We start from the raw sequence: 52,636 nt of genomic DNA, 5'->3' as shown, positions 1-52,636 counted from the left end.
ATTGCGCTCCACTCAGCTTCGCTGAGTCAGAGCGCTTTAGTCTAAACTCCAGTTAGTTAGTAAGAATAAAAAAATTATAGGGTGAGTCTTGCTCACCCTATGAGGATTTAAGTTGTAGTTGAGGTTAGCTAGAACTCAGCCTTTAATGCAGGAACACAGCGTTCGCATAAGGTGGGGTGTTCTGCTGCTTCGCCAAGGTGGGTTGAGTAGTTCCAGCAGCGATCGCATTTTTCTCCATCTGCCTTAACCACACCAACTCCCAACGTATCTGACTGGAAGCTGTACTTGGCTTCTGCTAGAGCCTCAGGAGAATCTAATAGTTCCACCTGAGAAGCAAGCAAGAGATAACGCAGTTCATCAATATGATTACCGTCACTCAAGCTATCTTGCGGATTGAGTGCTGCTAATTGCTGGCTCAACTCGCTATCTGGCACGTAAAGTAACACCTTGGCATCCAAAGAAGAACCAATTATCTTCTCTGTTCGTGCCTGTTCTAGCACCTTATTGACTTCCGTGCGGATAGTCCGCAACTTCTGCCAGAGTGTTGCCAGTTCAGGTTTATGCCATTGCTCCTCTAATTTCACCCAACCTGATTCAAACACAGATTTATAGGGGGTTTGGTAGGGGAGATATTGCCAGATGTCTTCTGCCATGTGGCATAGAACTGGTGCGATCGCTCGTGCTAAATTTTCTACTGCGATCGCCAACACCGTCTGACAACTACGACGGCGAGGCGAGTTTAAATCGCTGATATAAAGCCTATCTTTGGCAATATCCAGATAGAAGTTCGACAAGTCAACTACGCAGAAGTTCTGCACAGTCTGGAAAAAGCGGAAGAACTGATAACTCTCAAACGCTTCCGTGACTTCCCCAAATACCTCCGTCATCCGATGGAGCATATAGCGGTCTAATTCGGGAAGCTGCTCATAAGGCACTGTATGCTTGGCTGGGTCAAAGTCGTGTAGATTTCCTAAGAGGAAACGCGCCGTATTGCGGATTTTGCCCCTAATATCCCCTAGTTGCTTGAAGATATTCTTGCTTTGGGCAATATCGGAGGAATAGTCTGCCGAAGAAACCCACAAGCGCAAGACATCCGCTCCATAGGGTGGTTCTTCTTTCTGGTTCTTGCCACCCTCAATTACCACAGCGGGGTCAATTCCATTGCCCAGTGATTTACTCATCTTGCGTCCCTGTTCATCCACCAAAAAGCCGTGGGTTAGGACAGTTTTGTAAGGAGCAATGTCATTTGTAGCAACGCTAGTGAGCAAACTGGACTGGAACCAGCCTCGGTGTTGGTCTGACCCTTCTAGATACAAATCTACGGGATACTGTAAATTTTCTCGCTGTTTTGCCACGGCTGCCCAAGAGGAACCGGAGTCAAACCAGACATCCATTGTGTCCATACCTTTGCGGTATGACTTGCCATTATTACGATGTTGTTCGGGCAACAGTTCTTCTACTGAGAGTTCCCACCAAGCATCTGAGCCTTTTTCTGCAAAAATAGCTTGAACGTGGGCGATCGTTTCTTGGGTTAGTAGGGGTTCGTTGCTTTCTTCGTCGTAGAATACCGGAATTGGGACACCCCAATTGCGCTGGCGGGAGATACACCAATCTGAGCGATCGCTTACCATTGACGTGATGCGGTTTTCGCCTTGAGTGGGAACCCAGTTTACGGATTTGATTGATTTGAGTGCCTCATCCCGGAATCCCTCAACGCTTGCAAACCACTGTTCCGTTGCCCGGAAAATCGTCGGTTTTTTCGTGCGCCAGTCATAAGGATACTTATGACCGTAAGCCTCCTCCTTAAGCAAGGCACCTGCTTCAAGCATTGCCTGAATGATTGCCTCATTGGCATCCTTAAGTACATTTAAGCCAGCAAACTGTCCGGCTTCTGCGGTAAGATTTCCGCGATCGTCCACAGGTGAGAGAATCGGCAAGCCATACCGCTGACCGACTATATAATCTTCTTGACCGTGACCAGGGGCCGTGTGTACTAATCCTGTACCTGACTCGGTGGTGACGTAATCGCCACCAATTACAACCTCACTCTCGCGGTCAAACAGTGGATGCTTGTAGGTGCTATGTTCCAACACCCGTCCTGGCATAGTCGCTTTCACTCTCAGCGGAGTGCCAAGCTTTTCAGACAGCCGTTCCACCAAATCCGCTGCAACAATTAGGTATTTAGCTGGGGTTTCTGTGCCAACTTGAACCACGGCATAGTTGAGTTCAGGATTAACCGCAACTGCCAGGTTGCCGGGAAGCGTCCAGGGTGTTGTCGTCCAGATTGCTACTCCCAAGTTCGGCCCAAATGGCTCCAATATCTCTTTCACGGCTGGCGCTGGCTTGGTCATTGTGAACGCCGCATAGATGCTGCGCGAGGTATGCCCTTCTGGATACTCCAACTCCGCTTCTGCCAAAGCTGTTTGGGAACTCGGACTCCAGTGAACGGGCTTCAACCCGCGATAGATGTAGCCCTTCAAGACCATCTGACCAAACACACCGATTTGAGCCGCTTCATACTCTGGGTTCATCGTCAGGTAAGGATGCTCCCAGTCGCCCCAAACGCCGTAGCGCTTGAAACCTTGGCGCTGCTCATCTACGGCTTTGAGCGCAAAGTTACGCGCTTTATGACGAAGTTTCAGAGGTGTTAACTGCTCCCGCTCCTCTGACTTCATGTTTTGCAGGACTTTTAGCTCAATTGGCAAGCCGTGACAATCCCAACCGGGGACGTAGCGAACCTTGCGCCCCCGCAGCAGTTGGTATTTGTTGATGATGTCCTTGAGGATTTTATTCAGGGCGTGACCCAGATGCAGAGAACCATTTGCGTAGGGCGGGCCGTCGTGCAAAATGAAAATCTCACCGGGATTGTTCTGTGACAGTTTCTCGTAAATCTGGTTTTCTTTCCAAAACTTTTGCAGTTCGGGTTCGCGCTTAATCGCGTTCGCCCGCATATCAAATTTGGTTTTGAGTAGATTGACGGTATCTTTGTAAGATTTTGCTTCTGTCACAGTCGCACAGGGAAGAATTGTGAAGGTATATTCATACTATTCTATCCCTGAGAAACCCCAAGGTTTTCAAGTTGCCGTTGGCGGATTTTCTGGATCGATGGGAACAGCTTCGATCGAAGCCGTTGTTTCTGATTCTGCAAGTCTATCTTCAGGGTCTCCTGGTCCCGGTGGTTCAGCAGGTGGAGCGAGTTCCACTTCGGGAATGATTTCTTCTATTGGTGTCACTGCCTCTGTACTTGAGTGCGGTGCCTCAGAAGTAGCGGAGTTTTGGGCAGCTTCTACTAGTTCCGGGTCTGGCGGATTCGGGCGAACAAGTTCAGGAGACTCTGACATTTCAGTGTCAGCCGTCGCTGGTTCCTCTTCTACAGGATTTACCTCAGCCACCTCAGCAACAGGAGTATTCGCTTCTTTTGGTGTGCTATCAGTCTGGGGCGTAGTCTTATCAACCACCGTCACGATAGGAGAACTTGCCCTAGCCTCGGCTGATGGCTGGGTTGTTTGCGTTTCCGGTGTGCTTTTGCTACGACTCTTAAAAAAGCCTGTGACTTGATTGAGTAGCCCTTGAGGTTGCCCAGATGGTGAGATATTTTTTAGCTTCTCGGTCAGTTCCCCTTGACTGGGGACTGGGGTTTGTTGCTCTGACGGGATCAACTCTCGCCGCAATGTCAAGGTTTGCCAACCAAACCAACCCAATAGCGCTACACTTGCCATTTGACCTAAGAGAACGCCGCCTGTAATGCGTCCAGCGCACACCCATAAAACCAGGGCATAAAATAATCCGACTGCACTCCAGGCAAAGTCTTCTTTGCGATGAACTTCTGGAAAAAAGAAAGCTGCCATGTATATGGCAAAGCTACCAAGACCGACGACCAACGCTAGGACGTATGCCAACATTTTGTGGGTACTCCTTACTGTGTCTTTGTTTCTAATTTTGGCGCGAAACTGTTTGTTTAAATACAAATACCCGTGAATCAGTTCTCAAAAGCCGCTGTCATTTTTAATTTCCTCGGATATTACTTCTGAATTGCAGACTCTTAATCTATTTTTTACGGGACTCCTGCGGGGATCGGGCTACCCTGTAGGTGAATTGAACCGTACTACAAGTTAAGCAGAGTTCGACGAGAGTTTTATGACACAACCAAGCTTCGGTGTAATTGGTTTAGCCGTTATGGGTGAAAACCTGGCGCTCAATGTAGAACGTAACGGTTTCCCGATCGCCGTTTATAACCGTACTGCTGCCGTTACCCAGAGGTTTATGGCGGAGCGGGCACAGGGAAAGAATGTCAAGGATACCTATTCTATTGAAGAATTTGTTCAAGCCCTAGCGCGACCCCGCAAAATTTTGGTGATGGTAAAAGCGGGTGCGCCAGTGGATGCAGTAATTGCCCAGCTCAAACCCTTCCTAGAGCCTGGGGATATGCTCATTGACGGCGGTAACTCCCTCTACACCGATACAGAACGACGTACCAAAGAACTAGAAGCTAGCAACTTTGGATTTGTTGGTATGGGTGTGAGTGGCGGTGAAGAAGGCGCACTCAATGGCCCTAGCCTGATGCCTGGAGGCACAGATACGGCTTATGGAGAATTAGCACCGATTCTGACCAGAATTGCGGCTCAGGTGGATGATGGTCCCTGTGTTACCTATATTGGTCCGGGTGGCGCAGGTCACTACGTCAAGATGGTACATAACGGGATTGAGTACGGTGATATGCAGCTAATTGCAGAAGCCTACGACTTACTCAAGAGTGCTGTAGGGCTAGACCATAAGCAGTTGCATGAGGTCTTCGCTGAATGGAATACTACTGATGAACTCAACTCATTTTTGATTGAGATTACAGCCGATATTTTCAACTTCATTGACCCAGACACAAATTTACCTCTGGTGGAGGTCATTCAAGATGCCGCAGGGCAAAAAGGAACCGGACGCTGGACAGTGCAGAGCGCTTTTGAGCTAGCTGTGCCAATTCCAACCATGACAGCGGCGGTCAATGCCAGGGTGGTGTCGTTCTACAAAGAGCAGCGAGTCGCCGCATCTAAGCTCCTGACAGGTCCCACGGGTAAGTATGAGGGGGATACTCAGGACTTTATTAACAAGATTCGGGATGCTCTGTACTGCTCGAAGATCTGTTCCTATGCTCAAGGGATGGAGTTGTTGGCTAAGGCATCAAAAGAGTTTAATTATGACCTTAGCTTGAGTGAATGTGCGCGGATTTGGAAAGGCGGCTGTATCATTCGTGCTGGTTTCCTGGACAAGATAAAAATGGCTTTTACGCACGACCCACAGTTGCCCAACCTGCTGCTAGCGCCTGAGTTAAAGCAGAGTATTTTGGATCGGCAAGACGCATGGCGGGAAGTGCTGTCGGTATCCAATAAATTAGGGATTCCCGTTCCTGCGTTTGCCGCGTCGTTGAATTACTTCGATAGCTACCGACGCGATCGCCTTCCCCAAAACCTCACCCAAGCACAGCGTGACTACTTCGGCGCTCACACCTACGAGCGTACCGATAAAGAAGGTCTGTTCCACACAGAATGGACAGCGGTTGATAAGGAATCGCTGCAAACGGGTTCCACCGATTAATCGGATTGCTATCTCTTCGTAACCAACGACGTTAAGCAATTGAATCTTGATAAATCAGTTCAAGGCACTCCTTGTGGGTGCCTTGAATTGTTTATGAATACAGCTCAAAGTAGCCAGTTTTCCAGAAAATCCTTAACCTTCTCTAGTTGGTCTTCTAAAGCTTCAAGTCGCTCTGTTGCACCTTCCAAGGTTTTTTCTCGTGCCTGTCGCTCTAGTTGCGCGGCAACCTCTGGCATCATAAATACACCGACGTTTGCACTTGCCCCTCTAATGCGGTGGGCTTGCTGCTCAATTGTGAGAAAATCTTGTACTTGCAGGGCAAGGCGTATCTGTTCTAGTCCGGGTTGAGCATTCTTAACAAACATTTGCACAAGTCGCTGTTGAAAGGCAACTTTGCCCTGAGATATAGCATTTAGGCGCTCTAAATCCAGAGGTGTTTCGTTCATGCGAAAAGCCGAGGGCTGAACTTCGCCAATTACACAACAGCTTATGAGGAGGTTTCCTGGTCTATTTTCCTCACTTCTGCTTCAGAAAGCTTCACCTCACTAGCATGGAGGGAGTCGTCTATACTAGACAATTTGCTGGCTCCAGGGATAGGGACGATGCAGGGTGACTTCGCCAGCAACCACGCCAGAACAATTTGATATACCGAAACGCCTTTTTCTTTAGCCAACTGGGCAATTACAGCAATATCTTCTAACTTGCTAACTCGACGGCTTCCACCTAGTGGACTCCAAGGGAAAAATGTCAATCCTTCAGTTTCGCAATACTCCAAAACGCCATCCGATTCTGGCTGCCGATTCCAAGGGTTGTATTGATTCTGAACGGAGACAATTTCAACAACGTCACGAGCTTGCTTAATTTGCTCAACTGAAAAGTTAGAAACCCCGACAAATCGAATTAGCCCCTCATCCACTGCCTCTTTTGCTGGTGCGAGTGCTTCCTCAATCGTATAGTTTGGGTCAGGGGCGTGGTATTGCCAAACATCAATTGGTTTTGTCCCACCCAATGCTTCAAAGCTAACGCGGATTGTCTGCCGCAGATGGTCAGGATTACCGTTGCGTGTCCAACTGCCATTCGGACGCATTAAGCCACCCTTTGTAGCAACAGTCACTTGGCTTATGTCCCCCTGATACTGCTGAAGTGCTTTGCAGATAAGTCGTTCGTTGTGGTGCTTGTCGGACTCATCCTGACAGTAAGAGTCTGCGGTGTCGATGAGGGTTACGCCTAGGTCGAGTGCTTTATGGATAACGTTGATTGCTTGCGATTCTGGCGGTCTGCCACTCAAGGACATCGGCATCCCACCAAGTCCGATCGCGCTGATGGTGACACCAGTGCTTCCAAGCTGTTTCGTTTCCATTGGTTTAACCTTGTCTTTGTTTCTCTTCAATTAATTACAGAACGCGAACAAAGAATCTTCTGTCTGAATGATTAATTCAATTGCTCTTGTTGGAGCTTCGCGCTCGGATTTATACCTTAGTTCTAGTTAGGGAAGAAGAGGCTGGAGAGTTGTTGCTATTCTTGCTCTCTAGCCTCTTTTGACCAGGTTTAGCTGGAAGCGCTGGTATAAAAACGTAGTGCAAACCGCCAGAAGATGCCGGAAACGAGCAATAATCCTAACGCCAAGGCACCTGCACCGACTAGCCAAACAACCTGACTACGACCCAATATCGCTTCAGCAGGTACAGTCGTCAGGAATGCTACTGGCACTATAAAAGTAAAGAAGAATTGGTAACTAGCCGGATAGGCAACCATCGGAAATCGACCTGCTTCCAATAACCCCCGAAGTACTTCAGTAACGTTGTAGATTTTGACAAACCAAATACTGGTAGCTCCTAACATAAACCAGAGGCTATAGAGGCTGATGATGCCAAAAAAGATCGGGATGGCACTGATTAGGTAATTATTGAGTCCCAAACCAAGCTGTGATCCAGCATAGGCAATCAGCACGACCCCAAAGATTAAATCTGGCATTCCCCACGGGGATATGCTGCGAGAGGAAAGCCAGAACTGGCTACTGATAGGCTTGAGGAGGACAAAGTCTAATGTACCTTGCTGGACGTGTCCAACAATGCGGTTTAGATTGGGGACGAGGAACGTTGCCGAAACGCCTTGAAGTAGAGTAAATATACCTAATATTACTAACGCTTCTTCCCAGCTCCAGCCTTGAAACGTGTAGCCAGTACGGTAAAACAAGAATAGCCCAAATAGGCTGCCTGTAAGGTTTCCCAAACTGCTTAAAGAGGCAATAAGGAAGTTGAGCCGATATTCTAGCTCGGCTGCGATCGCAGTAGTCCAAAATAGCTTTAGTACCTGTATGTATCGTTTCATAATTATTTTTTAAGGAAGTGTGCTTGCAATCACTGCTTACTCAAGAGGGTTTGGTTAAGGATGGCGGTGGTCAGAATTATAGATTTAATCGAAGTTAGATTACTTCGGGCATTGCTAGTTACGCTCCCTCTCCATAGATAAAGCAGTTAAAGCCAAGCTAATGAAGAAGATTCTGGTAGTAGAAGACGAACTTTTTATCCGAGAAAACCTGATCGAACTCTTAGAGATTGAGGGTTTTTGTTGCTTCGGTGCTGAGAATGGTGAAGTTGGCGTGCAGTTAGCAAAAGAACATCAGCCAGATTTGATTCTCTGCGATGTGATGATGCCTGAACTGGATGGTTATGGTGTCCTAGAAGTCCTGCGCCAAGATTCAACCACCGCAGCGATTCCTTTTATGTTCCTCACCGCTAGTGCCGATCGCACCAATCTTCAAAAAATTAGAGAGCTGGGATTTAATGAATATATTCTCAAGCCTTTCCATGTCGATAAGTTTTTAGCCACAGTTACCAGTCGGCTAAAAGACTCCCCAGGCAGCTAAATATAAAGCGGTGGGAAGCCCCTTCCTTCTAGGGAGGGTCATTCCGTCCGCCGCTTTTTTGTTTGTTAAAGAATATAAATAACCAATAACACTTTCATTCCACGTCCTTGCTTACGTGGGATAAGTTAAAGGAATATTATTTTTGTCTAGACAGCTAATAACCTGCCGGAAGCACACTCATAAGAAGCAAAAATGGCGTAATAGCTACCAATTTTACTCAGCGCAAATGAATACAAAACTCCAGGAACCACTAAACCTGGAATGTGAATTGCACAAGGCACTGAAGCGAGGAGAAATGCTCTTGCACTATCAACCTAGAGTTGATCTCCACAGTGGGCGTATGATTGCTTTAGAGGCAAATTATTTAGAACTAGAAGTCACTGAAAGCCTTTTGATGGATGTTGTGGAAAACGAGCAAAATTTCTTGAAGCTAAGCGCAGCCGTTGGCTAATTACTTAATAAGACTGAACACCAAATTTTTATTTTCCTTACTTAGGAGTATTCACAAATTTAATAATTTGTAATAGATTATGAGTAAGATTTACAAATAAATTGTTCTGTACACAACATAAAGGTGGTGAAGTTTGTGAATAAAGCACTCAAGGAGCACAACTTCATGATGGTGGTCGATTTGACAGAAAACGTGTTGGTCAACACCCCCATTCCCAGCGCTAACCATGCCGCTTTGCGATCGGGATTTGCTGGCTATCCCGCTAACCCTCGATGGAATGCAGCAAAATATAGTGCCTGGAAAACAGGTCGTCAGTTACGAGAAGCATTGGCAAGTGGTCAGATGGTGGTGCGTTCCACAGACTCAATGCTTGTGCAAGCGAATGAGCAGGACGATCACTCAAACTCAGGTAACGCATCAACTTCTAAGCAAGCTAAGCAAGCTAAGCAATCTAAGCCCTCTCAGTTATTGCATAAAGCTAAACGAATGCTGGCAGCTTACCAGCTAGCTTAAGGCTCAAGTTTTACATCGGGTGTACCTACAGCTTTCTTATCTACTTCCATGATTTTGAGAAAACCGCGAGGCGTGGAAATACAGGAGTTTGCTGTAATCTACGCAAGAAGCACAGCAATGACTTGTAATCATCGCTGTGCTTCTACGTTTCGTGACCATCAACGTTTCTTTCAAATCTATTTAGGTTTATTTTTCCTTTACCTTGTCCATATATTCATATTCGGCTCTAATCGAAGCACAATAGTCTTAGCTTAGTGCGATCGCACTTCTCTCTCAGAGTCAAGGGTTACTGCAATCCGCTTTTGGAAGGCTGAAGCCAATACGGTATCTTCTAATCCACGCATCTCATGCTCACCTTGGAATACTGATTTGACAATTCGTTAAAGTGTCTCATAGGTGACCATTTGAGGCAGAAAATAAAAATGACAACTGCAACAGCAAGTCAATCAGCAACTCAGCTACCACCACTGATTCCTCGCGAGACGCTCTTCGGCAATCCAGAGCGTACTCGCCCCCAGCTATCACCCGATGGCAAGTACCTTGCCTACATTGCGCCAGATGAGAAAAACGTCTTACAAGTGTGGCTGCGAAGTGTCGGGCAAGAAGACGATCGCAAACTGACGGATGATCAAAAGCGTGGCATTCGGATGTACTTCTGGACTTACAATGCTGACCAGTTGATTTATCTGCAAGACTCAGATGGTGATGAGAACTTCCACCTTTACTTAGTCAATATTCAGTCGAATATCGTCCGGGACTTAACCCCCTTCCAAGGAGTCAAAGCTCAGGTTGTAGAAATCGACCCCGAATTACCCGATAAAGTGTTGGTAGGATTGAACCTGAATAACCAACAAAAGTTTGACGTTTACTGCATTGACCTAAACAACGGTGTGGTTGAGTTCGACACCGACAACCCAGGTAATATCATCAGTTGGACAGCGGATGCCAAGTTTCAGATTCGGGCAGCAACAGCCGCAACGCCTGATGGTGGGTACGAGTTGTTATTCCGGGAAACCCTTGATGTGCCTTGGGAGACGCTTCGCCACTGGGGACCCGATGAGCAAGGTGGTGCCGTTGGCTTCTCGGCTGACAATCAAACCCTTTATGTAATTGGCTCTCACGATGCCAATGCTCAGCGTTTGCTTGCCCTTGACCTCGCTAGCCGTGAAGAAACTGTCATTGCTGAGGATGAGCAATATGATGTGGGTGGTATCCTCACGCACCCCACGACACGAGTTATCCAAGCCGTTTCGTTCGACAAAGACAAGGTGGAGTGGCAGATACTGGATGAAAGTATTGCCGCAGATTTTGAAGCCATTGCCCAAGTGCGGGATGGGGAATTTGGAGTTACAAGCCGCGACTTGGCTGACAAAAACTGGCTAGTCGCTTACACCACAGACGATGGTCCCGTTTACTACTACGCTTACAATCGAGAGTCCAAATCCAGCACCTTACTCTTTAGCAACCAACCGAAACTTGAAGAGTTGTCCCTAGCCTCCATGGAACCCGTTTCCTACGAAGCGCGAGACGGGTTGACCATCCACGGCTATCTTACAATACCCGTCGGGTTGGAGCCAAGGAACTTACCGACTGTACTACTGGTTCACGGTGGACCTTGGGCGCGGGATACTTGGGGGTATAGCCCGATTGTGCAATGGTTGGCTAATCGGGGCTATGCTGTGCTGCAAGTAAACTTCCGGGGTTCCACTGGTTACGGTAAAGCTTTCTTGAATGCAGGGAATCGCCAATGGGCAGCGACAATGCACGACGATTTGATTGATGGTGTTAATTGGTTAGTAAAACAGGGAATTGCTGACCCAGAGAAGATTGCGATTATGGGTGGTTCCTATGGTGGCTATGCAACGCTGGTGGGATTGACATACACACCGGACGTGTTTGCAGCAGGTGTTGACATTGTTGGGCCGAGCAACTTAGTGACATTGATGAAGAGTATTCCTCCCTACTGGGCACCCTTGTTGGCAAATATGTACCACCGTGTTGGAAATATGGAGACAGAAGAGGAGTTTCTCAAATCGCGATCGCCTTTATTTTTCGTTGACCGCATCCAGAAACCCTTACTCATCGGACAAGGCGCAAATGACCCACGAGTTAAGCAAGCGGAAAGTGAACAAATTGTTGAAGCGATGAAAAAGGCTGGCAAACCTGTAGAATATGCCCTCTATACTGACGAAGGACACGGCTTTGCTCGTCCAGAGAACCGATTACACTTTTTTGCGATCGCAGAAGAGTTTCTTGCTAAGTACTTAGGTGGTCGTTTTGAACCCGTAGGCGATATTCAAGGTCATTCCGGTATCGTCAGTTAAGACTTCTTTTTGGTAGAGACGTGATTTATTGCGTCTCAATTTCATATTGAATAAACCTCTTGCAACTAAGTTGAAGCCCCCCTAACTCCCAAAATTGGGGGAACTGGAGTGTTCATATTCAAAGTCCCCCAGAATTGGGGGATTTAGGGGGCATTCCTAGATTCGTGCAAGAGGTCTAATGTCTAGGACTAATATCGGCGAACTGACTCTGACATTTGATGGAAGTTGATCTCAGAGATTTTAACTAAACTAAATGTTTCTAGAGTGACTTTACCTTCACGCCTGAAGAATTTGTAATAAGGACTTTAAGGAGTAGTATTGATGCAACTGAAGCCAATTAATCAGCAGGTTGTTGCCGTCGTTGGGGCTTCCAGCGGTATTGGGCGTGCGACTGCCCTCCAATTTGCAAAACGGGGGGCAAAGGTGGTTGTCTCTGGTCGCAGTGAGGCAAAGTTAGCCTCGTTGGTGGACGAGATTCGGGGCTTTGGTGCTGAGGCGAGTGCTATTGTCGCTGATGTGTCGGTCTTTGATCAGGTTAAGGCGATCGCTGATCATACCGTGGAGGTGTATGGGCGACTCGATACGTGGGTGCATGTCCCTGCGATCGGCTTGTTTGCCACATTCGATAACATCACACCAGAAGAGTTTAAGCACGTCATTGATGTAGATCTGATGGGGCAGGTATACGGTGCGATGGCGGCACTACCCCATCTCAAGCGTGAGGGACGAGGGGCGCTAATCCACATTTCTTCAATGGAAGGAAGGCGAAGTCTTCCCTACCAGAGTGCGTACTCCGCCGCAAAGCACGGTATCGAAGGCTTTACCGAAGCCATGCGCGTCGAGTTGCAACATGAGAAAATTCCTATCAGCGTGACCAGTGTAAAGCCTGCGGTGATCAACACCCCCTTCTGGAACAATGGTCTTACGAAGTTAGGCGTAAAGCCTGCAGGGATACCGCCCTACTACGACCCCAGATTGGTAGCTGACGCAATCCTTCACGTTGCCGAACATCCCACCCGCGACTTCTTCGTTGGGGATGCAGCTAGAGCATTAGATGCACTACAGCGGCTTTCGCCAGAACTGGTGGATTCCTTGCTGCTACTCATTGGCTTCCCGCTTCAGCAAACTGATCAGCCAAAGTCGCCAGAGGATCGAAACAATTTTTACGAGCCTGTCCCAGATGATACCCGAATTGACGGAGACTTTAATAATCAGGTGATACCGAGTGTTTCCGACTGGCTGGATAAGAATCCAGTGGTCAAGTGGGGTGCGGTCGCTGGTGTAGCAGCATTAGCCCTGCTGGCAACACAGGTAGGAAAAGACGGGGGGCGAGTTTAGGAGCAAGCGGGTTGAGTTGTAGCTGCTCTACATGAAAGGGCAGCAAAAGTTCGGACAACTTTGCTCAAAAATGTATATCAGTTGGGAAAACTCACGCCTTATCAGGGTTACAGCATTTGCGATAACGAAGCGCTGCCGCCTTGCGGCGGATCGCCTAAAGTGACAGAAGCTGTTTACGGACGCGATGGGCTAACGCCCCGCTTTGCTAACGCTTCCGTTATGGATGGAAGAAACCATTCTGTTTTCTTAGGAGAGCGATATTGTTAAATGTGAAAGAATATAGCAATTTGTTGCAACGATGTGAGGATTTATTGCAATGCCTAAAAAATTACAGTGTCATTGAGTGTATCACAGCGTACAATTGCCAGCATTACCCTGTTGGTGCGAGTTCATCAGGCTTGTACCATGCTGTTACCCTGTGCAACATAATGCTGTGCAAACGCTAGTCTATAGAATTGCTCATGCAGCCTAACGGTCTGCCCCTCCAGCCTTTAGCTTTATCACCTGCGATCGACTCTCATTTCCTGACAGTGGCTCCTGATACTCCACTGCTTGATGTCTTAACACTAATGAGTCGCTTTCGCAGTTGTACGCTGCCTGCTGACAATTCCAACAACAAAGCTGATGAAGCCTACACGCAGATAAATAACATTAGCTGTGTTGATCAGGAATGGCAGACAGTAATTGATGTTGTCGATACCGCAGGTGGTTGTGTCTTAGTAACCCAGGATGCACGGCTATTAGGCGTATTTACAGAGCGAGATATTGTTAAGCTAACAGCGGCAGATATTCCTTTAGGAAATCTCAAAATTGGCGACGTTGTAGCGCAACCCCCGATTAGCCTTAAGCAATCAGAGACTCACGACATTTTTACAGCGCTTGGGCTGTTTCGCCAACACCGAATTCGCCACTTACCAATTCTGGATGAGCAAGCTCGACCTATAGGAATTGTCACTCATGACAGTATTCGCAGAGCCATGCAAGCCGTCAATCTGCTGACACGGCTGCGATATGTCAAAGATGTGATGACAACCCAGGTTATTCATGCGCCAGTCACAGTTTCCGTGCTGCATTTAGCAAAGCTGATGACAGAACATCAGGTTAGCTGCGTTGTTATTTGTCAGTCGTCGGAAACTACCAATAATGAAGAACAGATAATCGATAACAAACAACTAATCCCCATTGGTATTGTCACAGAGCGAGACATCGTGCAATTTCAAGCACTGGAGCTGGATTTGTCTCGAATGCCAGCTCAAGATGTGATGAGTACGCCGTTATTTTGCCTTCAACCCTCAGATTCTTTGCGGCTTGCTCATGAGGAGATGCAACGATATCAGGTACGGCGCTTAGTTGTCTCAGGTAGCAATGGAGAGTTGGTGGGGATTGTTTCCCAAACAAGTTTGCTGCAAGTACTGAACCCTGCGGATATGTACGGAGTCATTGAGATATTGCAGCAGGTGGTGGAAGAGCGAACGTCTGAATTAGAGAAGACAAATCAGCAGCTACGCCATGAGATTATCGAGCGCCAACGAGCTGAGTCAGAGTTATTGAAGGCGCATGATCAATTGAAAATCCAAGTCGAGGAAAGAACGGCTCAACTTACTCAAGCGAATGCCCAACTCAAGCAAGACATTCTTGAACGCCAGCGGGTAGAAGCAGCCTTACGGCAAAGTGAAGCGAAATTAAAACAACAAGCGACCAAGCTAAGAAATGCTATTCAGGAACTGCATTCTTATCAGGCTCAGCTAATTCAGACGGAAAAAATGTCTTCTTTAGGGCAACTGGTTGGTGGTATCGCTCACGAAATTAACAATCCGATTAATTTTGTTTACGGCAATATTGCTTACGCGAGTCAATACATTCAGGACATTTTGCGGCTACTGCAACTTTACGCCCAGCACTATCCTCAACCTGTGTCAGAAATCCAGAAGATTGTGGAGGAAATAGACTTGGATTTTGTGAAAGCTGATCTTCCCAAGCTCTTTAATTCCATGAAATTAGGAGCCGATCGCATTCGTGATTTAGTGCTGTCGTTGCGGAACTTCTCTCGTCTGGATGAAGCTGAGATGAAATCTGTCAATCTGCACGAGGGTATTGATAGCACTCTGCTGATTTTACAGAACCAACTGAAAGCAACGGCTGGACGTTCTGAAATTCTAGTAGTCAAAGAGTATAGCAATCTACCGTTAGTGGAATGCTATGCAGGACAGCTCAACCAAGTGTTTATGAATCTTCTCTCTAACGCGATCGATGCGCTGGAAGAATCTAGAATACTGAATGCAACATTTATGCTTGGCAATTCACAACTCCCAGTATCTATGCCGATGATCACAATTCGTACTGGGATTGAGGAAGTAAACCAGGAAGAAGCTACTTTGAAATCCTCATCTCATCCTAAGGGAAAGCCTTTAGCACTTACTCCTCATGCTGTTATTCGCATCACAGACAATGGTTCTGGGATGACAGAAGCCGTGCGTCAGCGTCTTTTTGACCCGTTTTTTACAACAAAGCCGGTAGGAAAAGGTACAGGTTTGGGTTTATCAATTAGCTACCAGATTGTCGTCAAAAAACACGGTGGACACATAGAGTGTAATTCCACGCCTGGGCAAGGAACTGAGTTTGTGATCACAATTCCAATTTCGCAACGGAATCAATCCACTGGATTTGCGATCGCATAATCTGAAAATAGGTATTAGGTGTTAGATCGTAGGAAATAGGGATTTCATCGCCATGTTTGTGTACTCCTGTTCATGGTTTCTAACTTATCAAAGGTAAAAGGGTAAAAACTTTTCCCTTTACCCTTTTCCAAAAACTGCTAGTCAAACAGGCAATGCGAGATGCTCTCGGCAGCTTATCGTGCAATGCCTAAGCAAATAGTACCCTCAAGGGTACTATGAAAGCCTTACAGAATTGACCACAATCTAGACATCGACGATTCCTTCTACCCAAACGTGCTGGGAGTCAGGAAACGTACTAGAAACTCAAATAGTGAATACAAGAGGATAAATCTACCATGTTTGAAGCACAGGAAAAACTTGTGGAGACTGAAAAGACACAGCAATCATACACCGAAATCGAACAGAAGCTGCCTGTAATTCTAGGTGATATGAAAGCAGTATTGGAAAAGAACGGCATCACAGGGCTTAATGTAGTTGAGTTCAAACTTGTGAAAGATGAAGATATTCAACTGCAAGATGAAGGCATTTCGGTTCGATCATCACCAAATGCTATTTGTTGCAAAATATTTGGTTTTACTCGGACTTGTGGACGTTGCTGAATCTAAAGCATTCTGTTCTTCTGCAAATACATCGCCTTGGCTCCGGCTTCTAATGACATCTAAGACTATGGAGGGAGGAGCTATTTTTAAAGCAGGACTTACACAATCAACGCATTAGCTCTCTAAATCTGGTGGCAATTAGATTGATTTATGTTCCTCAATATTAGGGAACAAAATAGTTGACAAAGTGTAAGTCCTGTAACTTTAATTTTTTCTAAATTGTAGTAAGCAGTGGTAGCTAGTTAAAAGAACCGATAACCTGCTGATTCCTTGGTTTTTTTAGGCAAGAAAAGAATCGTTTAAAGTGCTAAAAATTGTAGATAATTAGTCAGTTTCCTTTGGTTAAAAGACTGATTTTCTATGAAACAATGCCTTTATCCATTTGGGATTGCTGCTGGGATTGCCTTGTGTTGCTTGACCCCTACAACCCCTACCCAAGCTCAAGTTGTTAAGGACACAACCCTTAACACCAGCGTCACCACCCAAGGCAACATCACCACTCTCACTGGCGGCACCCAAGCAGGAAGCAATTTGTTTCATAGCTTCGACCAGTTTTCTGTAAGCAACGGGAACACAGCTTACTTCAATAACACCACAGACATTCAGAACATCATTAGCCGAGTAACGGGTTTGTCCAACTCTAATATTGAGGGGACTATCCAAGCTAACGGCACCGCCAACCTGTTTTTGCTTAATCCCAACGGGATTATTTTCGGTCCCAATGCCTCACTAAACATCGGTGGCTCTTTCCTGGCAAGTACAGCAAGTAGTCTGGTCTTTGCTGATGGCACCGAGTTTAGTGCCACTGCCTACCCAACCACATCCTTGCTAACCATAAGCGTGCCAACTGGTCTGCAATTTAATGGAACTGCGAGTAGTATCCAGAATCGCTCGGCTGTCAGTGGGACTGACAGTACAGGTGCAGAATATGTCGTTGGTCTTCAGGTACAACCTGGTAAAACCTTAGCGCTTGTGGGCGGTGAAGTGGTGCTAGAGGGAGGATATCTGAGAGCAGAAGCTGGACGGATTGAGCTTGGTGGTGTCGCTGGAACGGGTTCGGTCAGTCTCAACCCAACAGCACAAGGCTGGGTTTTGGGATATGAGGGAATACAGAACTTTCAGGACATTCAAGTGTCTCAGGGAGCTTTGATGGATACCACTGGTCAGGGGGGCGGCGATATCCAGGTACAAGGCAGGCGTGTAATCCTGACTGAGGGTTCACAGATTACTAGTACAAACATTGGGTCAGAACCGGGAGGGACTTTAACTGTTGCTGCCTCGGATTCCGTCGAAGTGAGCGGCACTTCACCAGATGGTAAGCGCAATAGTGGCTTGTTTACTATAACTGAAGCCGGAAGGGCAGGTAACATCACAATCAACACTCGGCAGTTGATTGTCCAGAATCAGGCTTTTATATCAACAGAGACGCAACCAACAGCTACTGGAGCAGGAGGAAATTTGACAGTGATTGCCACCGAATCCGTAACTCTCCTAACAAATAGCTCCTTGCTTACCCAAACTGTGGGCAGCGGAAATGCTGGAGACTTGAGGATTGAAACTGGACAGCTAATTGTCCGTGATGGGGCAATGGTGTCAGCTTCGACTTTTGATCAGGGAAAGGGGGGCGAGATTTGGGTCAATGCTTCTTCTGTTGATATCTTTGGGGTTGGCTCTGATGGGATTTCCAGTGGATTATACACATTCACCGATGGCACAGGTCAGGGAGGTAATATCACAGTTGATACCAGGGACTTCCGGGTAGCAGACGGCGGGTTAATGAATGCTTTGACCTTCAGTGAGGGGAATGGTGGGAACATCACCGTCAACACGGATACTTTTGCCGCAGTTAATGGTGGTCAACTAGTCACCACTACCCGTGCCACTAGCCCTAACGGGGGAAATGCCGGGAACATCATCGTTAATGCTACTGATAGCATTATCCTCTCTGGTAGCGATCGCACTTTTGCTGAACGAATTGCCCAGTTTTCCACAAGTGTTGCTAATGAAGGTGCTGCTAGCGGGCTATTTGCTAACACCACTCAAGGGTCTACAGGTAATGGCGGTGATGTGAGGCTCAATACTAGACAGCTAAACATCAGGGATGATGCTCGTGTAACAGTGAGTAGCCTTGGAACAGGTAATGCAGGTAACTTGCTGATTATCGCTCCTAGCTTAGTCAAGCTCGATCAGGGGACTCTGAGTGCGGAAACGGCAAGTGGTGAAGGCGGTAATGTCACGATTGAGCAGGTTGGAAGCATCCAGCTACGCAACAACAGTCTTATCTCCGCTAAAGCAGACAGCAGTGGGAACGGCGGCAATATCAATATCGACACTGACACATTAGCCGCCCTAGAAAATAGCGACATCACAGCCAATGCTTTCGACGGAAAAGGCGGTAGTGTCCAAATCACAACCCAAGGACTGTTTCTTTCTCCAGATAGTGAAATTACTGCCAGTTCCGAACGGGGCATAGATGGCGTGGTAGAAATCAACAGACCAGATGTTGACCCCAGCCAAGGATTAGCCAACCTACCAACTGAAGTCGTTGATGCCTCTAACCAAATTGACCAAACCTGTGCGGCTGGAGGTTCTGTGGCGAGTGGACAGAGCTACTTTGTCATTACAGGTTCAGGTGGCTTACCCGACTCTCCCAACGAAGCTCTTAGTCCTGATGCCGTTTGGGAAGATTTGCGTTTCGTTGAGAATAGGAAGCCGTCGCTATCACAGCCGACTGTGCCCGTACAATCGTTAGCAGCAACTAACAACCGACAACAAGCCACAAACAACAGACAACCGACGATTGTAGAAGCCCAAGGGTGGGCACTCAATCAAAAAGGAGAGGTAGTACTCACTGCTACTACTCCTACACCCGTGCTTCATAGTTCTTGGCAAAAGCCAGTAGCTTGTCCTCGGTCTTAATATTGGTGTACACCTTCTTGGTGTTTGGGTTGTTTCTTGTGGGATGGGCAACTTGCCTGTTCAGATTATGCAATTTAGATGCATGTCAGTGTATTTATTGAGCTTGAGCCGTATCTGACTTAAAGTAAAGTGACGATTTATATAAAACTTGTTCTTGGTGAGTTTCTAGGGCGCAATCAGACATTGGGTAAGCGACACAAGTGACTGTGTATCCATCTGCTATTTCTGAGGGTTGTAAAAACTTTTGCTCACTTTGATCAACTTTACCACTAACAAGTTTGGCGATACAGGACGAACAGGTTCCTTCCCGACAACCAACGGGTAATCGAATACCTGCTTCCTCTGCCATGTCTAGAATGTACTGATCGTCTGGAACTGATATAGTGCGATCGAGATTCACTGCCGAATTCACTAATCGAACTTGATACACTGCCATTGGTTAGTCTTCTCCGAACTCGTATCCCATACCAACCCAATAGTGCCAATCTTTGACTGCTTCTTGAGTGTCGTCATCCGCTTCGATAGGCTCAATGTCAGATAGCGCCACAGAAAATACATCTTCAGCCGTACCTTCTTTGTAAAGCACCTCGACAAAAATCTCCCTCTGGCAAGCCTCCTCTGGGGACATTTTCAGTACCTCAACGTCTTCGCTTTTTGATGTGCTTCCCCCTGTCAACCACTTAGCCTTAAAGGGAAAGTTGAGCTTATTGTCGAGGTAGTAGTACCAACCCATTGCCTGTTCTTCTTCGTTGTAGGCATCGACAATGATCTCCATGTCAATGCGTTCCTCTCGGTTTTCGTCTCTTTCAATGGACATAGGGCACTTGATGCAGAGGACTGAACTCAGACTATGGTAAGGCTATAGCGCGATCGCATTTACCCGACTTTGCCAAAATTTTCAGGAACTACTCTACCCAGACACTAGTGCAAGAAGGCTGAAGCCTGAAGGAATATTGCGCTTGTGCAGTAAGCTTTTTAACCTTTTTCAACTGGATAGTTATTTCCGCCAAGCTGCACTAGTTACTGACTTTTGATTGAGATTAGTCTTATCCCCGCCAAGACATACCACAACGCTACCAACCTTCCCTTGGTATGCGTTAGCATATCTTTAACTTTTACCTAATTTCCCGTAACATCTAGGGTATCAATGTTTAATCCTACCAAGCTTTTAATTGAAGCTTTCATCCCCGAATTGAAGGCGGCTTACGACTCGGCTTATAGTAACCTGAAGCCGGAATATGCCAGTATTATTGCCTAGGTAGGGAACATGGCTTTAGAGAATATTGCCAATAGTAATGCTCTTTACCACAATGTAGAACATACTATTTTAGTAACTTTGGTAGGGCAAGAAATCTTGCGAGGAAAGCATATCCGTGAAGGTGGAGTTTCTTGCGAAGATTGGTTGCACTTCTTAATTTCTTTAGTATGCCATGATATTGGCTATGTCAAAGGTGTTTGCCGACAAGATCGAGTGGATTTAAGGGTGTATGCTACAGGTGAAGGTAACAATACCGTCACACTTCCTCCAGGTTCTACCGATGCCAGTTTGACTCCTTATCATGTTGATCGAGGTAAACTTTTTGTTCAAGAGCGATTTGGTGGTCACAATATAATTGATGCTCAAGTTATCAAGAAGAATATTGAACTAACTCGCTTTCCCGTGCCTTTGGATTCTGATCATCAAGATACTATCAACTATCCAGGTTTAGTTAGAGCGGCTGATTTGATTGGTCAATTGAGTGACCCACGCTATCTACAAAAGACGGCTGCATTATTTTATGAATTTGAAGAAACAGGGGTGAATAAGCAATTAGGTTATCAACATCCAGATGATCTGATTTACAGCTATCCCAAGTTTTACTGGAATGTTGTTTATCCTTATATCATTGATGGCTTAAATTATTTAAAGCTAACTCAAGAAGGAAAGCAAATCATTGCAAACCTTTATTCCCATATCTTTGAAGTAGAACATAATCGCGCCTCTAAGACCCCTGTGATCGCATCCTAGAACTGCTAATCTTACTGAGTTTATCCTAAATGTAGGTTGGCTTTAAATCAATCATTAATTGTACGTTCTTGCCCTAAAACGTAAAAATTAATTATATAGGAGTTCTCAGTTAAATAAGGTACAGTTAAAGGCTGCAAAACAAGTGCTACTAGTCTGAAAAGAAAGCTGATGGCTGATAGCTGACAGCTTTCTGCTATATTTAAACCTTGTCCAACTTGCTACCGCAGATTTTGCAGAACTGAGCATCAGCATCATAGAAGGGCAAACGACAACCGGAACAAGCTTTCTCTACCTGATTAGCTGTTTTGAGTAGTTGCTTAATCAAGTCACCCAATTGCCAAGGAATCAAAGCAATCCCTGTTAAAATCATCAGGACTGTCATTAGGCGACCGACTTCTGAAGTTGGGGTAACATCACCAAAGCCAACAGTTGTCATTGTTACTACTGAAAAATAGAACGCATCCAGAAATGTTCCGAAATCCTCAGCATTAACCCTATGCTCAACTTGGTAAATCAACCCAGAGTAAACAAAAACAATAGTAAATAAAGTAAATAATATTCTGGTAAAAATGACACCATCTTCACTGCTTATGCGTAAGAAATAGATTTTGAGATCTATAAATCGAATTAATCGTAAAATTCTGAACCATCTAAATATCCTGATAAACTGTATATTGTTTAAACCCAAGAAGAAAGGCAGTATTGCGATTAAATCAACGAAGGAAAAGGGACTAAAAATAAATTTTATTTTGTCAATCGCATAATAAAGCCGAATTAAATACTCAATGACAAAAACTACTAAAATTAATGTATCAATAGTATCAAGACTAATGCGAACAGGCTCCGGAAGAGGATAAGTTTCTGCTACGAAAATAAGTGAAGACAGCAGAATGAATCCCATAATGAGCAAATTAATTGCTCTACCGACGGGTGTTTCAATATCTTCCAAATAAAAGGCAATTTTTCGTAAATTTAGCATTAGGAAAACTTTGAATTAAATGCCATGACTTTTGCCAATTACCCAATGACGGCGGAAGAAACGGGCAAGTGCTGACTCTTCCAACGATAAATAAATTGGGCGTCCGTGGGGACAGGTGCGAGGATTACGAGTGCTTTTCCATTGATCTAACAAGATTTGCATTTCTGGCAAACTTAGCGCTGTGCCATTGCGGATAGCACTGCGGCAGGCTGTTGCGACTTGAGCAGTTTGTAAATCTCCGCCTAAACTCAGTTCCAAAAGAGCGTTAGCACAATCCCCTCGCTTTTGCAGCATTTCTGGGGCGTTGCGTACTGCCCACAGTTGCTCACCAAAGGGTTCGACATCCAAACCTAATCGCTGAAGTTGCTCAACTTGAGTAGTGGAGAGATTGCTGAGAATCACTGGAGGTTCTAAAGGAACTAACTGCCAGCGATCGCATAACTGTTCATACAATACCCGCTCGTGGGCAATATGCTGCTCTACCAACCACATTCCCGTAGGATGTTCTGCCAGGATATACATATTGTGAACTTGGGCGATCGCTTTTAGGGAAATTAGCCCAATTTCAGCAGCATTTTTGGCAGATTCTTCAGCTTGCGGTGCAGGTTGTATTGATCGACTGATGTGATAGGCTCCTTTTTCTTCCGATACTTTCAGCAACTTTTCTACCCGTTGGGAGTGAGTTGCTTCTGGAAGATTGGTTGGACTGAGGCGCAAGGCTTGCTCAATTGCAGAGGATACTTGTTCTTTCCAGTAGGAGAGTGAGTGTAAGTAAATTTCTGCCTTAGCTGGATGACGATTCCAGTCAATTTGGCTGGGGCAAATTTGGAGGTGGAGGAAACAAATTGGGTAGCGATCGCGTGGACAAGTGCGTGTCAATGCTGAAAGAATTGTCTGTTCTAATTCAGGCGATCGCACTAAGCGTCGATTCGTCGCTACCTTTACCCAATCTGGGCGTCGTCGATGGCAGCGATCGGGTAATCCTAATACAAGTTGGATTTGAGATAAGGGGATAGATGGAGGAGGAGAGGCAGGGGAGGTTGAGGGGAAATTTTCCCTCTCAGATTCCTCACTTTCTGAAGGGGTTGGTACTTCTAGCGTTAGTTGCTGTAAGTCGGTTAATCGCACCTGCTTCAATATTTGCGGCAAAATCTGCTGTGCGGTCTTACCTGGACTGATAGTAAACCAGGGACGCTCATTTTGCTGCACTTGCCAGGTAACACAGGGATGGCAGAGGGCAATTTGATGAATTGTTGCTTGGACAATTCTCAGTTGTTGAGTAATCGTTGGTAGCCCTTTACGGCGTACTGGCCAACTACCAAATAAATCAGAGACAGTGACAACTGTACCCGGCGCGATCGCTACTGTCTTACTTTGTAGCGGTTCACCTTGAGAGTCATAAGTCACTCGCCAACCCTCAAACGTCCCCTTGAGTCGGCTCAAAATTTCTAAATCTGCCAGTGCTGCCAGACTATGTAACGCTTCCCCGCGAAATCCTAAACTGGTAATCTTCCATAAATCATCACTGGTACGGATTTTGCTCGTACTGTGAGCAGAGGCGGCTTGCTGCAAGTCTTCCAAGCTCATGCCAGAACCATTATCTGCCACTCGTACCCGCCATTGATCAGACCATACTGAGACAACAATACGGCTTGCATGAGCATCGAGAGCATTTTCCACGAGTTCTCGCACAACTGCCGCCAGGGAGTCAATTACCTCACCAGCAGCAATGAGATTCACTACCTCTTGGGGTAGGGCTTGAATACCAACGCTCATAAATTCCTATTGTAGGCGGAGGCGCAAGATGGGGGAGATGAGGGAGTAATTTCTGCCCTACTTTCCCCATCTTCCTTATGTCAGTACCATTCAACTTAAGTTAGTGAACAGTTGTGCAAGAAATAATCTTCTCTAACTATCCCAGGGCAAAATCACTTTAAACGTTGTGCCAATCCCAGGTTCACTCTCCACAATAATCCTGCCACCATGCAAGTCCACAGACTTTCGGACAATGGCTAAACCCAGTCCAGTACCGGGGATATTACCCACATTCTTTGCTCGATGAAATGACTCAAATAACCGCTCTAGGTCTTCTGTCGGAATGCCTATTCCTTCGTCTTTCACCTCAAAAAGCACCTCTTCCTCTCTACAATAACAGCCAAAGAGGATAGTCGTATCTTGAGGAGAATACTTAATTGCGTTGCTCAATAAATTCCCGAAAATGTGAATTAGGAGTTTTTCATCCATACAAGCATTGCGACAGGAACCAGAATAGACAAAGGTAAGTTTGTGATTTACACCGATACCGAGTTGTAGTTCTTCAACTAAATCACTGCAAAAATCTTTGAGTACTAAGGGTTTAGGATTGAATTCTAGCTTTCCAGCCTCTACTTTGCTAAATAGAAGCACATCATCTAAGAGGCTTGTCATCCGATTTACAGCCGATTCAATCCGCTGGTAGTGTTTATGCTTTTTCTCTTCAGTCCATTTTTGACCGTAAATTTCTAGTAATTCTGTAGAAGAAACAATAGTAGTAAGGGGAGTCCGAAATTCATGGCTTGCCATTGAAACAAAGCAAGATTTAAGTTCTCTAAGCTCTCTTTCTCGTTCGAGGGCTTTAATCATTTCAGCTTCTACACGCTTGCGATCGCTAATATCTCGACCGATATAAACGAAGTGTTCTAATCCCTCTACTTCTGTTGGAATTGCTGAGCAGGAAAAGGCAACAGGAATTTCTTCTCCTGTTTTAGTTTGACAAATAACTTCTACATCTTTCAAAGCTTGCTCTGGCTTTGAAGAGGATAGGGTATTTATTTTTTGTAGAAATTCTTTACTTTTGATTAATATTGAAATAGGATTGTTATCTAATTCGTCTTCGCTATATCCAAATAAATCTTGGGCAAACTTGTTAGTTTTTTTTATAATCCCTGATGCTGTAGTTACTAATACAGCATCAGCCATTGATGTGATAATTTGATTTATATAATTTCTTGAAGCCGTTAAGGAACTTAATAAAAGAGCCGCTTCGTTAGTTCGTTGGACTAAGGTCTGCTGCAAGACCATTTTTTCTGTTACATCTTCAAATACAATAATTAACTGACTATTCCCCGATTCTTTGTCAAAATGCCCACTGATATATAAGTCAAAGTATAGCGGAGAATTGGGAATTCCTGAGCGAGTAATTCCTGTTAATTCAAAACTATCTATTTGACCCTCTATAAGCTCTAGAAGAGTTGCTTCAAGTCCTACTAATTCAGGAAAAGCAAGGCGAACATCGTTTTTATGCCTGACTTCAGAAGGACAATCGGCAAAACCTCTTGAGCCAGACGATGCTTCCAAGATGATTAAGTTTTTATCAAGCACCAAATACTCATAACGAGATGTTATGAGTTTTTTAATAAGAGAATTCATACAGGAGATATTATAGATTCACCTAATTTGTTAAATATTTCATCCACATATGAGCCTGTTTTAGCAGAAGTTTGATAAATTCCTAATACTTGATCTGAATATTGAAGCTGAACTAAATGAGTGATTTTTGCCAACTTTTCCTCTTCGACTAAATCAGATTTGTTTAAAGCAAGGGTAATAGAGCCTTTAGGGTTAACAGAGGAGAAGAGTTTAATATGTTCAGAAATTCGCTCAACAGTCTCCTGCCGTGTAACATCGGCAACAATGACTGCGCCGCTTCCCCCTTGTAAATAAGTGGGTGCGATCGCCTTAAATTTAGTATGACCCTCTAAGTCCCAAATGAGCATCTGTAAATTCACGGATTCCAAAGTTTTCCGTGAGATTTTCACACCGACTGTAGAAAGGTACTGATCACTAAACTGTTGCTCGACAAAACGGCGAATTAGACTAGTTTTGCCAACTCCAAAGTCGCCAACTAAGCAGATTTTTTTTGATATCATTAATGCTGCGTCTAAATTTTATTTTCCATTGTCAGTAGCTACCAGATCCTGATCAAGGATAGCTAATGCTTATGGTGTGACAATCTCAAATTCTACACATCTACTGAGCTGAAGTGGTTGATCACGATCAAGACCGATAGGAGAATTGGTTGTCCCTTCAACTTGCAATCGCTTGGGATCAATACCCTGCTTGACCAGAGCATTCCTCACCGATGTCGCCCGTTCCAGCGCCATTTGCTGATTTTCTGTAGAAGTGCCGATCGCATCACTATGACCTAAGAGCCTCAGTGCTGTATTGGGGTACTGCTCCAGAAACGACTGAATTTGAGAAACCTTTGAAAGTTCGGCTGGTTTCAACTCAGAGGAACCTCCATCAAAGTAGATGCGGGAAGCGAATGCTTTAGCTTGTAACTCTACCGTGTTGGTAACTGTTTTAATACCGGGAATTTGCTGAAAGGCAAGTGTAACTTTTTTTGCATCAGCCTTCTGAAGCACTACTCCCTGCACCGTAACTTTGCCCTCACGGTAATCTGCCAAAATCACCGCACCATCCATTTGATTCAGGATGTCACTAACTCGCTTCACCTCGGCTGCCGTTGACACCGGATCGGGTGGGACTTCGACAGGGATGATGGTATTGTTTATTTTCCGTTTCGGTTGAACTGCCTTAGCAATTTGTTCAGCTTTTGAGCGGAGGTATTGATTAGGCAGCTTTCCAGAAAGCTTCAGGGTTCCTCGCGAGTAGTCTACTCCCAGACGATAAACCGCTAACTCTGGCTCGGATGCCAAAGCATAGCTAGTTTCTGCCTCAATGCGCTGGCTAACCCAACCGCGATATTGATAGATTCCCAAGGATAGAGAAATTGTACTTAGCACGGCAAAACTGATGAGCAACAGGGTAGTAGGAACTTTGCCTTTTTCCTTCTCATTAGAGGTTGTGCTAACAGTTACCAAGTCTCCTAGAATCTCGTGTATCTGTTCGGGTACATTAGCGGGGTCGCCATCAAATAACTCAATCGCTCTACCATGATCTTGAACGATAGTTCCTAAAGCACCCCGCATCTTCCCAGTAAATGCCTTGGGCGATTGTCCTTGAGCCACGACTGCCAGATAACAGTACCCCGCCACTTCTAGGGTGATTTTGGAATTACCATAGTCGATCTGATCGATCTCCGAGACTTCCCCACTTTGAGCGATACAATCATTCACAAAGCTGCGAATTGCCGTGAGCATCCCGGCTACCATGTCCGACTCTAGGCGCTTGCTATCTAAGCGTTGTACGTCAGAAATCACCAATCCAGAGCCTTTGTGAATTAAAAAAATAGCTTGGACGGTAAAAGGCATTGCCTCCTTGAAGATGAGTTCTGCCTCAGAAACCCCCTGCACCTTGGCACGGATTTTGCGTGAAATTCCTTCTAAAGAAAAGGTATTTTCGACCTTCTCATTGATTGATTTAATGGCTTGGGCCATGTACTTAGAAATCGTACTGCCAATAACGGGATATAGTGCATCCACCATCGCATCCCGATCTAAATTAATTTGTTCTTTAATGGCTGTACCCATTTCTGGTCCAAGTGCCTTGGCGAAGTCTCCTGGAGAGTCGTTTACCTGTTGGGCAACGGCATCAGGTAGAACGGGTGCCAAAGCAGAACTAAGCGCTCCTTTATCCTGTTGCGCTTTAATCTGAATCATTTCATCAGTAAGAGGAGCGATCGCTTGAGCAATTTCTTTCCTCGCTACAGCCACTTTTAGAGTCAAAACCTCTGTGACTAAAGGCAGGAGTAAATCAGTTAACTCTTTCGGTTCATAAATCTGATGTTCGAGACTTTCTAGTTTCTTTTTAAAATTTGTGATCGCCTGACGAGCATCCATGACTTCTTGAGTCAGAAGCAGACGTTGCCAACGCTCAAAAAGTTCGATTGAATTCTGTACCTCTTTATCACTAGTTGATGCAATCGATTGGCTTGAGTGATTGTGTTGAGCTTTTTGCCAATGAGACTGAATGAGCCGATTGAATACTTCTTCAGACGGCTTGTCTGAGTTTTCTGGCTGATTCAAATTCTCCTCAGACTCAACGGGTTGGTGTTTAGACTCATCTTGTTGCTCATCTTGCCGAATAGGATGAGATAGCAGGTTTTGCAAAGCTTCAATCGCCTTAAGAGAATCATCCGCTACCAACTTGTCACCATTGCTTTGCTCTAAAGAGGTGAGCGAGTGAACGGGTAAGGAGGTTAAAGGTGTTTCATCCTCAATTGAAGTTGAGGCATTCTCACTGTTTTCCGTTGGCTCAGGCGAAGCCTGGGGGGGTGAATCTTGCTGTTCCTCTACCAATTGAGAAGTACAAGCTTTATCCTGAGTGCTCAGCTCCCTCTCATCAGGAGGTGATTCCTGTTTAGGTTCCGTAGTAGAGTTAACTACCTCTAAATCAATTAATAAATCCAGCAAGCTTTGTAACGGGGAACTGCCAGATGGATTTTCTTTTGATAAAGCCATACCCTGAGCTGCCTCACCTAAATCTTGATTGGGTTGGTAGATGTTGCTTGAATGAAACGGAGCTAAATTTGTTTGAACTCCTAAACAATCAATCCTACAATTCTACCCAAGAAAGGGTTTAGGTTTTAGAGCTTAGAACTTAGGTTCTAGATTGCTGTTTGTCACCTACCAACTATCCCCTAACCCATGCTACTTCACTCGGAAACTTTGCTAGCTTCTATTACTAAAGTATCATCCGATCCATTGGTACGAGCTGATTCTTTGAGTTCCGGAGTAAATTCCGCTTTTTTTATCCTTAAGCCAAGCTCAAATAAAATATCTGCTACATCATTTCTAGAAAGCTTTGCGTCTGTGAGCAGTGAGAACCGTTTTTCCAGTTCATCAAAGACCTGAGACTTGAGATTTTGGGTATCTTCTTGAAGCTTTTCTCTCGTTTCTGAGAGTTCTTTGCGAATCGAGCTAGTCTGGGAAGCAACGGTTTTATCTATTGAATCAAGACTGCTAGAAAAATTCTTGTAAGTTCCCTCAATTAATTGTCGAACGTCTGCGTTATCTTTCTGGGACGTGAAGCTGAGAGACTTTATTTTTTCCTCAAGAGAGTCAACAGATATTCGGAGTTGTGTCAAACAATCAGACTTGGCTTGCTCGGTGCGATCGCGCATCTCCTTCTCTAGAGAGGATAAGTGAGATTCTAGTTTATCCAGGCGGCTATCATATTCTTGCAGTTTAGAGCCAAATATTAGATCACGAATTAGTTCAATATTGCCTATTCTTTCCCGCATTTCGTCTCTGGTGATTTCACCCATTTTTTCCATCCTATGCTTACTTGTTATTGTGTACTCAAATCCGAATATTATCCTGTTCAGTTAGCAAGTAACGATGCAATCCTGCTTGACTACTGAGCCAGTTTTCAAAAATACATCAAATTGTCTCAATTTTAAGACTAGACAGGAATCATGAGCTTTTGAAAAGAGCCGTCAGTTGTGTCGCGGCAATCCTTGTGCTTCTAATGGTAGAGGGATCGTAATATCTTCTTGATAAAAGCCTCTAAAGACATCCTGTTTTCTGGCATTCCCATGACTATAACAAATACAAATTTTCCTTGGTGATGCTACACATTGACTTCCCCATAACAAGTATTATTCCCAAAGTCGGCGTCGAGGTTGTCCGTTAAGCCGTTGATGGGTATCGGCGAGTAAGGCAGGAATATCTAGCTGTTCGGGACAGCGAGGTAGACAATCACCGCAGCTAGTACAATGATTTCCCTTGACACCGGGAAACCAATGACCAGCGTTTTCAAACATTTGATAGCGGTATTGACTAAAATTGCTCATCTCGTAAGCGACAGCTAAATTCCGCAAGCGCAGAACTTCTGGAATCTGAATTGTTTCGGGACAAGGTAGACAAGCATAGCATTGGCTACAGTGGTCAGTGCCTAGAGCCTCTTTCGCTTGCGCTTCCAGACGCAAAAACGCCTCAACTTCCAGTTCTGTTAGGGGTTCATCTTGGTTAGCAACAGCAAGAGGTGCTATTAGTTCAGTGGAATTAGCAGGGCCAATACTGAGGGTAGTGATTCGGCGATCGCTTAATAAAAAGCGATAATTCAACTCTAGTGGTGAAAAGGGCGCACACAACTGTTCTAGCTTCTGTGGAGGGGTATAGAGTTGCCCTCCCTTATCTGCCGGAGAGATGATAAAAATGCCCATATCCTTGTTGTGGGCTAATTCAATCGCTGCTGCATTGCGTTGAAAAAAGTAATAGTAATGAAGGTTTATAAATTCAAATAAATCTGTCCTAATCGCTGCCAGAATGACATCTAGTTGAGCGTGAGTTGAAAAGCCAACATGGCGTACACGACCATCTGCCATAGCTTCTTTTACAGCTTGCATACAACCTGTAGGAGACTCAACCCAAGCCAGGTGTTCCCAGGTGTTGATGCCATGAATGGCTAAACAATCCAAATAATCGAGTTGTAGACGCTGTAAAGACTCCTCTAACCACTGCCGCATCAAGCTAGCATCTGGCGTTGGTGGTAATTTGGTGGTGATGTGTAGCTGCTCTCGTGGCACCGACGACTCGGTTTTTAGAATCTTGCCAAGATACTGCTCACTCTTCCCATAACCTCTAGCGGTTTCAATATGGTTAATTCCTCTTGCTATTGCTTGGCAGACGGTAGTGTGAGCCTCTGACTCAGACGCTAAACAGCGCATAGTGCCTAGAGAAAACACTGAAAGAAGCAAATCAGTTTTCCCAAACCGTCGGTAACGCATTTTAGCTATCAGCCGTCAGCCGTCAGCTTTCAGCTTAGAAGAAATAAGGGACGAGGGTTGAGCGTTAAAGTTATCAAAAGAAACCGAAGGAAGTTTTACTTTAAGCCAAAGCAAATTTATCACAGCTGACAGCTAAAGGCTCAAAAGCTAGGCTTCGCCACCCGTTTTAAATCCTTTACGCTGGGAAAAATCTTCAGGGCGGATGTTGGAGACAAACTCCCGGAAGGCACGTCGTTCTTCTTCGTCAGCGTCTCTATCAACGGGGATCGAGGCATCGGCAATGACTTCTTCCATAACCCAGATTGGGCTATCTGTACGCAATGCGATCGCAATTGCGTCACTGGGTCGAGCATCGATTTCTTTTTTCGCCTCACCCTGACGGACACAGAGAATGGCGTAGAACGTATTATCTTGGAGCGCGTGAATAATAATCTTCTCCAGACTCATGTCCCAGCCTTGCAGGAGGTTCACGAATAGGTCATGGGTAAGTGGTCGGGGAGGTGTTTGTTTCTCCAAGGCGCTGATAATTGCCTTTGCCTGATCTTGCCCAATGTAGATTGGTAGGGCACGTCGATCCGAGGCATCCTTCAGCAGGACAATCGGACTCTTGGTGACGGCGTCTAGTGCAATTCCAGCAACTCTCATTTCAATCATCAGATTAGCCTCTAGAATACAGTCGGCATCGGGGGCATCAAAGCGGAGCGGTAAACTAGTACTGGACGGTTTAGGACTGGAACAAACTTCGCAATCTGTCCAAATTACTTCACCAGTCAACCGTAAAATCAGCCCTTGAAAACCTAATTTTAGTGGGGATCAACAAGGTTGTATTCTCCAAGTATGCCCCAGTCTCAGGACGTTTGCGCTGGGACTTCACGAAAAAAACACAGATTATTACTGAATATTTCACTACCACCCGCCCAGTCGCACACGCTCAGGAGTCGAACAAAAACAGTGTTTACAGGATTAATTCAAGCCCTGGGTACGATTCGCCCCTTAGGAGGCGATCGCTTCGATATCTCCTGCCGCCCTGATGCCTCGCACGTAATCTTACAAGATTTAGCGATCGGTGACAGCGTTGCGGTTGATGGAATCTGCCTAACAGTAGAAGAAATCTTACCACAAGGGTTTGTAGCAACCGCCTCTGATGAAACTTTACGTCGTACAACATTAGGGCAAGAGCATCGCTCAGCTCCCTATGTCAATTTAGAAACATCAGTACGTGTTGGGAGTAAGCTTGGTGGGCACTTTGTCACAGGTCACATTGATGGCATTGGCTGTCTCCAGGAATCAGTAGAAACACCTAACTCATGGGAACTATCCTTCACCGCACCCGTTTCCTTACGTGACCTCTGGCAGCACCAAATCGCCCGCTATCTTGTTCCCAAAGGGAGTGTCGCCGTTAATGGTGTAAGTCTAACTATTGCCGATTGTGACCCCCAAGGAAGCTGGTTCAAAGTCGCCGTCATTCCCCACAGTTATGCTCAGACCAATCTGAGCTATTTACAGATTGGTAGTTGGGTCAATTTAGAGGGCGATATCTTAGGCAAGTATGTTGAGAGATTGCTCGGTCATCAAGTCCCCTCATCTAACCACCAAGAGGAAATTTCACCGACATTTCTGGCTGAACATGGGTACCTGTGAGACGAATAAGCCCTTGTGCTAACTCCCTTGGCGATACTTGTGGACAATTGAAGACTTAGAAACAAAAAAAGCGGATTGCTGAAGATGGAACAACCGCTCATTTCATTACCCCGATGGCTGGGCTAATTGCCCTTGTCTTGCTTGAGCTTGTTCAACCAGCCATTGAATTGCTTGTAAGTATTGAGCGCCACCAAGTTCCTCTACATTGTGATGTCCTGCTTCTGGCACTAAAAGCAGTTGTTTCGGTTCGGTTGCTGCTGTAAATAAGAGTTGGCTCATCTGCGCTGGAACAACTGGATCGGCAGTACCGTGAATAAAGAGGATAGGCACTGAAAGCGATCGCACTTTAGAAAGAGAGTCAAATTGCTGATGTAAGAGTAACTTCACCGGAAAGATTAAGAATTGGCGATAGAGATGAGCCACCATTGAACGCATCGCTGTGAAGGTACCCTCTACAACCAATCCGGCAATATTTGGGTGCCGTAGTGCCAAGTCAATTGCGATCGCACCTCCCAAAGAATGACCATATAGAAAAATCCGTTCTGGTGGGATGTGCCTGACTTGAGTCAAGTAATTCCAGGCTGTTTCTACATCCTCATAGACAGTGGACTCAGTGGGAAACTGACCTTCACTATGACCATATCCGCGATAGTCAATCAGCAAGGTGGAGAAGCCCAACTGGTGAAACCAAAACGCACGCTTCACTTCATCACCAACATTTGAGCCATTCCCATGTAGATAGAGCCATACCTTGGCTTCGGGGGCTGCACTCGCAGGAATCCACCAACCATGAATGTGGCTTGTTTGATCAGAAGCGGTTGAGACAGGTAACCAGACTTCTTCGTAGTTTAAATTGAAAGCTTCCGGTGTTGTCCTGATAGCACGCGGTGGCTTGAAAATAAAGTACTTTTGCCTAAACCAGAGGAATACACAAGCAACACAATATGCGATCGCTATTACTCCCCCAACGATGAGGAGGAGTCTTAATAAGAGTTGCCAAAAAACTTCAAGCACAGTCATTCTTAGGGATTGTTAATCAAGCCTGGTTCTTTACCATCCACATTTTATTGGCTCTATCTCTCTTGTAAAACGCAAAACCTAACCCGTGATAGTAACCGATAAATGTAGGTGAGTGATATCGTACATAGATTCAGCGACAGGTGCAGATGAGAGATGCCAGACGTTCGGTTCGATAAGCTCTACCGCTACGAAGACTTAACCCAGATTCTCCATGCTTACACCAAGGAATTTCCTCAGCTCGTCAGTATCGAAAGCATCGGTAAGAGTTACGAAGGGCGTGACATCTGGCTGATGACAGTCACCTGCTTCGCCACAGGTTCAGCCACAGAAAAACCTGCCCTTTGGGTTGATGGCAATATCCATGCAACGGAACTTGCGCCCTCTAGTGCCTGCCTTTACCTTCTGCAAACCTTAGTCACAAGTTACGGAACTCACCCCGAAATCACCCGTTGTCTGGATACTCGCGCCTTCTACATTTGCCCTCGTGTCAATCCGGATGGTGCGGAGTTAGCGTTAGCAGACAAGCCGAAATATATTCGTTCTGGGACTCGTCCCTATCCCTATGATGAGGAACATCAAGACGGGTTGGTGATGGAAGACATTGATGGCGATGGTCGTATTTTAATGATGCGAGTCCCTGATCCGAATGGGGCATGGAAAGTTTGCCCGACAGAACCACGCTTGTTAGTCCAGCGTGAGCCAACCGAAACAGGAGGAGAGTATTATCGGCTACTACCGGAAGGACGAATCGATGATTACGACGGGGTTCTCATTGATATCCTGCGTCCTAAGGAAGGGTTGGACTTGAATCGTAACTTTCCTTTCCTGTGGCGACAGGAGTCTGAACAGCAAGGCGCTGGTGCCTATCCGACATCGGAGACGGAAGTGCGATCGCTAGTTCAGTTCATTACCAGTCATCCTAATATTACAGGTGCGATCGCTTTCCACACCTTTAGCGGCGTTCTCTTGCGTCCCTACAGCCACCTCAGCGATGAGGAATTTCCTGTTAATGACCTCCGTACCTACCAGCGCATCGGGCAAAAAGGAACCGAACTCACCGAGTATCCCAACATCTCTGTCTTTCATGAGTTCCGCTACGATCCCAAAGAAGTTGTCACAGGTACCTTCGATGATTGGGCTTATGAACACCAGGGTATATTTGGCTGGACAGTAGAAGTCTGGAGTCCTCAGCGCCAAGCCGGAATCACCGAGTATAAATACATCGACTGGTACCGAGAACACCCTTTAGAAGATGACCTTAAGCTGCTGCGTTGGAGTGACGAAAAACTTGGAGGAAAAGGCTACATCGACTGGTATGCCTATGACCATCCCCAACTCGGTCAGATTGATTTAGGGGGTTGGAATGCGATGTATGCGTGGACAAATCCACCTCCAGAGTTTTTGGAGAAAGAGATTGCCCGTTTCCCGGAGTGGCTAGTGTGGCATCTACTCATCTCACCCAAGCTGGAGATTTATGAAGCGAGTGTCCGTCCTCTGGGGAATAGCACCTATCGTGTGCGACTCGTTGTACAGAATACAGGCTGGCTACCGACCTACGTTACCCAAAAAGCGCTGGAGAAAAAGCTTGTGCGCGGTTGCATCTGTGAAATTGAGCTACCTGAGGGAGCAACGTTGGAGATGGGGAAGCAGCGTGAAGATTTAGGTCAATTGGAAGGGCGTGCTTACAAACCCTCTGCCCCTACCAGGCGGCAGGGTGATGCCACTAAAGACAGGGCAAAGGTCGAATGGGTAGTCTCTGCTAACCAAGGTAGTGTTGTCAAACTGTTAGCCCGACATGAGCGGGCAGGAGTTGTCCGTACTGAAGTGACGTTGACATGATCTACTTTTCTGCTGTCTTTTGAGTTGAATTGCCCAGATAAAAGTCTTAGGCGGCAACTGTTACCTGAGTTGCGTCTACAGCCTCAGTGCCATCAACTTTGGCAGCTACCTCTTTAACCTGACTAAGGATTGCTTCACTGGGTGCAGAGCCTTCAAGAACGATAGTGCTACCCTTTTGGGTAATGTGCAGGCTTTCAATGTCGTCAAGGCTAGGCTCTTGATCAAGTGCTTTTACAACGCGCTTGGCTAAGCCCTGTTCGTCATATTCGCCTTCAAGCCCCATATATTCTGGAGGTGACGGCGGTTGATGGGCTGCGGCTTTCTCTCGGAGCGCCAAATCATACTCACCCGTCAGCCCTGGATTCATTTGCTCCTCAACGGCTTGAGGACTAGGGTTATTGTTTTCTTGGCTGCTAGTTTGTCCAAAGTGCCTTTCTGACCAGCTCATTATTTATTCTCTCCTAGAAATCTGTAATTTACGATACATAATTTCTTAAGAGTGTTGCATCTCTTAAAAGAGGTATTCACTTTATAGCAATCAGCACTCAGCTTAAGAGCGGTCAGCTTCCAGTCACATAGGCTCCGGTTAAGGAACTTGGCTTCCGTCGATGTCCTAACCTCAGTGGCTACTGCTACAAGTAAGGAGGGTGGTGTCTGCCAGAAGCGAACCAACGAGGAACTGCAAAGAAAGCTGTCGAGTTCTAATAGATTTGTAAAGCTTTAGCGACTCCTGTAAAAGCATATTGAATCTCATCAGGGATTTTGTTAGAAATAATACGGAAATTTACGGCAAGGTATAGCCATGCTGAAGTTCTTCCAGGCAGCTCTCTAAAAAGAAAATTCCCCCACTAGCATTGAGCCAGTGAGGGCATCGTCACACACACTGAAAATATCAGTAAGACTTGTAATACCGCGAGTGTTTTTCTAATGTGATCTGAGCGCTCGCAAGTATTACAGGTTGCCAAAAATGTATTAGTACAAAATTGGAGTCGGTTACGCGATCGCAACCAAGGCGAGTCCCGTTGGTTCAACCTGTCAACCTGTCTCAGGCTCTAATCTCTGGGTTGAGACTAAAATGCGATCGCCTCGGAGTAGGGTTCTCATCACCAGAGAACACCATTTTCTAATTCCACACCCGACGCAAATTCAACACAAAACCCGGTAACACGGCTTCACCCGACAATTCAGCCGGATTCTCCAACACTTCCACATCCTTACCCGGTCGATAAATTTCTACCCGCCGATGCTGCGGATCGAGTAACCAGCCCAGTTTCGCGCCATTGTCGATATACTCCCTCATTTTATCTTGCAGAGACTTGAGGGTATCTGAGCTAGAGCGTAACTCAACCACAAAATCCGGGCAGATATTAGCAAACGTTCCTTTTTGTTCTGGAGTAAGTGCCTGCCAACGTTCTCGACTCACCCAAGAGGCGTCGGGGGAGCGAGTCGCACCATTGGGTAAAATAAAGCCAGTTGAGGAGTCAAAGGCTTTACCCAAATCTTCGTTTTCTTCGTACCAGCGATCGAGTTGTCCAGTAAGGCTGCGGTTACGCTCTCCAGTTTCCCAGCCCGTTGGTGGGTTCACGATTAACTCTCCTTGTGCGGTTCTTTCCAGTCTCAAGTCTCGGTTAGCTGCGGCTATTGCGGCAAACTGTTCCTGGGTGACTAAAAGCCCAATTGTCTTAGGCAACTCAATCAATAGGGTTTTGTTTTCGGGACTGGTGGGTGTCTGTACCATCTTGACCTCTTACACAATAGGGACTAGGTGAATGATACCTACCCTATTAATTAACAGATTCTATAGATGAAAGGAGGATGAAAACCTCGCACAATATCTTGTTTGGGCACACCCAAATCGACTAATTCCAATCGAAGCCGTTGTATCTGAATTAGTTTTCATCTCCTTTGGAAAAGGTTCTACTGTTTTACCAAGTTAAAATCTTCCATCCTTGACCATTCCTCTGGCACTTCATGCTCTTGGTAGTACTCACAGCGTTCAATATACATTTTTGTAGCTCGATCTTGGGGATTGATTTGTAATATTTCTTGGAAAATCTGGTTAGCTTGAGCGAAATTTTTCTGACTATAAAGTAGAAGGCTTGTCTCAAAAGCTGTCTTAGTTTTATTTTTGAGTTCAACTATCGTTGCTGGTTCTGCATCATAAACTTCAAATACTGAAACTGATTCATCTCTTCCCTTTACTTTGACTTGACCCAACCACCTATAGCTGTACTTTGAAGGAGGGAGCTTAAAGAGAGTTTCTCCACTAATCAAAATCCCAGCGCCATATAACTTCGTTAAACCTTCCAAACGAGAGGCTAGATTAACCGCATCAGAAATTACTGTAGTTTCCATACGCTCTGGTTCGCCAATAGTACCCAGCCTTAAAATCCCAGTATGTAAGCCTACGCCAATTGCAATCGGTTGGCAGCCGTTCTTGAGGCGGTCTTCATTATAAACCGACACCTCACGTTGCATTTCTATAGCCGCTTGCAAAGCGGCTTCAGCAGACTGTTGGGGAAAGAGTGCCATAATGGCATCACCAATATATTTATCAATGATGCCACCCTGATTTCTAATAGCTGGACTAACTTTTCCTAAGTAGTCATTAATAAAATTAAAGTTTTCTTGGGGAGACATTTTTTCTGACATTGTTGTGAAAGAGCGAATATCAGAAAACATAATTGTCATCTCTTTGCGAACCTGATCGCCTAATTCAACATCGATAATGCTTTTACCGAGGAAGTCCAGAAAGTCACGGGGCACAAAACGACTTGCAGCCGCCAAAAATTCATCTTTGAGTTGAGCCAAGTGCTGTAAGTGGGCATTTTCGGCTCTTAATCTCGTCCAGTGGAAGGCAAGGATTACTACCGCTGTTGCCATTCCTAAGGCAGTAGAATACAGCCAGATAGAAGTACGAGTGTTGGCGTTGATTTGCTCGATGACAGTGTTTTCAGGAATAACCACCACAATCAACCAGTCCAAGCCGTAATCATCCGTTAGGGGAGTAACTTGGATAAATTGTCTATCTCCATTAAGCTCAAACTCAAGTGGATTACTTCGGTCAATTTTGCTAAGATCACCAAACTTTTTTTCGAGATACTTTACCGTGCCTCGAATAAAATCATCCTCGCTCTTGAGTACCTGATTAGGCTCTATTTGCGTGCATTGATTACCTGTTGATTTGGCTAGTGGCTTTCCAGACCTATCGGTAATAAATAGTCCTCCTATTTCTAACTTATCGTTTTTCAAACGCCTGAGGAACTCATTGACTTCGCAAGCTAAGAAGTCGCTTCCTAAGACGGCAACTAGCTTGCCAGATTTATCGTAAACAGGGTAGGCGGCTGTAACGACAGTTTTTCCACTAGAAAAATCAGTGTAAACATCACTCCAAGTTGGTTCGCCTTTCTTCTTTGCAAGCTGATACCAAGGTCTCCTCCGTGGATCGTAGTCTTCTAAAACTCGCCGAGATATTGTGAAATTAAATTTCTCTGCTGTTGATTCATTAATGATGAGCCTCAAGTTATTCTTTTCCCGTTGCTGCCATTCAGCCCCAAACATATCTCCTTTTACATTACCAACGTAGGTGTTATTGATTTCTTTGGAGTTTTGAAGCTGCTTGGAAAAGAAGCTTTCCATATCCTGAAAATCTTCCAAATCAAACAAATCTGACTCGATCGCGTTAGCGTTAGCTTGATTAACCTTGTGAGGAGTTTCTAGATAAAATTTAACGTTGTCTTCAATTCTGTCAGTGATTTCACTACGCAATTGAGTAGCAAGGTTTTTAATATCCTTTTGTCTATCTGTATAGGAAAGATAGCCTACGAGTGCTAACAGAGCAAATGGTAATGCAAGTACGATGCTGGACAAAACTTTTCCGGAAAGTTTAGAAACTGATCGGGTTAGAAATTGAAATAACATAGTCGGAGTACCCAGCTTAAATCGAATGGCACTGACGATACACCCCAAATAGAGCCTATGGCTTGTAGTTCGACCACAGATTCAGTGATGTTAATGCAAATTTTCTTCAACCTCAACACCTTGAACAGCTTTGCGATCGCGAATTATCTGCTTCACTGTTGATATCAGCTTAAAACAAGCTATTTCAAGGCGTTTCAGTTAAAATCTTGCTTGTCCATCCTAAGCAGTCAAGCGAAAGGAAATCTTACCAAGCAACAAGATAACAGCAGGTATACTCCATTCTCAAAAACAATTGCTAATGTTGGTGCGATCGCATTTCCTAAAAGACTAATTCATTAATAAGCTGATCTGCCTTAAACATTGGATAAGCCTCCCCCCCTGCTTCCTGAAGCTTCCTAGAGCCTCCTCTACCTCCGTCCATGCAAATTGAATGCGGCTGAGCAAGCTTAGTAGGAATAATCTTCCTGGGGTTGATTCTCAAGGGTTCTGAACAGACTTAATTAAAATCTTCAATCCCCGACCATTCCTCTGGCACTCCGTGCCTTTGATAGTACTCACATCGTTCAACATACATAGTTGCTGCTCGATCTTGGAGATTAAATTGCAAAACTTTTTGAAAAATCTCTTTAGCTTGAGTAAATTCTCTTTCGTTATAAAGTAAGATAGCTGACTCAAAATCTGCCTTATTTTGGTTTTTAATATTAACTACCGCTTCTGGTTCTGCATCATAAACTTCAAAGACAGAAACGGGTTCATTTCTCCCCTTAATCCTGACTTGACCCAAACATCTATAGTTGTACTTTGAAGGATCGATTTTAAATAAAGTTTCTCCACTAATGAGGATACTTGCTCCATATAGCTTTGTTAAACCTTCCAAACGAGAGGCTAGATTAACGGCATCAGAAATCACGGTAGTTTCCATGCGTCTTGGTTCACCAATAGTACCCAGGATGAGCCTACCCGTATGTAAGCCAATGCCAATGGTAATCGGTTTGTAACCGCTGTTTTTTCGATATTTATTATAATCTGACACCTGATGTTGCATGGCTATTGCCGCTTGCAAAGCCATCTCAGCCGTTGGTTGAGGAAAAAGTGCCATAATGGCATCACCAATATATTTGTCAATTATGCCACCATATTTTCTAATTACTGGACTAATTTTACCCAAGTAACTATTAATGAAATTGAAATTTTCTTGGGGGGTCATTTTCTCGGATAGTGTTGTGAAAGAGCGAATATCAGCGAACATAATTGTCATCTCTTTCTGAACATGATCACCTAATTCAATATCAATGATGCTCTTGCCTAAGAATTGCAGAAATGAATGAGGAACAAAACGATTGGCGGCATCAAAAAAATCATCTTTGAGATTAGCAAGCCCCTGTAGGTATCTATTCTCTGCTCTTAATAATCTCCAACGAACTGCTAAGATTACTACTGTCATTGCCAGTATCAATGCAGCAAAATACAACCCTATTGCGCTATAAATATTTGTATTGATTTCTTCTAGGAGTTCATTTTCGGGGATAATCACCACAATCAACCAGTCCAAGCCATAATCATCAGTTAAGGGGGTGACTTGGATAAATTGTCTATCTCCATTGAGCTTAAATTCAAGTTGTTCTCTTTTAATATTGCCAAAGTTATCAAATCTATTTTCTAAATACTTAGTTGTTTCGCTAATTAATTTATTTTCGCTTTCAGTCGCTTTAATAAGTTTCGTCTGATTGCCTTTACTCTCTGTTGATGTCGTTAATAGCTGTCCAGACCTATCTGTAATAAATATTTCTCCAGCTTCTAAATTATCTTCTTTTAACTCTTCAAGAAACCAATCAATTTCAGAAAACAAAAAGTCGCTTCCCAAGACAGCAATGAGCTTGTTAAAGCGATCGCAAACAGGATAGACGGCTGTGACAGCAGGCTTTTTGGTAGAAAAATCGACGTAACTCTCACTCCATATAGGTTTGCAGCCATTCTCAGCACGCTTATACCAAGGTCTTTCTCGCGGATCAAAGTTTCCTAAGATTTTCCAGGATTTAGAACGATTGAATCTATCCGCTATTTTTTCGTTCATGATGAACGTCCATTTATTCTCTTGTCGTTGCTGCCATTCAACCCCAAAAAAATCTCCCTTTAGACTACCGACATACATGTTATTTATTTGTTTAGAGTACTGAAGCTGTCTCGAAAAAAGCAGTTCCAAACTTTGGAAATCATCTAAATTTAACTGACCCGTATTAATAAATTCAAACTGACTTGATTCGATGACAGCAGCATTAGTTTGATTCACAAAATGGGTGTTTTTCAAATAAAACTGGATATTTTCTTCAATTCGGTCAGTCGTTTCACTACGCAGTTCATTAGCAATTTTTTGAATGTCGTTTTTCCTGTCTGTAAACAGATGATACCCAACAGGTGCTAATAAAACAAATGGTAATACAAGAACAATTCCGAGTAAAACCTTTTCAAAACGTCTAGAAATAGATTTTGTTATAGATTGAAGTGGCATAGTCGGAGTACCCAGCTTCGCTTGAATGGCACTGACTGAAAGAGAAACCCAACTCTATCAAGTTCGGTTAATAACTTCATGCATGGACTGTCGTTTTTCGTTCATGATTCATGGTTCATGGTTCATGGCACGAAGCAATTACGACTCAATCTGCAAGCCATCGCCAAGGCTTCGCTCAAGGCGGTTAAAGACAGTGGTGGTTCGGCTCATATCAGTTATCCGTCCGATAAGACGGGAGATGGCGACGGATTTGCTCCCAATTTTACAATCAGGTTAACAAGTCTAAATTTGAAGGGACACCGGAGAACGACTACTACACTAACATTACCGACGATTCCCTATTGGCTTTCAGCCGAGGACAAGACGATAAAATCAAAGCAAAGTTGCTAGTAGCCTGGGTAACTACTATCTTGACAAGTTTTCTAACTATTCTGGTGGCAGCGCTTTAGATACAGGAATTTACGACCAAACTTATTCGATTGCCGTTGTGCAAGACAAAACGAATGGGGTGCATCCCATTTTTACAGAAATAATTTCTTGTGGGGTGGGCATCCTGCCCGCCCTTTAGCTTTGACCCAGAAGAATACAGGAGTGGCTGTGTTCAGGAGTTCAGAAGAATTCTGAATTTAGACTGAAGTTAGGTTAAGCAAAATCGCCAAAAAGATTGCCCTGAGTTGAATTCAGGCAATATTCACGGCTCGTTTACTGGGTACACTAAAGCTGAAAACCCAGTAAATCGAAGGCTTGTTGCTGTACAGGAGTCAGTTGCGTAATCTTGGTCATTGCGAGGCACATATAAGCGGCTTGGGTTGAACAGTGTTCTTAACAACCGTAGCCAAGTCAGCCAACAGAGACTGAAAACTGTGTACTGGCAGTCCCTCACTAGTCAATTTGTGAGCCGCTTTGTGGCGAGCTTTGGCAGAGCGTTGTGCGGGGGCAACGACAGAAGTGCGAGCAACAGGGGCATTCGCTTTATCATCATCATCAAACAGTATTGGGGCTAAAGCCGCTGGCATATGCCATTCGACGTAATAAGCCAACATACACAAAAAAATGTGTGCCCGTACCCAGTCGGCAAGACGATGATAGATAGGACGAACTTGCAAATCCACCAGCTTAAAACTGCGAAAAGCTCTTTCAACAACAGACAAACTTTTATAGGTAACAACAGTAGCTTCTGCTGTTAGGAACGTGGATTAAATAAGGTGCAAAAACGGAGCGAAGCGTAGTAGGGTAAAGGCAGAAATATAGCAGTAGCCACTGAGGTTAGGACATCGACAGAAGCCAAGTTCCTTAACCGGAGCTTATTTGACTGGAAGCTGACCGCTGAAAGCTGACTGCTGATTGCTATATCAGGGGTGTTGTCAGGATGGAAACCTACTCTCCAGAAATTGAACGGCAGATGCAGAAGTACTATCAATCGCTCTGTAGGAAAAATCGTCGTCGATATGCAGCGATTGAAGCCGTAAAACTAGGCTACGGTGGCATCACCTACATCAGTAAGCAGATTTTCTTTGATGATTTTCTCCCCCAGTGGAATTATACAGCCAAGCCACAACTAGAGTGAGAATTGCATTTTATTTAATTCACGTTCCTTAGTAGAAATTATTTTCAACATTTCTGGGATGCAAGCCCTCACCCAATTTTTGTAAAAGACTTGCAACGTCGCTATCAATTGATGAACATTTCGGGAGCGAGTCGATTCAATAAACAGCCAGAGGAAGTCATAGGGCTACATAGTTGTTCGCTGTATGAGCTGTGGTAAAAAGCAAGCCTAATACAAAGTCAAAACTCTGGCAACAAATGTGACATTCGACTTAAGCGATCGCTTACTATTTACTTACCTGAGCAACCTCACTAATCTTGAGCTGCTTGGGAAGCACCTTCAACTCATAGAACGTATCAGCAACTTTCTGCTGATAAGCGACAACCTCAGCGGTAATCGGTTGCACTCCATAAGAGCGTCGTTTTGCCACTTCCTCTAAAGTCGGAACATCAATACCAAGCTCAGGCGACAATAGTTTGGCAACTTCAGTAGGCTGAGAAGCTGCCCAGTCATCCACTTCTTGAATTTCCTCTAAAATTGCCTTGAGGCGATCGGGTTGTTGCTCTGCAAACGTCTTAGTCGCCAAGTAGAATTCCCGATTTGCGACTAAACCCTCTCCATCTTTCAAAATACGCGCCCCTGTTGCTCGTTTGGCGGCAGTGTAAAAAGGGTCCCAAATTGCCCAAGCATCAACCTTGCCCTGCTCAAAAGCAGCCCGCGCATCGGCAGGCGGCAGAAAGGCAGGTTTAATATCGCTGTATGGCACTCCAGCTTCTTTCAATGCTTCAACTAACAAGTAATGCACATTGGAACCTTTATTAAAGGCAACCGTTTTGCCTTTAAGTCCAGCCACATCTTTGATTTGAGAATCTTTCGGCACTAAAATCGCTTCCCCTTTCGGGTTGGGAGGCTCATTGGCAGCATATACCAAGGGAGCACCCGCCGCTTGAGCAAAGATAGGTGGCGCTTCCCCCGTATGTCCGAAGTCAATGCTACCTGCATTCATTGCTTCTAACAGTTGGGGTCCAGCAGGAAATAGAAGCCACTGTACCGAAACTCCCTCAGCTTTCAACCGTTCATCCAAATTCTTCTTTGCCTTGAGGATGTTTACAGTTCCGTACTTCTGATACCCAATCCGCACAACGCTACTTTGCTGTGGACTTGCATTGCCTGTTGGCGCAGTAGCGGTTGAATTGCCTTGATTACTGGAACTGCAAGCAGAGACTGCCAAACTCAGACTGAGACTGATCGCAAATAGCAAAGCAAAGGTTTTAATTGAACGCTGTTTGAGTTTGTCCCAGAAACGTCTTATAGCTGCAAGCGGGACTCCTCGTAACGGGGTTGACACGATAGGCTCCTAGTTCAAACTGTAGAAACATTGAAAACGGAAAATCAGCATCAGATCTAGTCAATCATCTTTGATGCTAAAGTACGGCAACTCGGTAGGAATACTGTACTTAATTGTAGCAAGCAGTAGTATTGCACAGCAATCATCAAAAAATCAAGTTGATTAATGGCTTGCTTTTTGGCACTATCTCTGGGATGCTTCTATATTAATTCTAGATAACCCCGCTATTCCGGGCGACTTACAGTACATTTTCTTAAAAATAGACAAAAAAGTCCAAATACTATCGCTCAAGATGCAACGTTGATTTATAAAATAAAGCTTAAATTTATCAATTGCGTTAACACAGCATAATGCAAGGCGGATTTGGTTGACTGACTTAGCTGATGTAGGATTTCAGGTTTAATCTTTGCTGCGCGATCGCAATTTTGTAGAGAACAATGGATATCAAGGCCCAACGGATAAAAACTGACATTCTGATTATTGGTGGTGGCACTGCTGGTACAATGGCAGCGATTAAAGCCAAGCAAGCTAATCCAGAGGCAGATGTACTAATCTTAGAAAAAGCTAACATTCGCCGTAGTGGTGCGATCGCAATGGGAATGGATGGGGTGAATACTGCCGTAATTCCTGGTATTTCCACACCCGAACAGTACGTGCGAGAAGTCACAATTGCTAACGATGGTATTCTCAATCAAAAAGCAGTTTATGAAACTGCCTCTCTAGGCTATGAAGTTATTCAGGAACTCGATAGTTGGGGAGTTCAATTTCAGAAAGATCCGCAAGGAAATTACGATGTCAAGCAAGTGCATCGTGTAGGGCGATATGTTCTACCCATGCCAGAAGGGAAAGACTTAAAAAGCATCTTAACTCGCCAAGTCAAGCGCCATAAAGCAAAGGTAATTAACCGGGTAATGGCAACTCGAATTGCCGTGAGAAAAGGTCGAGCTGTTGGTGCTATTGGTTTCGATGTTCGCAATGGGGACTTTGTTATTATTCAGGCTAAAGCCGTCATCCTTTGTACGGGTGCTTGCGGACGTTTGGGATTACCTGCATCTGGCTATCTTTATGGCACGTATGAAAATCCCACTAATGCAGGTGACGGCTACTCAATGGCGTACCATGCAGGTGCAGAATTAACGAATATTGAGTGTTTTCAAATCAATCCCTTAATCAAAGACTATAACGGACCTGCTTGTGCCTATGTCGCCGGACCATTGGGTGCTTACACCGCTAATGCTGAGGGACACCGCTTCATTAATTGCGACTATTGGAGCGGTCAAATGATGCTGGAAGTCTGGAAAGAACTCAATTCTGGCAAAGGGCCAGTCCAGCTAAAGATGACTCATCTCGATGAGGACACCATTTCCGAAATTGAATCTATCTTATGGTCTAACGAACGACCGAGTCGAGGACGTTTTCACGAAGGCAGAGGCGAAAACTACCGCACTCACGGCGTTGAAATGAATATCTCTGAAATAGGGTTGTGTAGCGGTCATAGTGCCTCTGGAGTTTGGGTGAATGAGAAGGCAGAAACCACGGTACCAGGATTGTATGCTGCCGGAGATATGGCAAGTGTTCCCCACAACTATATGATTGGAGCATTCGTATATGGTCGGTTAGCAGGAACTAATGCGATTGAATACATCAAAGACTTAGAGCATCTTGAACCCGATCTCAACTTTTTAGAAGCAGAAAAAGCTCGAATCTATCATCCCTTAACACAGCCGGAGGGCATTCCCCACACGCAAATTGAGTATAAGCTGCGGCGAGTTGTCAACGATTATCTTCAGCCGCCTAAAGCCAAGAACAAAATGGAAATTGGTTTAGAACATTTCGTGCGCTATCAGGAAACTCTCAATCAGATGGGAGCAAGAGATGCTCATGAACTGATGCGGAGTATGGAAGTTCACTTTATTCGAGACTGTGCAGAAATGGCAGCACGAGCATCACTGTATCGCAAAGAAAGCCGATGGGGACTTTATCATTACTATTCGGACTATCCTGAGAAGAACAATGAGGAGTGGTTTTGCCACGTCAATTTGAAAAAGAATGAAGCAGAAAAAATGGTGCTATTTAAGCGCCCGGTTGAACCCTACATTATAGATGTGAATGTAGAACAAGAAGTTTATGATGTTGCGGTTCGTTGAAAGAGAAAATAGGGCGGGTTTAACGGAGATATCTGTTTGACCACAAGTTAGTTGGTTAAACCCATCCCTACAGGAGATGCTTGCAAATAGGATTAGAATTCATGGCTTTAATTAATCAACGAGTTGACGTTCCTGTTATTGTCGATGAGTCTAAATGTTTGGAAAAATGCAATGCCTGTATTGAAGTATGTCCACTAGATGTGTTAGCAAAGAATCCTGAAACGGGAAAAGCTTACATGAAGTACGACGAGTGCTGGTTTTGCTTACCTTGCGAAAAGGAGTGTCCCACTAACGCGATTACAGTAAAAATTCCCTTTCTTTTGCGTTAGGAGAAGAACGATGCAAGTTGATACAGATGATGAATTGAATCAATGGGTAGAACTGTTGCGATCGCCAAATCTAGACGAACGCTTAGTCGCCATCAAATCCCTGCAACATCTCGGTGATGAAGCCGCCGTTTACCCCCTAATCTCAGCCCTCCAAGATGAGAGTACAGTTGTTCAAAAGCTCGCTGTTACTACCTTATGGGAATTGGCAAGTCCAGTTGCCGTTGCGCCGTTAATTGACTGCCTTGATTCTGCGGATGAAGAAATCAGAAGTGAAGCATTAGCCGCGCTTGGAGAGTTAGTTACACAGGATGATCTTCTGACGCTACTCGATGCACTTCGTCGTGATGATGTAAACGTGCAGTTAAGCGTGTTGATTCTACTGCGAAAAATTCATGATGTTCAAGCATTGCCTTACATTCTCCCGTTCTTTGAATCTGAGAATGCTCAGTTGCGAGAAGCAGCAGTGACAACGCTTTGCTATCTCAATCAGGTTAAAACTTGCCCGCCTGTCCTGGTACTTCTGTCCGATCCAGCAGAGGTGGTGCGTCGTGCGGCGGCTTTAACGCTGGGACATTTAGCGGATGATCAAGTTGTTCCCTTATTGTGTCAAGCACTAACAACTGATTCCGATTGGCAAGTGCGCCGTAATGTGGCTAAATCATTAGCACTTCATGCTGCAACTGAGGCTATCCCCGCTTTGGGAAAAGCGTTGCAAGATGAGCATTGGCAAGTTCGCAAATTTGCAGCTCAAGCGTTGCAAAACGTTGCTGACGATAGCGTTTTACCAGACTTAGTGCAAGGCTTATCGGATGAATATCCAGATGTGCGACGAGATGCTGCGATCGCACTTGGAAATCTCGGCAATCCCTCCGTCCTCAACAGCCTCCAGCAAACTCTGGACGATCCGGATGTGGATGTTCGCATCTACACGCAACGGGCGATGCAAAAGCTTCAGGCGTCTAGGCAAGAATTACCCAATGTCTAACCATCAATCGCCTTTTAAGCGCTCTAGCGTGGAAGGAACGTCCGAAAGTTTACAACATCCTGCCAACCCTTTGATTGAATCCCGTCGCCAAGAAGCGATCGGCATTCTTAAACAAGTCACCGATTCCATTCTCAAAAATAATATAGTCAGCTTGGGAATGGTGCGAAATCTGCGGATTGTTGATGACTATATCTACCTGCGCCTTTATATTGGTGCACATCAACACTACCTGCAAGAACAAACTCAACAGGCTCTCTCTTCCTTAACCTGGTGCAAGAAAGCTTACCTTCAACTGTGTACGATTCCCGGTGTCAAAACAACGATTGCAATTTCTAGTGGCAAAGGGGGAGTCGGAAAATCCACAACATCCGTTAATTTAGCTGCTGCGTTGAAATTATGTGGCGCACGAGTGGGTTTACTCGATGCCGATGTTTATGGGCCGAACGTACCTCAGATGCTAGGAGTTAGACAATCTGAGGTACAGGTGATCGATACAGCACAAGGACAGAGATTTCTTCCCTTAGAAGCGCATGGCATCAAAGTCATGTCAGTCGGGCTTTTAGCTGAACCAGAGCATCCTCTGGCTTGGCGCGGGCCTGTTTTGCATAAGATAATTACTCAATTTATCACTGAGGTAGAGTGGGGAGAACTCGACTATTTACTCATTGACTTGCCCCCAGGCACTGGAGATGCCCAAATCACAATTATCCAGGAAAGCCCTATCTGTGGAGCAATTATTGTTACCACTCCGCAGCAAGTTGCAATATCGGATGTTCGCCGCAGTATTAATATGTTTCGGCAAGTTGGGGTTCCTGTGTTAGGAATTATTGAGAATATGAGTTACTTCGTGTGCAAGCATTGTGGAGAACCCAGCCATATTTTTGGAAGTGGTGGCGGTGAACAAATTGCTGCTGAATTGCAAGCACCATTACTTGGAAAAATTCCCATTGAACCTCATATTTGTACTGGTGGTGATGTGGGACAACCGATGCCAATCCTTGAACCTGGCTCTTTAGTTGCACAGGTATTTATGGAAATAGCCAAAACCCTGAATACTACTTTTTCCTCAGAAAATTCAACAGCCCTCCAGTAGCCTCTTACTGTCTGCCTGACACATCTTAGTGAATCCCTGGTCAATTAAGTCTGACAGGCTAAGAACTGGATACGGGAACTTGCTTTTTACATCAGTTCATGTGATATTCTCTTTAATCTCTGCTAAATACGGTATCTCGATCAAATTACCGTACTTTATAAGCCCTGACAACAATGCAAATTCTTTGGTTTTTCCCAACGCATGGTGATGGACGTTATCTCGGCACTGCATATGGTGGACGTGCCGTCACCCCTGAATATTTGCGGCAGATTGCCCAAGCTGTAGATAATCTGGGTTACACAGGTGCATTAATACCCACCGGACGCTCTTGTGAAGATGCCTGGATTGCAGCTTCATCTTTGATCGCTGTAACCAAGCGGATGAAGTTTCTTGTTGCGATTCGTCCAGGAATTACCTCTCCTGGCGCAGCCGCACGGATGGCATCAACCTTTGACCGGATGTCGAATGGACGGTTGCTAGTGAATGTGGTGACAGGCGGCGATCCAGTTGAACTAGCTGGGGATGGTTTACATCTGAGTCATGATGAACGCTATGACTTAACGGATGAATTCCTCACCGTTTGGCGAGGCATCATGAGCGGTGAAACGGTTGACCTTGACGGACAGCATTTGCAAATTAAGGGGGGAAAACTCCTATTTCCACCTGTCCAAAGTCCCTATCCAGCGCTGTGGTTTGGTGGCTCATCAGCAGCAGCAAAGCGAGTTGCGGCTAAGCACATTGATGTTTACCTCACGTGGGGAGAACCACCTGATCAAGTCGCGCAAAAGATTCAAGAGGTTCGCCAACTAGCAGCAGAACAAGGCAGAACAGTCCGTTTTGGGATTCGCCTTCATGTGATTGTGCGGGAAACCGAGAGCGAAGCGTGGGATGCGGCGAATCAGTTAATTAAGTATGTCGATGAAGAAGCGATCGCAACCGCTCAACAAGCCTTTGCTCGTGCCGACTCCGAAGGACAACGACGGATGAGTCAACTCCATGGTGGTAGCCGAGAAGCCCTAGAAATCAGCCCTAACCTTTGGGCAGGTGTTGGCTTAGTCCGGGGTGGTGCAGGCACAGCCTTAGTTGGCGATCCAGATACTGTCGCTCAGCGGATGCTGGAATATACAGAACTCGGAATTGAAACCTTCATCTTCTCTGGCTATCCCCACCTAGAAGAAGCGTATCGAGTCGCTGAATTATTATTCCCGCGCCTCCCCTTGGAGAACCAGCCAGCTCCCCTCCAAACTCATATCATGAGTCCCTTTGGTGAAATTGTCGCCAACGAGAACTTCCCACAAGAACGACAAGTTACTCCAGCGAGTGCGTCATGAACAATAAATGGCTAAAAAATAAGCGTGTTCAGCAGTTGATTCCTTGGGCTGTGCCCGTCTTGCTAATTGTTCTCTGGCAGTTTTTTGTGCAAGTAGGTTGGCTCTCCACCAGAGTTTTACCTGCTCCAACAGGCGTTCTACAAGCGGGTATCCAACTTGCTAAGAGTGGAGAACTCTTCCGACACATTGGTGTGAGTACTTGGCGTGCCTTCCTCGGTTTCGCGATAGGTGGCGGTATTGGTTTAGTATTGGGATTACTCAATGGCATATTTCCCATCTCTGAAAAGCTTTTGGACACATCCATTCAAATGATTCGGAATGTTCCCCATTTAGCTTTAATTCCCTTGGTAATCTTGTGGTTTGGTATTGGGGAAGAATCGAAGCTATTTCTAGTTGCTCTGGGTGTAATGTTTCCTATCTATTTGAATACCTATCATGGGATTCGCACTGTCGAGCCAGGATTAATTGAGATGGGCAAAGTCTATGGGCTGAAACCAGCGGCTCTCTTCTGGCAAATCATTCTTCCTGGAGCATTGCCTTCAATTCTCGTGGGTGTGCGTTATGCATTGGGAATTATGTGGTTGACGCTAATTGTTGCTGAGACAATTGCCGCTGATTCTGGCATTGGTTACATGGCAATGAATGCTCGTGAGTTTATGCAAACCGATGTCGTGGTATTAAGCATTCTGATATATGCCTTGTTGGGCAAATTAGCAGATACTGCTGCCAGGATTTTAGAAGAGAAATGGCTGGCTTGGCATCCTAACTATCAGCTAGCTTAAAGAATTTGGAATTAGCTTTTAGCCCTGTTACCGTCCAACAGTTAATCAGACAGTTTTTTTGAATTTGGTTTACTGGAAGAACAGAGCAGCTTTAATACAAAACGAAGTGGTTAATTTCATGAAAAAACAAGATTGTGCTGCTAAGAACCAACCGCTTACTGCAATAAAGAAGGAGATTTTAAGCGTGAAAATATCTGAGCAAGGGACACACCTGAAAGTTGTAGATTTGACCAAGACTTTTGGCAGTATTACTGTTTTAAAGTCAGTGAATTTAGAGGTAGCCCCTGGAGAATTTATCGCGATTGTTGGCAGGAGTGGTTGCGGTAAGAGTACGCTTCTACGTCTTGTCGCTGGATTGGAGACACCCAGCCAAGGGGGAGTGTTACTGGATGGAGAGCCACTGCGTAAGCTCAGCCGCTCAGTCCGAGTGATGTTTCAGGATGCACGTTTATTGCAATGGAAACGAGTGCTGGAAAATGTAGGACTAGGTTTACAAAATAACTGGCGCGAGAGAGCAGAGTGGGCACTTGAGCAAGTTGGACTCAAAGAACGGGCGGGAGATTGGCCGGCAGTACTTTCTGGTGGGCAACGGCAGCGGGTTGCCCTAGCAAGAGCTTTGGTAAGTCAGCCGCGTTTACTTCTATTAGATGAGCCTTTGGGGGCATTGGACGCTCTCACTCGCATTGAGATGCAACGGTTGATTGAGCAGTTATGGCAGGAGCAACAGTTTACGTCGCTTTTGGTAACGCATGACGTGGAAGAAGCCGTGGCATTGGCTGATCGAGTGTTGCTAATCGAGGCGGGGCAAATTGCTCTGGATGTCCGTGTGACACTGCCACGCCCGCGAGCAAGGGGCAGTGCCCAGTTTGGTCAAATCAAAGAAATGGTACTTGAGCGAGTCATGAATCGCCAAGGTACTAATACAAGTAAAGTAGTGCAACTGAGCCGTTAAACATTCAGCTTTAGGAGAAACAAACTTTTGCCACCATTTGCTGGGGGTAGTTTCTTAATGCCTTGAAAAGCTTATCCAATAACCGAAAAATTTAACCAAAATCTACTTGCTATTCACAATTTACTGTGATATTTCTATTCAAAGAGAAACTACACTAAGTCGATATAATTACCGTAGATTTAATTGTGATTTCCACTGGAATTACACTAGTGCAGCGAGGCGGAAATAAGTGACCAGTTAAAAAAGGAAGCAAAAAGG

The 52,636-nt window shown here is 45.1% G+C and carries 43 protein-coding genes and 2 pseudogenes; 23 read left to right on the top strand and 22 right to left on the bottom strand.

What is annotated here, in order from left to right; all coding sequences use genetic code 11:
• Positions 1 to 128: 128 nt before the first annotated feature.
• A complete protein-coding gene (gene ileS / locus AC5JL3_RS16365) occupies positions 129 to 3,008 on the bottom strand; it encodes an isoleucine--tRNA ligase (RefSeq protein WP_496075489.1) in 2,880 nt (959 codons plus the stop codon).
• A gap of 66 nt (positions 3,009 to 3,074) precedes the next feature.
• Positions 3,075 to 3,902, bottom strand: a complete 828-nt coding sequence (locus tag AC5JL3_RS16360; RefSeq protein ID WP_496075488.1) for a Ycf66 family protein — start codon at positions 3,900 to 3,902, stop codon at positions 3,075 to 3,077.
• Between the two features lie 235 nt (positions 3,903 to 4,137).
• Between AC5JL3_RS16360 and gnd the strand changes: the two genes are divergently transcribed.
• Complete coding sequence (gnd, locus tag AC5JL3_RS16355) at positions 4,138 to 5,586, top strand: NADP-dependent phosphogluconate dehydrogenase (RefSeq protein WP_496075487.1); 1,449 nt, start codon at positions 4,138 to 4,140, stop codon at positions 5,584 to 5,586.
• Between the two features lie 104 nt (positions 5,587 to 5,690).
• Here the strand turns inward: gnd and AC5JL3_RS16350 are convergent, their stop codons facing one another.
• The 3 genes from AC5JL3_RS16350 to AC5JL3_RS16340 all read right to left on the bottom strand — a co-directional run bounded on the left by AC5JL3_RS16350 (position 5,691) and on the right by AC5JL3_RS16340 (position 7,917).
• Positions 5,691 to 6,032, bottom strand: coding sequence for an Hpt domain-containing protein (locus tag AC5JL3_RS16350; RefSeq protein ID WP_496075486.1), 342 nt, complete (start codon positions 6,030 to 6,032; stop codon positions 5,691 to 5,693).
• A 41-nt stretch (positions 6,033 to 6,073) separates the two neighbouring features.
• Positions 6,074 to 6,946, bottom strand: a complete 873-nt coding sequence (locus AC5JL3_RS16345) for an aldo/keto reductase (RefSeq protein ID WP_496075485.1) — start codon at positions 6,944 to 6,946, stop codon at positions 6,074 to 6,076.
• Between the two features lie 188 nt (positions 6,947 to 7,134).
• The gene (locus AC5JL3_RS16340; protein WP_496075484.1) at positions 7,135 to 7,917 is read right to left on the bottom strand and encodes an ABC transporter permease; all 783 of its coding nucleotides are present in this window, start codon (positions 7,915 to 7,917) and stop codon (positions 7,135 to 7,137) included.
• A 160-nt stretch (positions 7,918 to 8,077) separates the two neighbouring features.
• On the opposite strand from AC5JL3_RS16340, the gene AC5JL3_RS16335 reads away from it, so the two are divergent.
• The 9 genes from AC5JL3_RS16335 (at position 8,078) to AC5JL3_RS16295 (ending at position 19,277) form a co-directional block, all read left to right on the top strand.
• Positions 8,078 to 8,455, top strand: coding sequence for a response regulator (locus tag AC5JL3_RS16335; protein ID WP_496075483.1), 378 nt, complete (start codon positions 8,078 to 8,080; stop codon positions 8,453 to 8,455).
• Between the two features lie 226 nt (positions 8,456 to 8,681).
• Positions 8,682 to 8,906 carry a hypothetical protein gene (locus AC5JL3_RS16330; protein ID WP_496075482.1) on the top strand — a complete coding sequence of 75 codons (225 nt, stop codon included), beginning with the start codon at positions 8,682 to 8,684 and terminating at the stop codon, positions 8,904 to 8,906.
• A gap of 165 nt (positions 8,907 to 9,071) precedes the next feature.
• On the top strand, positions 9,072 to 9,419 hold the full coding sequence (locus AC5JL3_RS16325; protein WP_496075481.1) for a hypothetical protein: 348 nt from the start codon (positions 9,072 to 9,074) through the stop codon (positions 9,417 to 9,419).
• Between the two features lie 422 nt (positions 9,420 to 9,841).
• Positions 9,842 to 11,743: a S9 family peptidase gene (locus AC5JL3_RS16320; RefSeq protein WP_496075480.1), complete on the top strand. Its 1,902-nt coding sequence runs from the start codon at positions 9,842 to 9,844 to the stop codon at positions 11,741 to 11,743.
• 321 nt (positions 11,744 to 12,064) lie between these two features.
• Positions 12,065 to 13,081: an SDR family oxidoreductase gene (locus AC5JL3_RS16315; RefSeq protein ID WP_496075479.1), complete on the top strand. Its 1,017-nt coding sequence runs from the start codon at positions 12,065 to 12,067 to the stop codon at positions 13,079 to 13,081.
• 60 nt (positions 13,082 to 13,141) lie between these two features.
• Positions 13,142 to 13,348, top strand: a complete 207-nt coding sequence (locus tag AC5JL3_RS16310; protein ID WP_496075478.1) for a hypothetical protein — start codon at positions 13,142 to 13,144, stop codon at positions 13,346 to 13,348.
• Between the two features lie 194 nt (positions 13,349 to 13,542).
• Positions 13,543 to 15,759: a CBS domain-containing protein gene (locus tag AC5JL3_RS16305; RefSeq protein ID WP_496075477.1), complete on the top strand. Its 2,217-nt coding sequence runs from the start codon at positions 13,543 to 13,545 to the stop codon at positions 15,757 to 15,759.
• A gap of 335 nt (positions 15,760 to 16,094) precedes the next feature.
• Complete coding sequence (locus tag AC5JL3_RS16300; RefSeq protein WP_496075476.1) at positions 16,095 to 16,358, top strand: hypothetical protein; 264 nt, start codon at positions 16,095 to 16,097, stop codon at positions 16,356 to 16,358.
• A gap of 360 nt (positions 16,359 to 16,718) precedes the next feature.
• Entirely contained in the window at positions 16,719 to 19,277 is a 2,559-nt protein-coding gene (locus AC5JL3_RS16295) for a two-partner secretion domain-containing protein (protein ID WP_496075475.1), read from the top strand.
• Positions 19,278 to 19,371: 94 nt separating this feature from the next.
• Here AC5JL3_RS16295 and AC5JL3_RS16290 read toward each other — a convergent pair whose 3' ends face one another.
• On the bottom strand, positions 19,372 to 19,713 hold the full coding sequence (locus AC5JL3_RS16290) for a 2Fe-2S iron-sulfur cluster-binding protein (RefSeq protein ID WP_496075474.1): 342 nt from the start codon (positions 19,711 to 19,713) through the stop codon (positions 19,372 to 19,374).
• A gap of 3 nt (positions 19,714 to 19,716) precedes the next feature.
• Entirely contained in the window at positions 19,717 to 20,094 is a 378-nt protein-coding gene (locus tag AC5JL3_RS16285; RefSeq protein ID WP_496075473.1) for a calcium-binding protein, read from the bottom strand.
• 330 nt (positions 20,095 to 20,424) lie between these two features.
• Here AC5JL3_RS16285 and AC5JL3_RS16280 point away from each other — a divergent pair.
• Positions 20,425 to 21,285: pseudogene (locus AC5JL3_RS16280) on the top strand (Npun_R2479 family HD domain-containing metalloprotein).
• A 199-nt stretch (positions 21,286 to 21,484) separates the two neighbouring features.
• Here the strand turns inward: AC5JL3_RS16280 and AC5JL3_RS16275 are convergent.
• From AC5JL3_RS16275 to AC5JL3_RS16240, 8 genes are all read right to left on the bottom strand, one after another.
• The gene (locus tag AC5JL3_RS16275; RefSeq protein ID WP_496075472.1) at positions 21,485 to 22,264 is read right to left on the bottom strand and encodes an ion transporter; all 780 of its coding nucleotides are present in this window, start codon (positions 22,262 to 22,264) and stop codon (positions 21,485 to 21,487) included.
• Between the two features lie 15 nt (positions 22,265 to 22,279).
• Positions 22,280 to 24,040, bottom strand: coding sequence for a DNA mismatch repair endonuclease MutL (gene mutL, locus AC5JL3_RS16270; RefSeq protein WP_496075471.1), 1,761 nt, complete (start codon positions 24,038 to 24,040; stop codon positions 22,280 to 22,282).
• Between the two features lie 132 nt (positions 24,041 to 24,172).
• A complete protein-coding gene (locus tag AC5JL3_RS16265) occupies positions 24,173 to 25,672 on the bottom strand; it encodes a sensor histidine kinase (RefSeq protein WP_496075470.1) in 1,500 nt (499 codons plus the stop codon).
• A complete protein-coding gene (locus tag AC5JL3_RS16260) occupies positions 25,669 to 26,172 on the bottom strand; it encodes a Rab family GTPase (RefSeq protein WP_496075469.1) in 504 nt (167 codons plus the stop codon). Before AC5JL3_RS16260 ends, AC5JL3_RS16265 begins: the two co-directional genes overlap by 4 nt.
• A 69-nt stretch (positions 26,173 to 26,241) precedes the next feature.
• Positions 26,242 to 28,665 carry an OmpA family protein gene (locus AC5JL3_RS16255; protein ID WP_496075468.1) on the bottom strand — a complete coding sequence of 808 codons (2,424 nt, stop codon included), beginning with the start codon at positions 28,663 to 28,665 and terminating at the stop codon, positions 26,242 to 26,244.
• A gap of 194 nt (positions 28,666 to 28,859) precedes the next feature.
• Positions 28,860 to 29,471: a hypothetical protein gene (locus tag AC5JL3_RS16250; protein WP_496075467.1), complete on the bottom strand. Its 612-nt coding sequence runs from the start codon at positions 29,469 to 29,471 to the stop codon at positions 28,860 to 28,862.
• Between the two features lie 333 nt (positions 29,472 to 29,804).
• The gene (locus tag AC5JL3_RS16245; RefSeq protein ID WP_496075466.1) at positions 29,805 to 30,935 is read right to left on the bottom strand and encodes an aldo/keto reductase; all 1,131 of its coding nucleotides are present in this window, start codon (positions 30,933 to 30,935) and stop codon (positions 29,805 to 29,807) included.
• A gap of 147 nt (positions 30,936 to 31,082) precedes the next feature.
• On the bottom strand, positions 31,083 to 31,589 hold the full coding sequence (locus tag AC5JL3_RS16240; RefSeq protein WP_496075490.1) for a bifunctional nuclease family protein: 507 nt from the start codon (positions 31,587 to 31,589) through the stop codon (positions 31,083 to 31,085).
• Between the two features lie 297 nt (positions 31,590 to 31,886).
• Between AC5JL3_RS16240 and ribE the strand changes: the two genes are divergently transcribed.
• The gene (ribE, locus tag AC5JL3_RS16235; protein ID WP_496075465.1) at positions 31,887 to 32,576 is read left to right on the top strand and encodes a riboflavin synthase; all 690 of its coding nucleotides are present in this window, start codon (positions 31,887 to 31,889) and stop codon (positions 32,574 to 32,576) included.
• A 105-nt stretch (positions 32,577 to 32,681) separates the two neighbouring features.
• Here the strand turns inward: ribE and AC5JL3_RS16230 are convergent, their stop codons facing one another.
• Positions 32,682 to 33,596, bottom strand: a complete 915-nt coding sequence (locus AC5JL3_RS16230; protein ID WP_496075464.1) for an alpha/beta hydrolase — start codon at positions 33,594 to 33,596, stop codon at positions 32,682 to 32,684.
• Between the two features lie 153 nt (positions 33,597 to 33,749).
• On the opposite strand from AC5JL3_RS16230, the gene AC5JL3_RS16225 reads away from it, so the two are divergent.
• Entirely contained in the window at positions 33,750 to 35,435 is a 1,686-nt protein-coding gene (locus AC5JL3_RS16225) for a M14 family metallopeptidase (protein WP_496075463.1), read from the top strand.
• A 46-nt stretch (positions 35,436 to 35,481) separates the two neighbouring features.
• On the opposite strand, the gene AC5JL3_RS16220 is transcribed toward AC5JL3_RS16225, so the two are convergent.
• The 4 genes from AC5JL3_RS16220 to AC5JL3_RS16205 form a co-directional block, all read right to left on the bottom strand.
• Entirely contained in the window at positions 35,482 to 35,883 is a 402-nt protein-coding gene (locus tag AC5JL3_RS16220; protein WP_496075462.1) for a BON domain-containing protein, read from the bottom strand.
• 675 nt (positions 35,884 to 36,558) lie between these two features.
• A complete protein-coding gene (locus tag AC5JL3_RS16215; protein WP_496075461.1) occupies positions 36,559 to 37,173 on the bottom strand; it encodes a Uma2 family endonuclease in 615 nt (204 codons plus the stop codon).
• A gap of 179 nt (positions 37,174 to 37,352) precedes the next feature.
• A complete protein-coding gene (locus tag AC5JL3_RS16210) occupies positions 37,353 to 39,305 on the bottom strand; it encodes an adenylate/guanylate cyclase domain-containing protein (protein WP_496075460.1) in 1,953 nt (650 codons plus the stop codon).
• Between the two features lie 547 nt (positions 39,306 to 39,852).
• Positions 39,853 to 41,865 carry an adenylate/guanylate cyclase domain-containing protein gene (locus AC5JL3_RS16205; protein ID WP_496075459.1) on the bottom strand — a complete coding sequence of 671 codons (2,013 nt, stop codon included), beginning with the start codon at positions 41,863 to 41,865 and terminating at the stop codon, positions 39,853 to 39,855.
• Positions 41,866 to 41,943: 78 nt separating this feature from the next.
• On the opposite strand from AC5JL3_RS16205, the gene AC5JL3_RS16200 reads away from it, so the two are divergent.
• Positions 41,944 to 42,255, top strand: a complete 312-nt coding sequence (locus tag AC5JL3_RS16200; RefSeq protein WP_496075458.1) for a hypothetical protein — start codon at positions 41,944 to 41,946, stop codon at positions 42,253 to 42,255.
• A gap of 389 nt (positions 42,256 to 42,644) precedes the next feature.
• On the opposite strand, the gene AC5JL3_RS16195 is transcribed toward AC5JL3_RS16200, so the two are convergent.
• Positions 42,645 to 43,016 carry a hypothetical protein gene (locus AC5JL3_RS16195; RefSeq protein ID WP_496075457.1) on the bottom strand — a complete coding sequence of 124 codons (372 nt, stop codon included), beginning with the start codon at positions 43,014 to 43,016 and terminating at the stop codon, positions 42,645 to 42,647.
• Positions 43,017 to 43,234: 218 nt separating this feature from the next.
• On the opposite strand from AC5JL3_RS16195, the gene AC5JL3_RS16190 reads away from it, so the two are divergent.
• Both AC5JL3_RS16190 and AC5JL3_RS16185 read left to right on the top strand, forming a co-directional pair.
• Complete coding sequence (locus AC5JL3_RS16190; RefSeq protein WP_496075456.1) at positions 43,235 to 43,432, top strand: hypothetical protein; 198 nt, start codon at positions 43,235 to 43,237, stop codon at positions 43,430 to 43,432.
• 66 nt (positions 43,433 to 43,498) lie between these two features.
• Positions 43,499 to 43,630 (top strand): annotated as a pseudogene (locus AC5JL3_RS16185) (PAS domain-containing protein); the annotation flags it as partial.
• Positions 43,631 to 43,697: 67 nt separating this feature from the next.
• Here the strand turns inward: AC5JL3_RS16185 and AC5JL3_RS16180 are convergent.
• Complete coding sequence (locus AC5JL3_RS16180; protein ID WP_496075455.1) at positions 43,698 to 44,759, bottom strand: sulfonate ABC transporter substrate-binding protein; 1,062 nt, start codon at positions 44,757 to 44,759, stop codon at positions 43,698 to 43,700.
• Positions 44,760 to 45,196: 437 nt separating this feature from the next.
• On the opposite strand from AC5JL3_RS16180, the gene AC5JL3_RS16175 reads away from it, so the two are divergent.
• The 7 genes from AC5JL3_RS16175 (at position 45,197) to AC5JL3_RS16145 (ending at position 52,378) form a co-directional block, all read left to right on the top strand.
• Positions 45,197 to 46,906, top strand: a complete 1,710-nt coding sequence (locus AC5JL3_RS16175; protein WP_496075454.1) for a fumarate reductase/succinate dehydrogenase flavoprotein subunit — start codon at positions 45,197 to 45,199, stop codon at positions 46,904 to 46,906.
• 101 nt (positions 46,907 to 47,007) lie between these two features.
• Positions 47,008 to 47,235, top strand: coding sequence for a 4Fe-4S dicluster domain-containing protein (locus AC5JL3_RS16170; protein ID WP_496075453.1), 228 nt, complete (start codon positions 47,008 to 47,010; stop codon positions 47,233 to 47,235).
• A gap of 10 nt (positions 47,236 to 47,245) precedes the next feature.
• Positions 47,246 to 48,220 carry a HEAT repeat domain-containing protein gene (locus tag AC5JL3_RS16165; protein WP_496075452.1) on the top strand — a complete coding sequence of 325 codons (975 nt, stop codon included), beginning with the start codon at positions 47,246 to 47,248 and terminating at the stop codon, positions 48,218 to 48,220.
• Positions 48,213 to 49,313 (top strand): Mrp/NBP35 family ATP-binding protein, encoded by a 1,101-nt coding sequence (locus AC5JL3_RS16160; protein WP_496075451.1) that lies wholly within the window; start codon positions 48,213 to 48,215, stop codon positions 49,311 to 49,313. The genes AC5JL3_RS16165 and AC5JL3_RS16160 overlap by 8 nt, the downstream gene beginning before the upstream one ends.
• 173 nt (positions 49,314 to 49,486) lie before the next feature.
• Positions 49,487 to 50,644, top strand: a complete 1,158-nt coding sequence (gene ssuD / locus AC5JL3_RS16155; protein ID WP_496075450.1) for an FMNH2-dependent alkanesulfonate monooxygenase — start codon at positions 49,487 to 49,489, stop codon at positions 50,642 to 50,644.
• Positions 50,641 to 51,426 (top strand): aliphatic sulfonate ABC transporter permease SsuC, encoded by a 786-nt coding sequence (gene ssuC, locus AC5JL3_RS16150; protein ID WP_496075449.1) that lies wholly within the window; start codon positions 50,641 to 50,643, stop codon positions 51,424 to 51,426. The genes ssuD and ssuC overlap by 4 nt, the downstream gene beginning before the upstream one ends.
• A 118-nt stretch (positions 51,427 to 51,544) precedes the next feature.
• The gene (locus AC5JL3_RS16145) at positions 51,545 to 52,378 is read left to right on the top strand and encodes an ATP-binding cassette domain-containing protein (protein ID WP_496075448.1); all 834 of its coding nucleotides are present in this window, start codon (positions 51,545 to 51,547) and stop codon (positions 52,376 to 52,378) included.
• Positions 52,379 to 52,636 lie beyond the last annotated feature (258 nt).

The organism is Symplocastrum torsivum (genome assembly GCF_059505465.1).
The sequence above is the reverse complement of the archived record's forward strand: the minus strand, read 5'-3'. Positions and strand labels throughout refer to the sequence as shown.

What these genes read in the sequence shown, in the direction of transcription:
- AC5JL3_RS16145 (WP_496075448.1), top strand. Translation starts at nt 51,545, where the DNA reads ATGAAAAAACAAGATTGTGCTGCTAAGAACCAACCGCTTACTGCAATA.
- AC5JL3_RS16245 (WP_496075466.1), bottom strand. Translation starts at nt 30,935, where the DNA reads ATGCGTTACCGACGGTTTGGGAAAACTGATTTGCTTCTTTCAGTGTTT.
- AC5JL3_RS16165 (WP_496075452.1), top strand. Translation starts at nt 47,246, where the DNA reads ATGCAAGTTGATACAGATGATGAATTGAATCAATGGGTAGAACTGTTG.
- AC5JL3_RS16295 (WP_496075475.1), top strand. Translation starts at nt 16,719, where the DNA reads ATGAAACAATGCCTTTATCCATTTGGGATTGCTGCTGGGATTGCCTTG.
- AC5JL3_RS16160 (WP_496075451.1), top strand. Translation starts at nt 48,213, where the DNA reads ATGTCTAACCATCAATCGCCTTTTAAGCGCTCTAGCGTGGAAGGAACG.
- AC5JL3_RS16305 (WP_496075477.1), top strand. Translation starts at nt 13,543, where the DNA reads ATGCAGCCTAACGGTCTGCCCCTCCAGCCTTTAGCTTTATCACCTGCG.
- AC5JL3_RS16330 (WP_496075482.1), top strand. Translation starts at nt 8,682, where the DNA reads ATGAATACAAAACTCCAGGAACCACTAAACCTGGAATGTGAATTGCAC.
- AC5JL3_RS16275 (WP_496075472.1), bottom strand. Translation starts at nt 22,264, where the DNA reads ATGCTAAATTTACGAAAAATTGCCTTTTATTTGGAAGATATTGAAACA.
- AC5JL3_RS16315 (WP_496075479.1), top strand. Translation starts at nt 12,065, where the DNA reads ATGCAACTGAAGCCAATTAATCAGCAGGTTGTTGCCGTCGTTGGGGCT.
- AC5JL3_RS16265 (WP_496075470.1), bottom strand. Translation starts at nt 25,672, where the DNA reads ATGAATTCTCTTATTAAAAAACTCATAACATCTCGTTATGAGTATTTG.
- AC5JL3_RS16215 (WP_496075461.1), bottom strand. Translation starts at nt 37,173, where the DNA reads ATGGTACAGACACCCACCAGTCCCGAAAACAAAACCCTATTGATTGAG.
- AC5JL3_RS16300 (WP_496075476.1), top strand. Translation starts at nt 16,095, where the DNA reads ATGTTTGAAGCACAGGAAAAACTTGTGGAGACTGAAAAGACACAGCAA.
- AC5JL3_RS16255 (WP_496075468.1), bottom strand. Translation starts at nt 28,665, where the DNA reads ATGGCTTTATCAAAAGAAAATCCATCTGGCAGTTCCCCGTTACAAAGC.
- AC5JL3_RS16170 (WP_496075453.1), top strand. Translation starts at nt 47,008, where the DNA reads ATGGCTTTAATTAATCAACGAGTTGACGTTCCTGTTATTGTCGATGAG.
- AC5JL3_RS16260 (WP_496075469.1), bottom strand. Translation starts at nt 26,172, where the DNA reads ATGATATCAAAAAAAATCTGCTTAGTTGGCGACTTTGGAGTTGGCAAA.
- AC5JL3_RS16335 (WP_496075483.1), top strand. Translation starts at nt 8,078, where the DNA reads ATGAAGAAGATTCTGGTAGTAGAAGACGAACTTTTTATCCGAGAAAAC.
- ssuD (WP_496075450.1), top strand. Translation starts at nt 49,487, where the DNA reads ATGCAAATTCTTTGGTTTTTCCCAACGCATGGTGATGGACGTTATCTC.
- ssuC (WP_496075449.1), top strand. Translation starts at nt 50,641, where the DNA reads ATGAACAATAAATGGCTAAAAAATAAGCGTGTTCAGCAGTTGATTCCT.
- AC5JL3_RS16220 (WP_496075462.1), bottom strand. Translation starts at nt 35,883, where the DNA reads ATGAGCTGGTCAGAAAGGCACTTTGGACAAACTAGCAGCCAAGAAAAC.
- AC5JL3_RS16205 (WP_496075459.1), bottom strand. Translation starts at nt 41,865, where the DNA reads ATGCCACTTCAATCTATAACAAAATCTATTTCTAGACGTTTTGAAAAG.
- AC5JL3_RS16360 (WP_496075488.1), bottom strand. Translation starts at nt 3,902, where the DNA reads ATGTTGGCATACGTCCTAGCGTTGGTCGTCGGTCTTGGTAGCTTTGCC.
- AC5JL3_RS16350 (WP_496075486.1), bottom strand. Translation starts at nt 6,032, where the DNA reads ATGAACGAAACACCTCTGGATTTAGAGCGCCTAAATGCTATATCTCAG.
- AC5JL3_RS16250 (WP_496075467.1), bottom strand. Translation starts at nt 29,471, where the DNA reads ATGGGTGAAATCACCAGAGACGAAATGCGGGAAAGAATAGGCAATATT.
- AC5JL3_RS16340 (WP_496075484.1), bottom strand. Translation starts at nt 7,917, where the DNA reads ATGAAACGATACATACAGGTACTAAAGCTATTTTGGACTACTGCGATC.
- AC5JL3_RS16345 (WP_496075485.1), bottom strand. Translation starts at nt 6,946, where the DNA reads ATGGAAACGAAACAGCTTGGAAGCACTGGTGTCACCATCAGCGCGATC.
- AC5JL3_RS16190 (WP_496075456.1), top strand. Translation starts at nt 43,235, where the DNA reads ATGGAAACCTACTCTCCAGAAATTGAACGGCAGATGCAGAAGTACTAT.
- AC5JL3_RS16325 (WP_496075481.1), top strand. Translation starts at nt 9,072, where the DNA reads ATGATGGTGGTCGATTTGACAGAAAACGTGTTGGTCAACACCCCCATT.
- AC5JL3_RS16320 (WP_496075480.1), top strand. Translation starts at nt 9,842, where the DNA reads ATGACAACTGCAACAGCAAGTCAATCAGCAACTCAGCTACCACCACTG.
- AC5JL3_RS16200 (WP_496075458.1), top strand. Translation starts at nt 41,944, where the DNA reads ATGCATGGACTGTCGTTTTTCGTTCATGATTCATGGTTCATGGTTCAT.
- mutL (WP_496075471.1), bottom strand. Translation starts at nt 24,040, where the DNA reads ATGAGCGTTGGTATTCAAGCCCTACCCCAAGAGGTAGTGAATCTCATT.
- AC5JL3_RS16285 (WP_496075473.1), bottom strand. Translation starts at nt 20,094, where the DNA reads ATGTCCATTGAAAGAGACGAAAACCGAGAGGAACGCATTGACATGGAG.
- AC5JL3_RS16290 (WP_496075474.1), bottom strand. Translation starts at nt 19,713, where the DNA reads ATGGCAGTGTATCAAGTTCGATTAGTGAATTCGGCAGTGAATCTCGAT.
- AC5JL3_RS16230 (WP_496075464.1), bottom strand. Translation starts at nt 33,596, where the DNA reads ATGACTGTGCTTGAAGTTTTTTGGCAACTCTTATTAAGACTCCTCCTC.
- AC5JL3_RS16225 (WP_496075463.1), top strand. Translation starts at nt 33,750, where the DNA reads ATGCCAGACGTTCGGTTCGATAAGCTCTACCGCTACGAAGACTTAACC.
- AC5JL3_RS16175 (WP_496075454.1), top strand. Translation starts at nt 45,197, where the DNA reads ATGGATATCAAGGCCCAACGGATAAAAACTGACATTCTGATTATTGGT.
- gnd (WP_496075487.1), top strand. Translation starts at nt 4,138, where the DNA reads ATGACACAACCAAGCTTCGGTGTAATTGGTTTAGCCGTTATGGGTGAA.
- AC5JL3_RS16240 (WP_496075490.1), bottom strand. Translation starts at nt 31,589, where the DNA reads ATGATTGAAATGAGAGTTGCTGGAATTGCACTAGACGCCGTCACCAAG.